The sequence below is a fragment of the Ruegeria sp. BE3 genome, from assembly GCF_056538865.1.
Genome location: NZ_JBQFTW010000010.1, coordinates 57,672 through 114,071, shown reverse-complemented (window position 1 = coordinate 114,071; position 56,400 = coordinate 57,672). Strand labels below are relative to the sequence as shown.

The following is a 56,400-nucleotide window of genomic DNA, read 5'->3' as shown; positions in this document are numbered from 1 at the left end:
CAGTTTTTCGTTGAGACGCAAGGCTTCGTCTGTTGGGTCGATACGTCCCGATCGCCGGAGAAAGAGCGATCGCCCAACACGGGCCTCGAGTTGTGACAAGGACCGGCTCACGGCAGACTGCGAAATCCCGAGACGCCGCGCGGCGCCGATGGTTGTCCCAGTCGTGATCACGGCTCTTAGCGACTCGAACTCGCGCAGTCTGTGTCTGTGTTCCGTCATGCTACATTACTCCCCCGGTACGAGCGGCTGAACATCCAAACTCTTGGATTGGTCTATGCAAAGTCGCATAGCAATAAGTATTGGCAATGATTTTTGCGGTAGCTAGTTTTTTTTATAGGGCGCGGGATCGGCCAAAGATTCGCCCATTCACAAGCGCCAAACAAACAGGGAGTCTTTTTGATGAGGAAACTCACATCTGCGACAGCCGTCGCTGTCAGCATTTTGGCTTTCGGCGCCGGTGCTGTTTCGGCCGAAAAACTAACGATCGGCCTCGCTTCGGAGCCGACGTCACTCGATCCGCATTTTCACAACCTGGGTCCGAACAACGCGATGTCCGTGCACATCTTTGACCGGCTGATCGCGCAGGATGAGAAGCAGCGCCTATCGCCGGGTCTTGCCGTGTCATGGGAGCCGATTGATGAATTGACTTGGGAGTTCAAGCTGCGTGAGGGCGTAAAGTTTCACGACGGAAGTGACTTTACGGCGGACGATGTAGTCTGCACCATGGCGCGCGCGCCGGACGTACCGAACTCTCCATCGGGATACGGCACCTATCTAAAGGGTAAGGAAGTCATCAAGATCGATGACTACACGGTGCACTTCAAAACGGCCGCACCTTATCCGTTGATGGGCAATGACATTTCCACGATCCCTGTGATCTCAGAAGTGGGCTGCGAAGCAACGACGGAAGACTTCAACGCGGGTACGGCCGCCATCGGCACAGGGCCGTTCAAGTTCCAAAGTTACACACCGGGTGAAAGCATCGTACTGGTGCGGAACGACGACTACTGGGGTGACGCGCCGATCTGGTCCGAGGTGGAATTCCGCCCAATCACGTCCGGTCCGAGCCGTGTTGCATCGCTTCTTGCCGGTGACGTCGACATGATATCGGGCGTACCAACGACCGATATCACAACACTTCAGGGCAATGATGGTATCCAGCTGAGCCAGGGCGTGTCCAACCGAGTGATCTATCTTCACATGGACCAATTCCGCGAGGATTCACCCTTTGTGAAGGCCAACGGTGGCGGCGATATCAAGAACCCCCTCATGGACGTCCGCGTCCGCAAGGCGATCAGCATGGCGATCAACCGCGATGCAATCGTTGAGCGTGTCATGGAGGGGGTTGCCCTGCCCGCCGGCCAGCTTCTGCCCGAGGGGTTCTTTGGCGTGTCCGACAATCTGGACGTCGTGGCTTATGACCCGGACGGTGCTAAAGCGCTTCTGGCTGAAGCCGGTTATCCCGATGGATTTGAAATGACAATCCATGGGCCGAATGACCGTTACATCAACGACGCCAAAATTGCCGAGGCAATTGCGCAAATGTTGACCCGTGTTGGCATCAAGACAGCCGTCGAAACAATGCCGCGTTCGGTATACTTTGGACGCGCGTCCAAAGGCAGCCCAGAGGGTCTGCCGGAGTTCAGCTTTATCCTCGTCGGATGGGGCGCGGGGTCCGGCGAAGCGTCCTCGCCTCTCAAATCGCTGATCCACACCCATGACAAGGATGCGGGCTTTGGATCATCGAACCGTGGCCGGCACTCGGATGCTGAAACCGACGCACTGATCGAAGAAGCCCTGCGAACAGTCGATGACGCAAAGCGGCAGGAACTGCTCGCCGCGGCGACAGAGCGCGCGATCGAGAACGTGGCGATCATTCCGACGCACTTCCAGGTCAACACCTGGGCGGCCAAAAAAGGTCTGAGCTACATCCCTCGGACCGACGAATACACTCTCGCGACAGGCGTCGTGAAAGAGTAATCGCAATGCATCCGGGCCGCCTTCGCAGCGGCCCGGAGCCTTTGCCCAGGGAATGTCCTCATGACCGTTTTTGTCATTCGCCGATTGCAGCAAGCAATGCTTGTTGTCTTCCTGATGTCGGTGATTGTCTTTTTCGGCGTCAATATCGTTGGTGACCCGGTCTACATGCTGGTCAGCCCCGACGCGGATCAGGCTGACATCGAAGCTGCAATTCGACGGCTTGGATTGGATCGGCCTATTTGGGAACAGTACTGGTTGTTCCTCAAAGGTGCTGCACAGGGTGACCTCGGCGACAGTTTCGTCTTCGGTGAGCCCGCGCTCAAACTGATCCTGCACCATATGCCTGCCACGATGGAACTGGCCTTCAGTGCACTCTTTCTTGCTATCGTGATCGGTATTCCATTGGGTCTTTATGCCGGGCTCTATCCCGACAGCCCGCTGTCCAAGGGCATTATGGCTGGCTCAATCCTTGGGTTTTCGCTGCCGACCTTCTGGGTCGGGCTTATGCTCATCATGCTGTTTGCCGTAGAACTTAGATGGCTCCCAGCGACAGGGCGCGGCGATATCGGCTCGTTTCTTGGGATTCACAGCAGCCTTTTTACGCTCGATGGGTTGAGCCACATCTTCCTGCCTGCTCTCAACCTAGCGCTTCTTAAGATTTCACTGGCAATCCGCCTTACCCGAGCGGGTGTCCGGGAAGCGATGGGACAGGATTACGTGAAGTATGCCCGGGCCAAAGGGCTTTCGACCCGACGCATCATTCTGGTGCATGTAATGAAAAACATCATGATCCCGGTAGTGACCGTCATGGGCCTCGAATTCGGTAGTTTGATCGGGTTCTCGGTGGTGACTGAATCAATCTTCGCGTGGCCGGGAATGGGCAAACTGCTGATCGACGCAATACTGCAATTGGATCGGCCTGTCGTCGTCGCCTATCTGATGATCATCGTACTGTTCTTCGTGCTGATCAATCTGATCGTCGACATACTCTACTCGATCCTCGATCCGAGGGTTCGTTTGCAGGATCAGGGCGCATGACCGACACCGTCACAGATCATTCTCTGACCCCCGCCAAGTCCCCTAAAGTCGAGACGCCGTTCCAGCGATTTCGGGCCGAGTTCTTCGAAAGCAGGATCGCAACAGCGGCGCTCGGCATATTCCTGATCATCGTTCTGCTGGCCATCCTGGCACCCTGGATCACGCCGCAGAACCCCTACGATCTTGGCCAGGTCAGCGTCATGGATGGGCGCTTGCCTCCAGGTTCCGAAGCATTCGACGGATACACGATGTGGCTCGGTTCGGACGGGTCTGGACGCGATCTCTACTCGGCAATTCTCTATGGCTTGCGTATTTCTCTGACCGTTGGGCTTGCATCTGGGGTGATTGCCCTTCTGATCGGTATGGCGATCGGTCTGGTCGCGGCCTACGCCGGAGGCCGGACCGAAGCGTTCATCATGCGCATCGTGGATCTTCAACTGTCGTTCCCGGCATCGCTTGTTGCGCTGATGATGGTTGCGGCACTTGGTAAGGGTGTCGACAAGATCATCCTCGCCCTCGTGATCGCGCAATGGGCTTATTACGCCCGCACGGTTCGCGCGACCGCGCTTGTCGAGCGTGGCAAGGAATATGTCGAAGCCGCGCAATGCCTTGGAATATCGCGACCCCGGATCGTCTTTCGCCATATCCTTCCGAATTGCATGGCGCCTCTGATCGTCGTTGGCACGGTGCAAACCGCCAGCGCAATCTCATTGGAAGCGACGCTTTCGTTTCTTGGCGTAGGCCTTCCACAGACTGAACCGTCGATTGGGGTGCTGATCGCAAATGGCTTCGAGTACATGCTGTCCGGGCGCTACTGGATATCCGTTTTCCCCGGCATCGCGCTCTTGCTGACGGTCGTGTCCATCAACCTTGTGGGCGACCATTTGCGCGATGTTTTGAACCCGAGGTTGAAGAAATGACGGCAGTACTCGAAGTCAGCGGGCTAAAGACCCACTTCTTCACGCACGCGGGTGTGGTCAAGGCCGTAGATGGTGTGGATTTCACCGTCTCCAAGGGCGAGGTAATGGGTCTGGTGGGTGAGTCCGGGTCGGGCAAGTCGATCACCGGGTTTTCCATCCTTGGGCTGATCGATCCTCCCGGGCGCATCGTCGATGGGTCAATCCGTTTTAATGGTGACGAGATCGCGAACGCACCGGAAGAGCGACTCAAGACCTTGCGTGGCAACCGAATCTCGATGATCTTTCAGGATCCGATGATGACTCTCAACCCGGTCCTGCGCGTCGATACGCAGATGATCGAGGCCATTCTCGCCCATGAAAACGTAAGCCGCCAAACCGCCTGGGAAAGAAGCCGTGATGCGCTTGGTTTGGTTGGCATCCCATCGCCGGAAGAGCGATTGCAAGCCTATCCGCATCAGCTTTCCGGTGGGATGCGGCAGCGCGTGGCGATTGCGACAGCCTTCTTGAACCAGCCGGACCTCATTATTGCCGACGAGCCGACGACAGCGCTCGACGTGACAATTCAGGCGCAGATCATCCACGAGGCACAGAAGCTGACGAAACGCACGGGAACCGCGATGATCTGGATCACGCATGACCTTGCCGTTGTGGCAGGGCTCGCGGACCGGATTTCGGTGATGTACGCAGGACGGATCGTTGAGCAAGGCAGTATCGACGATGTTATCGACCGTCCGTTGCATCCCTATACGGTCGGGCTTCTCGGATCGGTTCCGACGGCGAACCGGCGCGGGCAGCGTTTGTTCCAGATCGAAGGGATGACGCCAAACATGCTCGCCCTGCCTGAAGGATGCGCCTTTGGACCGCGTTGTCAGGCCCGAACGGCAGCGTGTTCCAAGCGCCCCCCGATTAAGGACGTGGATGGCCGCAGCCTTCGCTGTTTCAATCCGCAACGCACCAAGGAGACGACGCTTTGAGTGAGCCGCTCGTTGAAATCCGAGGCGTTTCGAAGCGCTTCACCAAACGTTTGGACGTCGCGGGGAAAATCGCACAGCGACTTGGCGCAAACATCCGGGAAGAAACGGTCCATGCTGTCGATAACGTGAACCTGTCGATTCAAAAGGGTGAGGTTCTGGGATTGGTCGGCGAATCCGGCTGCGGCAAGTCCACTTTGGGACGTGTTGTTGCCGGCATTCACCCTGCAAGTGACGGACAGATGTTCTACGGAGGCAAAGATGTTGCGACGTTGAACGGCACCGACAAACGCGCGGCGACCCTCGCAATTCAGATGATCTTCCAGGACCCCTTTGCCAGCCTAAATCCGCGAATGCGCGTCGAAGATATCATCGGCGAAGCACCGCGTATGCATGGGATCGTCCGCAAGGCAGAGAGTGCGGAATACGTGGACGACGTGATGCGCAAGGTCGGCCTCGACCCGTCGCTCAAGCGGCGTTACGCGCATCAGTTTTCCGGCGGTCAGAGGCAACGGATTGGAATTGCACGTGCGCTCGCCGTGAAGCCGAAGTTCCTTGTCTGCGACGAAGCCATCGCTGCGCTGGACGTGTCGATCCAGGCGCAGGTTATCAACTTGTTCATGGATCTGCGCGAAGAGCTGGGCCTGACCTATCTGTTCATCAGCCATGACCTGAGCGTCGTCGAACACATCGCCGACCGCGTGGCGATCATGTATCTGGGCCGCATTGTCGAGAGCGCATCGACTGAGGAAATTTTTTCGGACCCACGCCATCCCTACACGAAAGCGCTGCTTGCAGAGGCTCCGCGCCTTGATCAGCGCCGGCGTGAGTTTGCCCCGATTGAGGGGGAAATTCCGTCGCCGCTCGATCCGCCATCTGGATGTACCTTCCACCCGCGTTGCCCGGTGGCGACCGCTGAGTGCCGCACCACTGTTCCTGAACTGAAAGCGGGGCGCGGCGGGCGCGAAACGGCTTGCCTGCTGGAACACGCCGAAACCGTTTGAACGAGAAGCTGGAGAGCCCCTTGAAAAACGCCGATCCGATCTGGGACCACGTCGACCGCCATCGTGATGATTTTATCGCCTTGTCAGATCGAGTCTTTGACACGCCCGAGACGCTTTATGCCGAGTACAAGTCCGTCGCCGAACATGTGCAGATGTTACGCGCTCAGGGCTTCAAGATAACAGAGAACGCAGCTGGCATTCCTACGGCCGTGATTGGCGAAGCAGGAGACGAGGGTCCGGTGATTGCCATCCTCGGCGAGTTCGATGCGCTGCCATATCTGAGCCAGGCGCCAGGTGTGGCTGAACATCAGCCGCTTGAAGAGGGCGGCAACGGGCATGGGTGTGGTCACAATCTTTTAGGGGCCGCCGCACTCTTGGCCGCGACGGCGGTGAAAGACTGGCTGGCCGAAAACGGCATCAAGGGCCGTGTGCGATACTATGGCTGCCCCGCTGAAGAAGGGGGCGCGGCCAAGACATACATGGTGCGCGAAGGACTGTTCGATGATGTCGACGCAGCCATCTCGTGGCATCCAGCGACCTTCACAGGCGTGAATGAGGCCAGATCGCTCGCGAACACCCGGATCGATTTCACTTTTCATGGAAAAGCTGCCCATGCGGCGGGTGCACCGGAATTGGGTAGGTCGGCGCTTGATGCGGTTGAACTGATGAACATCGGTGTAAATTACCTGCGCGAGCACATGCCCGACAGCGCCCGGGTTCACTACGCCTATCTCGATGCAGGTGGTGTTGCGCCGAACGTGGTGCAGGCCAAGGCCACAGTGCGCCAACTCGTCCGCGCCAGCTCGCTACCGGACCTCGCCGATTTGGTTACGCGCGTCCGAAAGATTGCGGACGGCGCGGCGCTGATGACAGGAACGCAAGTTACCAGCCAGGTCTTTTCCGGCGTTTCAAACCTGCTTGGCAACCGTCCTTTGGAAGAAACCATGCAGCACGAGCTAGAGAAACTTGGACCCGTCGCCTTTGACGAGGCAGATCTCAGTTTTGCCCGCGACATTCAGACCACATTAACCGCCGCTGACATCAATACGACCTTCAAGCGGATCGGTGCTAAGCCCAAAAAAAATCTCGCACTCTGCGACTTCATCGCACCTCTTGATCGCCACAGCGATGGCGGCGAAGGCTCGACAGATGTTGGCGACGTGAGTTGGGCAGTCCCAACCGTTCAGGCACGAGTTGCCACCTGTGCTATAGGAACGCCGTTTCATACGTGGCAAACAGTGGCACAAGGCAAGGCGCCCGCGGCTCACAAAGGCATGGTCTACGCGGCAAAAGCAATGGCCGCGACAGCTTGTCGACTGGTTGAGGATCCCTCGCGCATCGAAGCTGCATGCGCGACGCATCAAGACCATCTGGGCCAAACACCTTACACATGTCCGATCCCGGACGACGTGCGTCCACCTGTCTGAGGCAAAACAACCGTGACCCGCGCCTCTGCAATAGACAACGCCGCCCAGTTTTTCGACACCGGTCAATTTGCAACAGAACTTAGCGAACTGGTTGCCCATGAGACGGAGAGCCAGACACAAGAAAAAGCCGCGGAGCTTCCGCGCTATCTTGAGGAAGCCCTCGTTCCGCGCCTGAGCAGACTCGGGTTCTCCTGTGAAATCTACCCGAACCCTGTGCACGATGCCGGACCGATCTTGGTTGCAGAGCGCATCGAGGACGACACGCGTCCGACAATCCTGTCCTACGGGCATGGCGACGTGATCCGCGCGCAAACGGATCAATGGCGCGACGGGCTTCACCCATTTCGACTGGTTGATGAGTGCGACCGCCTCTATGGACGCGGAACAGCCGACAATAAGGGGCAGCATCTCATCAATTTGGCGGCGCTGAGCGCTGTCATTGAGGCCCGTGGAGCGCTCGGCTTCAACATGCGCATTCTCATTGAAATGGGCGAAGAAATGGGATCACCGGGGTTGTCGGAGTTTTGCGCCAAGCACAAGGACAACCTAGCCGCAGACGTCCTGATCGCATCGGACGGGCCGCGCCTTCAGTCCGACACGCCCACGTTGTTCATGGGGGCAAGGGGCGGCAATTCGTTCGACCTCATCGTTGATCTAAGAGACGGCGCGCACCATTCGGGTAACTGGGGCGGTTTGCTTGCCGACCCCGCGATGATCCTTGCACAAGCCCTCTCGACGATCACCGATGTGCGGGGCCAAATCCAAATACCAGAATGGCGGCCGACCAGCCTGACTGAAGACATCCGGGACACCCTGCGCAACTTGCCGGTTGGCGGGGATGGTGGTCCGAAGATTGACGAGAATTGGGGAGAGGAAGGCCTGACACCGGCCGAACGCGTCTTCGGCTGGAACAGTTTTGCGGTCCTCGCAATGAAAAGCGGTGTCCCCGAGGCACCGGTCAACGCGATCTCGGGATTTGCCATAGCCGCCTGCCAGCTCCGCTTCGTTGTTGGCACTAACCAATCCGATATCCTGCCCGCCCTTCGACGCCACCTTGATGCGAGAGGTTTTGAGATCGTTCAGATCAAGCCTCATGACCGCAGCTTCTTTGATGCAACGCGAACGTCGCCCAACCATCCGTGGGTGTCTTTTGTCGCGCGTTCGCTTGAAAAAACGTGTGGGAAGCCACCCCATGTCCTGCCAAATCTCGCCGGTTCCTTGCCCAACGAGGTCTTTTCCGATTTGCTCGGTCTCCCAACGGTTTGGGTGCCGCACTCCTATCGCGGCTGTTCGCAGCACGCGCCAAACGAGCACGTGTTAAAGTCAGTTTCGCGTGATGCATTGCGCGCAATGGCCGGGCTTTTTTGGGATATTGGCGACCTTGCCAGGTCGCTCTGATCCCGCGCCACAAAGGACTTCATCCGTACCTGGATCGGGCGTGTATCGCATATCTGACTGTAAATGACCGCTTTCACAGATTGGTAGAGTTGCTCTCGCATATGCAGCGAAAGTCAGCTGTCCGCCCGTCTGTGCAGAAGCTAGAGGTCGAATAGCAGAATAAGTTCGATTTCTTACCCCCTACCCTGCGCGGCTGATGCCACCAATTTTAAACTCCCGGTTTCAGTAATCCGCGCCCTTCCGAGTATCCCATAGACGCAGAATTTCTATCTGAGTGGGCATTACACGATAGATTAGCGTAAATGGGGTTCGCGGTACTGAAAGCTCCCGTACGTCTTGGCGTGTGTCACTTGGGTGACCTGCATACGGGTTTGCTGCAAGAGTAAGCTGAATGGCTTTGAGCTGTGCTCGTGCCCTTTTGCTGCCTTCAGGAAAAACTGACGTGTAGTAGTAGCGGAACCATTGAATGTCCCGGGCCGTATCTTCGAGAAATACAATTTTCATTGGCTATTGGATTGCCCGCTTGCGACCGGAGCAGAGAGCTCATTCTCGGTATCCCAGCTGTCTATCCAGGCATTCATTTCGTCTGCCGTGATGAACTTACCTAGATCTGCTTTTTCAACAGCTGCATCAATGGCTGCTCGCTTTGCGGCCTTGGATTCCAACATCGTTCTAATTGCTCGTACAGCGAGCTGCGCAGGCGGCCGATCTTCTATCGCAGCTTCTCGTTCCAGAGACTTTCTCAAGTCTTCATCAAGACGGATTGAATATGGGTTGGTTCTCATCGCAATCACCTGTTTCCGCTGTGTAGTACAATGTAATACATCCGCATTCTATTCACAATAGATCGATGGGATGAACTTCATCTGTTGCTCTGAACTCATAAGCGAGATGGGTATTCATAAGTACGGCCTGCTCGTCCGCGGTTATTTTGATTTTTGCACCAACAATGCGGTTGGTTGCATGTCTCCCCGATCGATCTTTGACATCAGAGAATTCAAATAGGCCTGGTGAGATTTTATGTTCTCCGCTCGTTGGAAAATATATCCCAAAACCATGAAACGGAGAGCTGGGCCATGTGTCGATTTCATAGCATACCAAGTCTGACCAAGTCGTAGGTATTCGGCGATATCGTCCATAAGACGGTCACAGTGCGTCTGATCTCGGGCGAGGCGAAGTTCGGAGCACAAGCGTGGAAAGCTGCGCTCCATTTGATCTGGAGAAACTTGAATCTGAAAATGTTTTTCTTTCTTAACTATCGGATTCAAAGAGTCCTCTTTATGCCCCTCAATTTCATGTGCTGAACATACAGTCATGATAATGAACGGTGGCGACCCAATGGAGAGCCGGACGGAGATTGGCGACATGGCGGCGGGATTTATGGCTGACTTCCCTGACCTCGTTCTTAACCTCGACACGGTTCTCGTCGCCGATCACCACATGGTCTATGCGTGGACTTTCGAAGGCCATCATAAAGAGACTGGTAACCATGTTCGTTTCTCGGGCTGGGAAGAATGGGACTTAGACGACAACCTGAACGTCATCAAATCGCTCGGTTGGTATGATGGTGTGGATTATGAGCGCCAAGTTGCGGGAACATGACCATATCCGGCGCCAATTCGCGCACTGTACGCACAGTCATATACGGCAAGTCAGACTCAATTTGACTCTAGTCGGTGCCATTTACCACCTACAGCAAGTGAGCGGGCGTCCATCGGAAAAGGCTCTTCTCATATTCAGTAGTTGATTTCGAGAGCCACTGCATGAACAGATTTGCCGCTGGTCGAACCGGGCCCGGCAAAGTGACAAGGTAGTAGCCGATCTGAGGTATTGGATCGTCGAACAGCGCCACGAGTTGACCTGACTTCAGCTCGTCAGAAACAAAAGCCGGTACCGTCGCCCCGATGCCATCACCGCGACGGATGCCATCCAGCAGCATATTGCCCGGCATCCGCACAACTCTTCGTTCCGCGTCGGTGGGAATCCCCACCTTTTCCAACCACAGGTCAAACTCGACCGAAGCGTGCTCTTGGAGAAGTGTAAAATCGAGCAATTCCACAGGGTGCCTGAGCACACGGTTTCCGATCAGTTCGCTTGAGGCGACGACCGTCAGACAGCCTGGCAGCAGCATCTGCGAGACAAGCCCTTGCCAGTGACCCGCTCCGTATCGGATGGCCATATCGATTCCGCCCGGCTTGAGGTCGACAGCCTGGATCGTTGAATCGATCCTCAATTCGATATTGGGGAATTCGTCAATGAACGTGGACAGACGCGGCATGAGGAACGCGCTTGAAAACATCGGAGTCGCGCTAACCACCAACGGTCGAACCGCCTCTGCACTCGACACACTCTCGGTCACGGAGGCCATTTCAGCGAAGGCTTCAAGCAGGCCCGCTGACAGGAATTCGCCTTGCGATGTCAGAGAAATGCCATGTCGGGTACGAGTGATAAGCCGAGTGTCGAGATGTTGTTCGAGCCCACGGATTTGCTGGCTGACTGCGGAATGGGTCACGTTCAGTGCCTCTGCCGCCCGGGTCAGATTTCGAAACTCGGCAGCGGCGGCGAAGGCTCTGAGAGATGTCAAAGAGGGAAGCGTGCGCCAATCCATAAGTAAGATAATCTAACAATATAGAAAAATTTACAACTATGTGATCCCCCGAAGCCGGCGCATGCTAGTGCAGTAATTCATCGGCGACCACCGGAGGCAAACATCATGAAAATTGCGGTTTTGGGACTGGGCAATATGGGCTCAGCGCTGGCGTATTGCCTGCTCAAAGCAGGCCACGATGTCAGCGTTTGGAACCGAACGTCGGAAAAGGCAGAGGTTTTTGCTGAGGCTGGAGCCACGATCTGCTCTTCACTGAATGATGCGATTGCGGCGTCTGATTTTGTCATCATCTGTATCAAGAGCCACAAGGAAACTGTTGAACTGGTCAACGGGCTGAGTGTTTCGCTAATGGGTAAGACCATCTGCGACATGAGCACGGGCGATACCTCGGATGCCGATAGACTGGTCATCATCCTCGAGGGACAGGGTGCTGGCTACATGCTGGGCATGATCAATGCCTACCCTTCCGGCATTGGTGGTGACGAAACCACAATCCTCACGGTGGGCAGTGCCGGAACCTGGGACCGCTATGGCAGTATCATCAGAGAATTGGGTGGAAAGTCCGCCCATGTTGGAGAGAAGCCAACGGCACTTGCCGCGCTCTTTGCCGGCCTCTTCACGGTTCGACAGGGGTTCATGTTTGGAATGATCTACGGTGCACTTGTCTGCCAAAAAGCGGGCATCCCGATGCAGGTTTATGCCGACCAACTCCCTGCCACGATCAAACTGGTTAATGACTACCATGATCTCTTTGCCAGAACTGTTCCGTTTGAGGATTACGATAGTGCGGAAGCCTCCCTGAAGGTTTACGCGATGGCGCAAGAGGATGCGTTGAAGACCTATCTCTCACTTAACGCGCCCGCTGATTTCATCCAGTTGATGCATGACCGCACCAAAACGGCTTGGGACGATGGCTACGGCAACAGACAGCTGACCTCACTGGTCCAGCATATGACGGATGCCTGATGCAAAAAGGCTCCGGCCCAAAGCCGACCTCCACCACCCGGTCGAGATGCTGCGGCGCGGCCCGTTGAACCGGCCATACGCTGCGACCGCAAAATCCCGAGATCTACGAATGGGAAAGTCGCGGATTTTGCGGCCATCCGCATTTTTTGTCTGTAGGACTGCAGTACAGCCCCGAAGTGAACCTTCGACGCTGGGCTTTGCTAATTCAACTGCGCGGGACGGGAGCTACCATTGATGCGAATGGCTTGAACGTATCGGGCGCTTTGCCATGGCAAAATGTGAGAAAGAAATTGACCGCGAGAAACAAGGTGGCTGAAACTGCTCTCTGACAGGAAGCGGGCGCCCCGGCACACTTTCGGGCAACACGTGCTTAACTCAAGGAGTTGCCAGTGATGAAGGTGTACGAACTTTCTACCAGGTCGATGACGACATCCAACTCTTCTGGCGTGGTCGGTGTATATATCATGACAAAGCCGCTCCATCCGGGGCGTTGATCGGCCCAAGGGTGAGCTACGGCCCAGCCAGCCTCAATTGCCCGTCGCGCCATTGCGGGGTGCAGCGAAGCGTGCAAACTGCCATCAGGATGCATATGCGCAAACTCAAACCCACCGACGATAGAGTTCGGTTGAGACAGCAGCATCTCGGGATCAAGCTGAAAACCAACTGCGCCAGGAAGTGATATGCGTGTTGGGCCAGGTGTGACCCCCGGGAATTGCGCAACCCGCTCCAGCAATAGCTGGGCCAATTCGGCATTAATTTCGACACCGATCTGAGTATGCGGTACGCCGCTTGTCGTTTCAGGACGCGGCGAGGTGCGCTCCGGCAAGAAGCGCTCCTGCGCGAATGCCAATGGGCACGTCAAAGCCACTGCTGTCGTAGCAACCGCCAGTTGTCTCAGGAACACATTCATTTTGTTGTCAGCCCGTCAAAAGTAAAGATTGAGTGCTCAGTGCCGTATCGGTGCCCCTGCACACATCATTCAGCTTTTAACGCTTCGATATTGATCAAGAGCTCTATTTCGTCGCTCACCGCAGGTGCAAACGCCCCAAGTCCGAATTCAGACCGCACGATAGTTGTCGTGGCCGCCAGCCCCAAGGTCGGAGTGCCCTCTTTTGGGCCAAACGGGTATGGCGCTGACTTGTTAAGCGTTGTTTCCAGAACAACGGGTTTGGTGACGCCATTCATAGTCAGGTCGCCAGAAATATTCGCGGTATTGTCGCCGGTGACTTCGATGTTGGTCGAGGCGAATGTGACCATGTCACTGTCACTCGCACTGAAAAAGTCATCGGACATGAAGTGTTGCAGACGGGCGCCCCAGCCCGTGATCATGGATTTCACAGGCATAGACACTGTGACAGATGACCCAGACGGATCATCTTCGTCGAACTCAATCTCACCGCTAAAACCTGAGAACATTCCATATGTTTCTGAGAACCCGATGTGGTTGTAGCTGAACAATACCTGACTGTGTCCAGGATCCAGCTCGTAAGTGCCGCTCTCGGACAATGCGGTTGTCGCTCCCATCGATAAGAGTACCGCCACCGGGGTTGCTGCCACTTTGAACATTGATACGCTCCCATTTTGAAAAGACGTGTTCGCGGAATCGAGTATTGAGCTTTAGTTTTTAGCTTGCCATACTTATAGAACAAAATGTTCTATAGCGCAACAAGATGTTCTATAGGAGGGGCGATTGAAAGAAGATCCCAGGCTGATCGCCACACGACAGGCCGCACTTGATGCTGCGCAAAAGATACTGATGGATGAAAGCGTGCTGCACGTAACTCATGGCGCAGTTTCAAAGGCAACGGGCATTTCGCGCAGTACACTTTACAGGCACTGGTCAGATGCGCGTAGTCTGCGTGATGCAGCATTCCGGCGCATCGCAACACCGCCGAACATACCACCCAAAACCGATGGCCCGCTGCGATCTGACCTGCGCTGGTTACTCGGAGTACTGATGGGAGCCTTGAATGACACACCATGGGGTCAAATTGCACCTCAGGTGGTCGCTGCTGCGTCCACCGATACAGAAGCAAGGTTAGTGATAACAGAATTCATGAAAGACAGGTTCGCGAGTGTTGAAGCAGTATTTGCAGCCGCAATAGACCGCGGTGAGATCACCGCCGACGTTCCGGTCGACCAACTCATAGAACTAGCAGTCGCTGCACCTTATTTCCGCAAACTCATACGTCACGAGGCACTGGACGAAGAATGGCTGGACAAACATGTCGATTTGCTTTGCAGTATCGTGAAAACCAATTCGGGACAGTGACCATCGCCTGACTTTGCAATCAAAGCGACCTGCAACAGGCGCGAGATTTCGGCAGAACAGCAAATTATGATCAAAAGCATATCCAGCCAGTTTCTTATAGCGGTTGCTCCAAAGGGTCTTGGTAAACGTTTGCTATGATCGTCCGCCGGGGTTTGAAAAGTCAGCTTTTCTGCGCACTGCCGACATTGATGCACGGTGCAGCAATTTGTACCTTGGGCTCGTTGCAGAACTCGGAGCAGAGGTAGCATAAGCCCCTGCCCCGCTTGCCACGACACGTCCAACCGGCCCAAACCCGATCGAGCGCCTTGACAAGGAGTTCAAGCGCCGCGCCGACGTCGTGGGGAAGCCGTCAATTGCTAATTGAGTTAGCTTGTGGCACTAGTTCTGGAAAGTCGCCTAAGACCCTGATCCTTGAAGTGGCCTTGCCAGAGACAACGTCAACGTCGCTAAATCGAAATTAAGCGTCTTTTTTGTCCTCAGTATAGTGGGGGCCAATTACATAGTCTTCTAACTCAAGTTCAGGGTTCATCATTGAAGTCGTGAATATGACCTGGTTGGACACTGGGGTTTCCGTTGTGTGCTTTACAATGAGCTCCTGAAATCGGTGGCTCAACGCCTTGCGAGCAGTCTCGGCTTTCTCATGCCAGATAGGCGCAAGGCAATCCCGCAGATCAATCTGAGTAATTTCATCAACTGGCAAATGACCAAGTTTGGGTATGACGTGTAGCTCCAGCGGTCTAAACCAACGCCCCGCTTTTCCACCACCCCGCAACTCAGACTTCCGCGCTTCAAACGCATCCCGAGCGACGTCTCTAAACAGAAGCAAGTTGCGCTGGGCTTCTAAACGTCGTTTCTGCCGCTCTCTGATCGGATCTCGGCCTTCCCGCAGTTCGCGTCGCGCTGCGTCAGCTGTTTCCCGCGCCTCCGCCAAGCCAACATACGGCCACCGCCCGAGGCCCATTTCCCGTCGCTTACCGAAAACCGTCAGTCTAAGGACCCACTTACCGCTTTTGGTATCTGCCTTCACAAGCCAGAGCCCAGCGCCATCGCAGTGCTTTCCAGCCTCTAACGCAATAACGCCACGCACGCTAAATTTGTTCTTCGCCTTATAGCCCTCTACCAGCCCACCCATTGGTCCACCCTTAAGTATGGTATGTGCTGCCGTTAGTCGAGATTAATTGAGATCGGATGTAGGAGGTAAGTTGAACATTTTCATATAGTTATTCTCTATCTGAGATTTCTTGAGACACCTACATATAGGGTTTCAAGCCCCTCCACCCGCACCACAACTTTCTCAGATTAGACGCCGTAACGGGCCATGAACATATCAACCGCTTGCAACGCAATCTCGTCGATTTCGTCTTGTGAGAAACTGCTTTGAATACCGAATGCCGCTTTGCCCCACAAGCGAACCTTGCAGAGTTCCGAGAACTGTTCGGCTGCAATATTCACATCCTCGATGGCCAACTCGCCTTTGGTGACAGCCTTGGTCAGGTATTCAGCCATCTTCTGCTGACCATTCTGCGGCCCGGCCTCATAGAAGGCGTTGCCAAGGTCGGGAAATCGGTCGCGTTCGGCTACGCAGATGCGGAACACTTGCTGCGCAAACTCTGATACGAGGAAAGCGGTAAGCTGTGTTGCCGCGATTGTAAGCACTTCGCGTGCAGGTTTGGATTCGTCGATCATGGCGATGATCCGTTCGGACATCAGTCGACACTCGGTTTGAACAACCTCGGTGAATAAAAGTCGTTTATCGGGGAAATAGCTATAAAGTGTTGCCTTTGACACGCCCGCTGCACGCGCGATGTCGTCGACGCTTGCACCTTCGAAACCATCCGCCATGAAGACCTCTCGAGCCCCGCGCAGAACCTGATCGAATTTTCGGCCTGTGCGCAGAATGGTGGCGGCTTGGGTCATGATGGCTCCTGATTTGCTTGCCCGTCACAGTATAAACCGGTCGGTTCAGTTTCAATGATTTTCGCCAGATTCGCGAATTTGTCGCGAATATCGATGAGCTACGTCTTCGCGGTCTTGCCGTCGCAAAAAACCGTGCTACGACTTTCGCATGGTCGAGATTTTTCTGCGCACCCTGCCCTTTTTTGCAATCATCGGCCTGGGCTATTGCGCGGGGCGCAGCAGATTCTTTCCTCCTGAAGCAACGGCTTACCTAACTAAGTTCGTTTTCTTCTTTGCGCTGTCGGCAATGTTGTTCCGCTTTGCCGCCACGTTGCCCTTTGCCGAGATCTTCGATGGCCGACTGGTCATCGGGTATCTTCTGGGCACCGTCGGCGTTTATGCGCTGGCAACGCTTGTGGCTTATCTGCGCAGACTGGACATTCCGACCGCTGCGGTCGAGGCGCAGTGCGCAGCAATCGGGAATGTCGGGTTTCTGGGGCTGCCAATGCTGGCGCTTCTATTCTCTGAGGCTGCAATTGGTCCGGTGATGTTGGTCCTAACCGTGGATCTTGTGGTGTTTTCATCGCTGATCGTAATTCTGATCAACGGCGGGCGCGAAGGCCGGATCAGCGCCAGCACCTTGCGCCTGATCGGCCGCGGGTTGCTGAAAAACCCGATGATCCTGTCGATATCGGCTGGATTGATCTGGTCAGCTCTGCGCGTCCCCATGCCCGCGCCATTGAACGACTTTCTGACCATTCTGGGCGGAGCGGCCACACCAGGTGCGCTATTTGCAATCGGAGCATCGCTGGCCGATAAATCCGCAGAGCGCATACAGATCGCAGGCTGGTTGAGTTTCTGCAAACTGGTGCTGCACCCGCTTTTCGTGGCGGTCATAGTGATCTGGCTGATCCCGGTTGCGCCCTTCCCGGCCATGGTTGCGATTGCGGCAGCCTCGCTACCGGTGGCGGGCAACGTCTATATGCTTGCGGCGCATTACGGTGTGGCCCCACAACGCGCCTCGGCTGCAATTCTGCTGTCGACCATCGCGAGTATCGTGACCGTGCCTTTCGTGATCGGCTGGGTCAGTACGTTCTGATCTTCACCTTCCCGAAAAATACTCGCGTTAAAGGCGCTCGGACTTTACGCCAACGCCGCAGGACGTTAGCCATGGCACAAACCCAATGCGAGGAACTAGCCTGATGGAAACCCTTTCGGAAAATGCCTGTTTCGGTGGTGTGCAGGGCGTCTACCGCCATGCCTCCTCGGCCTGCAAATGTGATATGACATTCGGTCTGTTTCTTCCCGCCGAAGCGAAGGACGGCCCGGTTCCGATACTTTGGTATCTGTCGGGGCTGACCTGTACGCATGAAAACGCCATGACCAAGGCAGGCGCTCAGAGTTGGGCCGCCGAACAAGGCATTGCACTGGTGTTCCCTGATACCTCGCCGCGCGGCGAAGGTGTGGCAGATCATGAGGATTATGATCTGGGTCAAGGCGCAGGGTTCTATGTTAACGCAACGCAGGCACCTTGGGCGCCTCATTTTAATATGTGGGACTACATCGCCGAAGAGCTTCCCACGCTGTTGGCAGAGAATTTCGCAATCGACCCCGAACGTCAGGCAATCACCGGGCATTCCATGGGCGGGCATGGTGCGTTGACGCTTGCGATGAACCTTCCGGGCCGGTTCCGCTCGGTCTCGGCCTTTGCGCCGATATCGAACCCGACGGGCTCGGATTGGGGCCGCAAGCAACTGGGCGCTTATCTCGGTGAAGATGAGGCCGCATGGAAAAAACATGACGCCTCGCTGATGATGCGTAGTGTTGGTTTTGATGGCCCGATCTTGATCGATACCGGTGCAAATGATCAATTCATGGATCTGCTGCGCCCCGAAGCGCTGGCGCAGGCAATCGCCGAGCGTCGTCAGCAGGCCACTTATCGTCTGCAGCCCGGCTATGATCACTCCTATTACTTCGTGTCCACCTTCATGGAGGATCACGTCACTTTCCACGCCGAAGCGCTGTACGGAGACTGAGGCATGAGTAAATATGACTATGACCTGATCATAATCGGGTCAGGCCCCTCGGGCCGTTCGGCGGCTATTCAGGCTGGCAAATTGCAGCGACGCGTGCTGGTGATCGACCGCAAGGACCGGTTCGGCGGGGTTTCGGTGCATACCGGCACCATCCCCTCAAAAACATTGCGCGAGACTGTGTTGAACCTTTCGGGCTGGCGCGAGCGCAGTTTCTACGGACGTTCCTACAGAGTGAAGGATCAGATCCGCGCTGAGGACTTGAAAGCCCGGTTGCACATGACACTCGATCATGAGGTAGATGTGCTTGAACATCAGTTCAATCGCAACCACGTTGAAACCCTAAACGGGCTGGCGACATTCACCGGCCCGCACGAGGTCGAAGTTGCCACGGACGCGGGCGAGACTACGCGACTTACTGCGGCCAAGTTCCTGATCGCCACCGGCACCAAGACCTATCGGCCCGATTATGTGCCATTCAACGGCAAGACCGTCGTTGATGGCGACGATTTCCTCGAGATGGAGGAGATCCCGCGTTCGCTCTGCGTGATTGGTGCCGGCGTGATTGGCGTCGAATATGCCACTATGTTCTCGGCGCTTGACGTTCGGGTCACCTTGATCGAACCGCGCGAGACGTTTCTGGATTTCATCGACAAGACGCTGATCCATGATTTCACCCATCAGATCCGCGAGAATGGCGTCGATCTGCGCTTGGGCTCGGCCGTCAAAAAGATTGAAGACGCGGGCACGCATGTCGAGATCACTCTGGACAATGGTCGCCACGTGCGTGCCGAGATGCTGCTGTTTGCAGCCGGGCGAATGGGGGCAACCTCGGCCCTGAACCTGGACGCTGTGGGGATCGAGACGGATCACCGCAACCGCATAAGCGTGGATCGGAAAACCTATCAGACCTCGGTGCCGCATATCTATGCAACGGGTGATGTAATCGGGCATCCTTCGCTGGCTTCCACGTCTCTACAGCAGGGGCGTGTTGCGGCTTGTCACGCGCTCGAGACCCCCACCCTTCCGGAAAGCCCGTGGTATCCTTATGGCATCTATTCGGTTCCCGAAATCTCGACCTGCGGCATGTCCGAAGAAGAACTGCAGGAGCGCGGCATCCCTTATGAGGTAGGCGTAGCCCGGTTCCGAGAAACCTCACGCGGGCATATCATGGGGCTGGAGCATGGGATGCTCAAGATGCTGTTTTCACTGAAAACCCGCAGGGTTTTGGGCGTACAGATCGTTGGTGAGGGTGCGACTGAATTGATCCATATCGCGCAGGCGGTGCTGAACCTGAAGGGTACGGTGGACTATTTCGTACAGAACACATTCAACTATCCGACCCTGGCCGAGGCTTACAAGATCGCGGGTCTGGACGCGTTCAATCGGATGCCGATCCCCGAAGAGTTCAAGGTGCGCAAAGCGGCGCCCAAGGCCAAACCAGCGAAACAGGCCAAAGAGGCGTGACGACGCTTTATATCGACGGCGACGCCTGTCCGGTGAAGGCCGAGGCCGAGCGGGTCGCAACCCGGCACCAGGTGCCGATGGCTCTGGTCTCGAACGGAGGGCTGCGTCCATCGGCTAACCCCTTGGTTCAGGTCGTCATCGTGTCCGAAGGCGCTGACGAGGCGGATAAATGGATCGCTGAACGCTGTGGGCCGGGCGATGTGGTGGTGACCTCGGATATTCCGCTGGCTGCCAAATGCGTCGAGGCCGAAGCGCGGGTGCTGCGCCCCAATGGCGAGGCCTTCACGGCGGCCAATATCGGTCAGCAACTGGCGATGCGCGACCTGATGGCCGACTTGCGTGCGGCGAACCCGCTGGGCGCAGGGGGTGGGGGCAAACCCTTTGGCAAGGCAGACAGATCACGATTTCTGGACGCGCTCGAGCGGGAAATCCGGGCGGCGTTGCGTCGGTAACGCTCCCGCCGATCGGAGACGCATCAAAGATGCATCGCCTTCCGTTGGGCCAGGCAGCGCGTTCCGCGCTGCGGTTGGCGCTTGCATATCGGCCCTGGGATTGGTTCAGTCCATGTGCACTGGAGCAGTTTGAGCGGGATCGCATCATGGCCATCGAAGCCGTCATCTTCGACATCGGGAACGTGCTGATCGAATGGCAACCCGAACGCTATTACGACAAGGTCATCGGCGAAGAGCGCCGTCGCGCTATGTTTGCCGAGGTTGATCTGCATGGGATGAATGATCTTGTCGATCAGGGGCATCATTTTACCGACACAATCTATGACTGGGCCGAGAAGTACCCCAAATGGCGCGATGAAATTCGCATGTGGCATGACAAGTGGATCGAACTTGCAACGCCCGAAATACCGCATTCGGTTCGCTTGTTGCGGGCACTGCGTGCGAACGATGTTTCAGTTTTTGCGCTGACCAACTTCGGGGTGCAGAATTTCGATTATGCCACCACTGTTTATCCGTTTCTGAACGAATTCGACCGGCAATATGTCTCGGGCCGGATGAAAGCCGTCAAGCCGCACCAGCCGATTTATGAAATGGTGGAAGCCGATTGTGGTTTGGCGCCAGAGACGCTGCTATTTGCTGATGATCGCATCGACAACATCGAAACGGCGCGGGCGCGCGGCTGGCAGACCCATCATTTCCACACGCCACAAGGCTGGGCAGAGCGATTGGTCGCCGAAGGTCTGTTATCGGAGGATCAGGCACGGTGAACATTCTTCAGATACCGTTCGCAGAAGGAGAAGCCAATCTGGATTGGATTGAGCTGACCGAAGCGCTTGCCAAGGGACATCAGAGACCGAAGGCACAGATAGAAGATACGTTCCTCTACCGAGGCGACGACACCCTTCTGTCGCGTTCGGCCTGGGTGGACGGGTTGGGTATCGCGGTCAAGTCGACAACCATATTCCCGGGTAATGCTCAGATCGGGCGACCCGTGATCGACGGCTCGGTCAGTGTGTATGACGACGCGGATGGTCGGCTTGCAGCATTGATTGATTTCTTTCTGGTGACCAAATGGAAGACCGCCGGTGACAGCCTGTTGGGGGCATTACGGTTGGCGAACCCGGATAGCAGCAGCATATTGATCCTAGGTGCCGGACCAGTTGCGGCTTCCTTGTGTGAGGCGTTTACAGCGGGTTTCCCCCACGCGCGGATTTCTTTGTGGAACAGGACGAGCGTGAAGGCCGAGGCCCTTGCCGAAAAGTTTGACAATGTCGACGTTGCCTATGACCTGCCGGACGCCGTAGATCGCGCAGATATCGTCGCGACCGCAACGATGAGCACTCAGCCCATCATCCGCGGAGAATGGTTGCGTCCCGGCCAGCACCTGAACCTTGTTGGAGCTTACAGGCCAGACATGCGCGAGACGGATGACGCTGCGCTTCAGCGTGGGTCTATTTACATGGACAGCTTTGACTCGACGGTTGAGCACATTGGCGAGATCAAAACCCCTCTTGCCGAGGGGGCGATCTCAGGCAACGACCTGATCGCAGACTACTACGCGCTGGAGAAATTCTCGCCCGACCCGTCCAGTATTACGATATTCAAGAATGGTGGCGGAGCGCATCTGGATCTGATGACCAGCCGCTATATCATCGACAAGTATCAGCAGGCCTGATTAGGCTGCGGCGACCACGCCAGAGCGGTCCTCGCGGATCGGCAGGTGGACGATGGCGCTGAACGCTCCGATCCCGACGCCAATCCACCAGACCAGCGTATAGTCTCCATAGAGATCATACATGCGCCCACCCAGCCAGATGCCCAGAAAACTACCGATCTGATGGCTGAGGAACACGATGCCATACAGGGTCCCCATGTACCGCAAACCGAACAGATGCGCGACAAGGCCCGAGGTGAGCGGGATCGTTGCGAGCCACAGAGAGCCCATAGCCAGTGAGAACGCGATCACGGTCAGCGGTGTGATCGGAAACATGATGAAGGCGGCCGCCGCGATGGTGCGGCCGGTATAAACCGCTGCCAGCAGGTATTTCTTGGGAAAGTGATTTCCGGCCCAGCCCGCCAACAGGGTCCCGCCGATATTCGCAAGACCGATCAGGGAAATCGCAATCGCTCCGAGGGCCGAGGTGGTTGTGATGCCAATTGAATGCAGAAGCCCTCCGGGCTGGATCGGGCCGCACATTTCAGTCACGAAGGCCGGAAAATGTGCGGTGACAAAGCCCAGCTGATAGCCGCAGCTGAAAAATCCGATGGCGATCAGCGCGTAAGACGGATCGCGAAGAGCTTTGCCAAGGATTTGGCTCATGCTTTCTTCCAACTCACTCTTTGCAGCGGGTTTGAGCGCGCGCATGTAAGGCAAAGTCAGCACCAGTGCGAGGATCGCTGCGGCAAAGATCAGAAAGACCTGTTGCCAAGGCAGGAAACTCAACAACCATTCAGCCGTTGGTGCGCCGATGACCTGCCCAAAGCTGCCTGCCGCCGTGACGATGGCCAGCGACATTGAGCGGTTCTGATCGGACGAGGCCCGCCCCACGACAGCCAGCACCACGCCAAAGCCGGTTCCCGCTATGCCAAACCCCACAAGCCACGCATACATCTGATGTCCGAACGGCGTCACGGACCACGCGCTCAGAACCATACCCGCTGTATAGGTCAGAGCACCCAGCACGATGGCGCGCCGGTCCCCGATCTTTTCGGCGATAGCCCCGAAGATCGGCTGCCCGATCCCCCAGGCAAGATTCTGAATGGCAATCGCCATCGAGAAATCGGTGCGCAGCCAGCCGAATTCATCTGCGATGGGAATCTGAAATACGCCAAAGGACGCACGCACCGCGAAGCTGACGGTGATGATGATACACCCGACGATCAGGATCGGATTCAGCAGACGTGCGGATTGGGGCATGAAGGCTCCGATTTTGTTGAGGGCTCAGATTACTGTGAACTCAAGACCCGTCAATTCAGGAGTTTTGTGGTATCGGTTCAGCAAAATTGATGTGTTCGGAAAAAGGTTTCTTTTCAACGGGTGAACCGAACGTTATGGCTCGGGATATGACGGATTTGATATCGCTTTACGAGGCGCGCATCGCGGATGGCACGCTGACGCGTGATGACGCGCAAGAGGCCGTTCTACCCCGGTTTGAACGTATCCGGGTGGCTCTGGCTGAACCGGTCAAGCGTGGTTTTTTCCGCAAGGCCCCGCCCCCACCCCAGGGTCTGTATCTTTGGGGCGGTGTTGGGCGTGGCAAATCCATGATGATGGATATGTTCGTTGAAACACTTGGCGATATTCCAGCGCGCCGCGTACACTTTCACGCCTTCATGCAAGAAATCCACGCCGGGCTGCACAAGGCCCGCGAAGATGGCATCGAGGATGCCTTGGCTCCGGTGGCCAATGCGGTTGTGAAATCTGCCAAAGTACTGGCTTTTGATGAGATGCAGATCACCGATATCACCGACGCCATGATCGTTGGGCGGTTGTTCGACATGTTGCATGCGGGTGGGGTCGTGGTGGTCACGACCTCGAACCGGCATCCGGATGATCTGTACAAAGATGGGCTGAACCGGCAGCTTTTCTTGCCTTTTATCGCGCATATCAAAGAGCAGCTTGAAGTCTGGGAACTGATTTCGCCGACCGACTATCGCCAAAACCGACTGGAGGGATCTCCGGTCTACTTCTCGCCCATTGGACCAGAAGCACGTGAGAAGATCAGGGGTGTTTGGAAAGATCTATCCGGCGGTCCCGCAGAGCCATTGTCGTTGCAGGTCAAAGGTCGTGAAGTTGTTCTGCCCGCGTTTCGAAACGGAGTGGCGCGAGCATCGTTCTACGATCTTTGCGGACGTATGCTGGGACCCGGAGACTATCTTGCCATCGCTGAGGCGGTAAAGGTTCTGGTGCTGGAAGATGTTCCACGGCTCTCCCGTAACAATTTCAACGAAGCCAAGCGTTTTGTGACCCTGATCGACGCGCTCTATGAAGCCAAAGTGCGGCTGATCTGTTCAGCGGCGGCGGAGCCCGAGATGCTGTATGTCGAAGGTGAAGGAACGTTCGAGTTTGAGCGTACAGCGTCGCGTCTACGTGAGATGCAGGATCAGGATTGGGGGCGGTAGGGGGCACTGCTCCCGTCGCCTTTGGCGACTCCCCCGAGGTATTCTGGCCAGATGAAGCCTTAGCCGTTCTCGCGCAGGATATTGCCCGCCAGATAAAGCGAACCGCAAATCAGAACACGGGCTTGCGGGTCTTTCGCGGTGATCGCGCTGAGCGCTTCTGCTACGCTGCCTGCCGTCGAGGCGGGCAAATCGACTTTTGTAGCAGCCATGGCCGTGTCTTCGGCGCTGAGGGTGTTGGCTTCGCCCGGGATTGAGACGGCGGTGAGGGTATCGGCTTGCGCGGCCAGAGGCGCGAGATAACCTGTAACATCTTTTGTATTGAGCATGCCGCAGATCATATGCGTCGGCTTTTTAGGCAGCTTCGACAATACATCCGCCAAGGCGATTCCGGCGGCGGCATTGTGCCCCCCATCCAGCCAAAGCTCAGCCTGAGGGGCCTGATCGATCAGCGGACCCGTTTTAAGGCGCTGCATCCGGGCGGGCCATTCGGCCTTGGTGACAGCGGCCTCATAGGCGGCGTCTCCCATTTGCAGATGGCGCAGGACTGCGAGCGCGGCACCCGCGTTCTGGATTTGATGCGCGCCCAGAAGATTGGGCAGCGGCAGGTCGCGAAGGCCGGTTTCGTCCTGATAGACGAGGCGACCGTTTTCCTCGTGCACATGCCAGTGCTGACCGTGCACCATCAGCGGCGCACCAAGCCGGGCGGCGGTGTATTCGATGACCTCCAAAGCTTCATCTTCCTGGGGACCGACGATGCAGGGCACGCCCGGTTTGATGATCCCGGCCTTTTCAGCCGCGATCTTGCCCAGTGTATTGCCGAGGAATTGTTCGTGGTCGATCGAGACCGGGGTGATCACCGTTACTTTGGGTTGTTCAATCACATTTGTGGCGTCAAGACGCCCGCCCAGACCCACCTCAAGCAGCGTATAGTCCGCTTTCGTCCGCGCAAAAGCCAGCAAGGCGGCGCAGGTGGTGATCTCAAAATAGGTGATGTTCTCGCCGCCATTAGCAGCATAGCATTCATCCAGCACCGTCGTCAGATCGGCCTCTGAAATCAGCTCTCCGGCCAGCCGAATGCGTTCGTGGAAGCGCGCCAGATGGGGCGAGGTATAAGCATGGGCCGCGCACGCTGCCCCTTCAAGCCCTGCGCGGATCATGGCCTGGGTTGAGCCCTTGCCATTGGTTCCCGCGATATGGATCACCGGAGGCAGTTTGAGCTGCGGGTTGTCGAGTGCCGCCAGCAAACGCCAGACGCGGTCCAAGGTCAAATCGATGATCTTGGGATGCAGCGCCATCATCCGATCAAGGATGGCGTCCGAACTCTGGTTGGTCATTTTTCTGCCGTGTCCTCGGCGGGGGCTTCTTCTGTTGCAGCTTCCGGCTCGGGTGCCGGCAGATCACCTTTGACCGCCGGGGGCTGGTTCATCAGCATTCGGGTGATAGTGATCAGCTCTTCGCGCATTTCGGTGCGCTTGGTGACGCGATCCAGCATGCCGTGATCCAGCAGATATTCAGCACGCTGGAAGCCTTCGGGCAGTTTTTCACGGATAGTCTGTTCAATCACACGAGGGCCAGCGAAACAGATCAGCGCATTCGGCTCCGAAATATGCACGTCGCCCAACATCGCATAAGACGCGGTGACGCCGCCCGTAGTCGGATGGGTCAGCACGACGATGTAAGGCAGGTTTGCTTCTTTCAGCATTTCAACCGCCACCGTGGTGCGCGGCATCTGCATCAGGCTGAGGATGCCTTCCTGCATCCGCGCCCCGCCAGCTGCCGAGAACAGGATAAGCGGGCGCTTCAGCTTCACCGCCTCTTGTGCTGCGGCGATGATCGCATTTCCCACAAACATGCCCATTGAGCCGCCCATGAACGAGAAATCCTGTGCCGCCGCCACGATCGGAGTACGTCCGATCTCACCCGTGGCGACCAGCATCGCTTCTTTCTCGCCGGTCTTTTTCTGCGCAGCCTTCATCCGGTCGGGATATTTCTTCTGATCGCGGAACTGCAGCGGGTCATCCTTGGGCGCGGGGACCTTCACTTCGGTAAAAATACCGCCGTCAAACAGATGCGTGAAACGGTCGCGCGGCGTGATCGCCATGTGATGACCACACTGGGTACAGACATTCTGGTTTTCCGCCAGCTCGCGGTGGAACAACATCGTTCCGCATTCGTCACACTTATGCCAAAGATTTTCGGGCACTTCGCGGCGCGAGAAGATCGAGTTGATCCGAGGGCGGACGTAGTTTGTGATCCAGTTCATGTCGGAACCTTGCTGAGACTGCGTTGACGTCAAATAAGACGCTGGCGCAGGAATTGCAATCAGCGCCTGAGGACTAGTCGCGCAGCGAGCCATCCCACAATCATGAGCCCGAAGTCGACAAGCAGCCAGGGTCGGATGGCCTGCGTATCCGAGACCTCATACGGAAGGTGATACAGCGCCAGGCCGCTCAGGCTGTCCGGCAACGAAATCACAAGCAGTGCCGCAAAATTGTTGAAGAAATGCAAGGCAATTGCCGGGCCCAGAGTGCCAGATCTGGCGGTAAGATCGGCAGCCAATACCCCGAAAGCCAGCGCCCAGATGGCTATCAGCAGAGCATTGTCACCAGCTGTCGACGGGCTGTAGTGCCCGACCGCAAACAAAATCGAAGGCAGGACCATCCAGATCAGCGGCGATTGGAACCGCGCCGCCAGACCTTGTTGCAGGTAGCCTCTGAACAGTATTTCTTCGGCGCTGGTTTGTATCAAGACCGCGATAACCGACAGAGGCAGTAAGATCAGCCACTTGGACAGCGGCAAATTGGCGACCAGCGGTGCCCCCAGATCATAAGGCGGCAAGATCAATAGAACCACACCGAGCAACACCAACGCACGCAAGACACGCCAGAACTGCCGTATCGCCACCGTTTGCGGCCCGATCACAGTCGCGAGCGAGCGACGTTGGGCCCATCTTGCTGCGAGTGCGACCCCCAAAATGGCAAAGATGAAACTGGCCAGAATGACCAAAAGCGCCGCCGGGGACGTTCCGCTCAGGAAATCGCGCGCCCATTTGGTGGATCCCAGACTTGCGATCATGGTGAACAGTATCGTGTTCAGGATGAGCACAACCGCAGCGACAATGACCATCCCAACGATCAGACGCCAAAGCTCGGGGCGTTTCCGAGCTTCGGTTAATAGAACCTGATGGGGGTCATAGGCCCTTTGATAATCAAGTGTCATTCGGCTGCTCGACGTGCTGCGTGGTCGCCTCTTGTCCGGTTGTGGTGCCAGGGTGGAACAGTCGCTCCGCTGCCGATGACAGATAACCTGCCACTGTTTCGAGAAGTTTGACCGCGACGCCTGCGTCGCTTTCGATCACCGCGCGCAGTTCTTCAGCACCGATTCTCAGGAATGCGCAATTCGTAGTCGCCACCAGATCCAGCTGTCGTGGTTCATTTGTGATGATCGCGAGGTCTCCGATCAGACGTCCGGGTTCGACCGTCGAGAGCGTTTCGACCGCGCCATCCTTGTCCAACAGATTCAGACTGGCCTCACCCGAGATACACAGATAGGCCGCGTCCGGCGCCTGGCCGCGTGCGAATATGGTTTGACCCGCCGCGGCCTCATACCATTGGGCCGAGAACGCCAGCAGGCGCTGGTTGCGACCATCAAGGCGCGAGAACAACTCGGTCGAAGAAATGATCTTGAGCTTCCGGCTGAGATCATCTGAGGAGCTATCTTCAGTTTCCGGTCGTACGCGTGACACGCCGTCGATGCGACCGTCTTTGACCTCGACAAACAGGTCGTAGGCTTCGGGATGGGCAAAATGATCCTCCATGAAGATCATGATCGAGTCGGGCAATAGCTCGCGCAGTTTCAGTCGGGTACGCAAGCGGCTTTCCGAATCGTGGCTGGCAAGCGCCTTGTCGAGGATCAGAATATCGGGCCGCTTGATCCCGGCACGCGAAAACGCGGCACGCTCCTGAAACACCGTCGGCAAATTATTTCCGCCCAGCCCCGAAGGCAGATCATAAATGATTGCCGCCGCGCGACGGCGCAATCCGGCTTCATTGAGCACTTCGGCCACAAGGTCTTCGATCTCTTCTACATGAGCGCCAGCCATGATCGAAACCCGGCCATAAAGCGCGTTTTCCATTGCTGTCAGCCGCGGGACATAGAGATCAGGTGAGACCGGGACAAACAATCCGTCCATAGCGCTGCGCAATCTTTCGGCCTGACTGTGGCGAATGGAAAGAATCTTTTCCTTATATTCCTCTGGGAAGCTGGGGCCGATCTGTTCCGCGGTCAGCATGAAAGGCACGGTCAGAAGAAGTGCTCGATCCTGAACACTTATTGCCTCGTCACCTTTGGAATTGCGCTGTTCCTCAATATCCAGAAGGCGGTGATACATGTCCTTAGACAGGCCCAAACGCAAGAACAGGGGGTGATCTGCACCATCCCGACCAAAGGTTTGGTTCAGCGTTTGCAAAACCGCATCGGCAATGCGCAACGCATCATCATCCAGTTTGTGAGCAGCCAGCATCGACATGAACCGTCCGTCACCTGCCAACAAATCGGCTGAGATATCGTGTGACGGCGATGCGAACAGAAGGTTCCCGCCCAAAGGCACCGCAGGGTTAAAGAGATCCGGGTCGAAGCGATAAACATACTGATCCAAGCCGCGCTCCTGCAGGCGGGCTGCAACGGTTTCGCGCAGATTGACGATCTCTTGCGCCAACTCCGGGTGAACTTCGGGATCGAAGCGGGAGCGTAAGGTTCGGCGGAACATGAACTCATCAATGCCCATCGCTTCGACCAGTTTGAACCACCAGTCGCGGATATCCTCGATATCGTCGAGCCCTGCCAAGCCCGGATCAATCCACTCGTCGCTGAGTGAATCGGGTGGATTGCCTGCCCGGACCGCCTCGATCTGGCGGCGACTGGGTAGCTTCAGCGCGTCTTTTTCATGCTGAGGGTGCGTGCGAAGCGGCATCAAAAGATTGTCGCCCAACGTGCCGTCAAACAGATAGGGACGCGAATAGGCGTAACCGATTCTGGCGGCAATCACGGATTGGTGCAGGTCGTTCAGGTTGTGACCCGCCATGACGACTTCGCCCTGCACCGGCAACAATTCACGCGTCAGCAACTGCGCCAATGCGCTACGTTCGGCAGCGTGGGTCGACTGGATGGCAACACGTGCGCCATGGGGAATGGTCAGATCGATGTCTTCAAGAATGGTCTTCCCGTCATCGTCTCGCACGGTCACATTACGCAGTTCAACATTGCCGATCAGATGTGGGATTGTCTCTGGAACGCCTTCGAACAGGCGCTCGGGGATCATGTTTAAAGGCGCAAAGCGCTCGGTCACGATTTCCCAACGCAGCGACATATCTTGTACTTGATTGTAATAGGTCAGAAGGTCTTTCCACGGGCCACTGAGGTCTTTGTACGCGCCCAAAGCCGCGACCAGCGCACCCACCGTCACCTCACCCGTAATCGCCAGATAACCGCCAACCGAATAAAACAGGAAGGGCGTCATCTGCGTGATCAGGTTGTTGAGGAATTTCATGAAAAATTTCTTGTTGTAGATCTTGAACCGGATCTCGAACAAGGTGCCCAGGCGGTGGCTGAACTGCGCCAGGCGATAGCGCCAGCCGCCATTGGTGCGCAAGTCGCTGATACCGGCGGCACTTTCACCGATCTCAGAGCTCAGGCGGCGAACCTCTTGGATACGGTCCTTGTTCAGCAAGTTGATCTGCCGCTGCAGCTTGGGGATCAGCCACGCCTGTAACGGGATCAGAGCAATACTGGCCAACCCGAACCAGACGCTTTGCATGAACAGGAAGGTGACGATAGTCATCATCTGGCCGAACTGGAAAACTGGCTGCGCGATTGCGTCCCCCATCAGGCCACCCATTGGCTCGGCTTCGGACGTGATCATCGATACCAGCTCACCCTGGCTGGTGGTGGCGAAATAAGACTTCGGGAACCGCATGGATCGGCTGATCAGTGTGAATCGCAGACGGCGCAGCATGCGTTCGGCCAGAATGCCCTTCATCGTGTTGATGCGCATCTTCATCAAACCGCTGACAATAACAGTGGCAAGAAAGGCAAAGCAGAGGATCATCAGATATTGAATCTGAGTCACGGTGATCCCGAATACCGTCACCGTATCGGCGGGCGCACCAATCGCGTCATTGATGATCTGCTTTGGCAGTTCAAGCGACGCATAGAGGAAGGGAAACGACAAAACTGTCAGCGCCAACAGCACCATCTGCTGCTTTTTTGAGTATTTCCAGATGAATGAAAATAAGGTGGGTTCCATACACCTGCCTCGCCTTGAAACTGAATGATCCAAAGACGTTGCACAACATCCCAACGATCAGAGAGCCGAAGGTACGCTTCGGCTTGACCTATTGCAAGAATGACAGGGCGCGTATCCTGCGATTTTCGACCTGATTTATGATCGCTGATCCAGGATCAAATTTTGGACAGATCGGCACAAGACGTGTTTGTCCCGCGTGCGGTCTTTGACTAAAGAAGAGGATAGCTTTGGAATATGGGGCGATGGGCAAACTTCTGGACCGATATCTGCAACGCAAGCTGCTGACCCGGTGGCGCGATGCCGCGCAACGCGCGGATCAGGCTTCGTTGTCTGAACTTCGACGCCAGCGCGACGATGCGCGTCAGTTGCGCAAGCAACTCGACCTTTTGACGCGCGCAGCCGATGGTCGTCTGGTTCAGCCCATGATCGGTTCCGACCAGTTTCCGCGACCATTGGGTACAGATTGGTCCTGGAGACCCAATCTGTGGAAACTGCCATCGGACCGCAAAGGCCTGGCCTCAGCTCCGCGCAAGGCGCGGATGGATGAGCAAATGACCCTGTTTCATGACTGCGACCAGTCTGAAATAGCGATGCAACAAGTCCGAAACCGGCGGGACAAGGACCTCGCGCCTTTTAGTATGGCGATAGAAGTTTTTGATTTTCAAGGGTCTTTCCTGTCATTGTCGGTAGAGCTTCCTGCCGACGCAGCGACGAATTTGACCGGCCAACATCTTATGCGCGTCGATACGGTGGTGGAAAGTGAACGACCAGCCGTTGTATTCGCCCGCCTCAACATCCAGCATGGCCCGAACACCGAACAGGTTCTGCGTCAACTCGATTTGTCCCGACCCGAGGCCGCAGTGGATTTTGATCTGGCGCATCTGCACCTGAACGAGCGCAGAATAGAAAAGCTATGGCTGGATCTGATTCTGGAGCAACCCGCGATGAACCGCGTTATTCTACGTGATCTGACGTTCTGTCGCCACCATCGAGCCGATCTGTAAGGGGGATGACATGACGCAACCGATCCTGACTCCGATCCGTTTCGAAAATGCTCTGTGGCAAGGGCATCTACGCTCCGAGAGTGAACCGCAGATCGATGTCCGCTACCTTGGCGAGCCCGTACCGGATGTCGAACTCTCCTCCGAAGCGGACGGGTGGAGCCTGCGCATTCCAGTGCCCCTTGCAGCGTTGTCTGAAGGGGTCCATTGCATCGCCATCTTTGATGCAACCACAGATCAGAAGCTTGGGGATTTCACAATCATCGCAGGCACGCCGGCCGCTGACGACATGCGTGCCGAGATGGCGCTGCTGCGCGCTGAACTGGATATGTTGAAACGGGCATTCCGGCGGTCTCAGGCCACCTAGGATTCGTCCTGATCTCAAACACACCGGGCCGTTTCCCTATCTTTTCAGCCCCATCCGTGCATCATGGAGTAATTTAGCGCGGATTGGGGGGCCCATGGACCGCAAGAGCATCATCAAAGTTATTGCCTTAATGGTGACAGGCTTTGGGATCGGGATCGATTTCACCGGCGCGCTCATGCTGGTCCCGGCAATCGAGAACAGCTTCGACGCAGATATCACAAGTACGCAGTGGGTCCTCAATATTTATGCACTGTTTTTTGCCATGACCATGGTCGCTGGCGGCCGGCTAGGCGACATGTATGGACACCGCAAGGTGATGATCATCGGTCTTTCGATTTTCCTTTTCGCGTCGATCCTTTGCTTTGTCGCCCCTGGCCTGGACTACCTGATTGGCGCCCGCGCCTTGCAAGGGATCGGGGCGGGCTGTGTCTGGCCCTGCACGCTGGCCTTCGGGGCCACCAAAGTATCGAGAGAAGAGCACCGCGCGTTGGTGATGGGCCTCATTCTGGCAGGGGTAACAACCGGCAATGTTTTTGGCCCATTGATCAGTGGCGCAGCGGTCAATCTGGGCGATTGGCGATTGTTTTTCCTGGCAAATGTCATTTTCTCCAGCATATCGATGGCCACCGCGATACTACTGATGGAGCGCGAGACCCAGCATAAGAAAGGTGAACATATCGACTTTGCCGGGATGGGCATTCTGTCCTTCGCAGTGCTGCTTTTGCTCTACGGGTTGGATGTCGGTGCGGATTGGGGCTGGACCTCGGTTCCGCTTTTGCTGCTGTTCTTCGTCAGCGCGGTGCTGTTCTTCCTGTTCCCGAAGATCGAAAAGCGCGTCAAGGAACCGCTGTTGTTGCCACAACTGATGCAGAACCGAGAGTTTCTGATCACTCTTGGCCTGAACATGTTCAACGTCTCGGCGGCTTTTGTGGCCTTGCTGTATTTCCCGCAATACATGCAAAAGGTGCTTGGATGGTCGGTATTCCAGTCGGCCCTGGGACTGGCTCCGTTGACTGTATTGCTCGCGGTTGGCTCCATCGTTTCGGGCACGCTTTACAATGATTTCGGGCCAAAACGGTTGCTGTTCTGGGGATATGTCTGCGCAACTGTTGGTGCGACGAGCGTGATCATCATACCCGAAAGCTGGGGGTATTTTCAGATCTTGCCCGGCATGGCGCTTATGGGGCTCGGAGCAACGCTGACGGTCGGCCCCTCGGGCACTGCCGCAGTCTGCGCCGTCAAACCCGAACGGGCGGGCCTGGTGGGAGGGCTGAGCTTCATGACTCATCTTGTCTATGGGGCCATTTCAGTCGCGTGTGCAACGGCGATAATGTATGTCGTCAGCCTGTCCAGCTTGCGTGATCAGCTTGCCGCCGCAGGTATCGACATGTCAGAGGCGGATCAAAAAGCGATCAATGGCGGTACTCTGACGACCGACTCGGCAAAGGCCGTGCTGCAAAAACTGGGGTCTGGTGAAGTTGAAAAGGTAAAGGCCGCCATAGCGACAGCCTTTGATAGTGGAATGAATATGGCCTTCGTGTTCTCTGCGATCTCGGTTTCGATCGGGATCATACTCTCCCTGATGCTGGACGAGAAGAAGCTGCACAAAGTCGAAGGCTAAACGGGCCGCAATGCATGCGGCCCTCTATGCATTACTGCGACGGACCTGCCGGATTAAAGGCAGACAGGCCCTTGAGGATATCGATGGCATAGGCCAGTTGATAGTCTTGCTCGCGCAGCTCTGCCGTTGCTTCCGCCTTGGCACGATCTTCTTCGATCTGACGAACCTCATCCTCGCTCAAACTGTCGTTGTTCAGGCTGCCCCGCAGGTCGGCCTCAGACCGGGTGCGAGCATTGCTTTCCTCTTCCTCCTCGGTTGCGGGCGCCGGACGCGGCTGTTCCACGATGATGTCCGGGCTGACGCCAAGCGCCTGGATCGAGCGACCCGATGGCGTGTAATAGCGCGACGTGGTCAGACGCATCGCCCCGTCGCCGCGCAATGGCATGACTGTCTGGACCGAGCCTTTGCCAAAGCTCTTGGTGCCCACGACGATCGCGCGGTGATGATCCTGCAGCGCACCCGCAACAATCTCGGAGGCTGAAGCCGAACCACCGTTGATCAGAACAACAATTGGTTTGCCACCGGTCAGATCGCCGGGCGTGGCGTTGAAACGCTCACCATCTTCGGGGTCACGGCCCCGGGTCGAGACGATTTCACCTTCATCCAGAAACGCGTCCGAAACCTTGATGGCCTGGGTCAGCAAACCGCCCGGATTGTTGCGCAGATCCAGCACGATACCGTTGACGTTTTCGATACCGCCAGCCTCGTCGATCTGTTCTTCCAGTCCTGATTTAAGGTTGGGATAAGTCTGGTCATTGAAGGTGGTGACACGCAGAACAACACTGGTCCCTTCGGTGCGGGCCCGAACGGCCGTCAGCTTGATAGTGTCGCGAATAATAGTGACATCGAAGGGATCAGCCTCGCCCTCACGCACTACGGTGATCACGATCTCGGACCCGACCGGTCCGCGCATCAGATCGACCGCCTTGTCCAGTGTCAGGCCCAGAATGCTCTCACCATCCACATGGGTGATGAAATCACCCGCTTCGATACCTGCGGCATCCGCCGGGGTGTCATCGATCGGAGAGACGACTTTCACGAAACCATCTTCCTGCGTGACTTCAATCCCCAGCCCGCCAAACTCGCCGCGCGTCTGCACGCGCATCTGTTCCGCATCATCCGGAGACAGGTAGCTGGAATGCGGATCCAGCGAGGTCAGCATCCCATCAATCGCTGCTTCGATCAGTTCTTCGGTTTCCACTTCCTCGACATATTGCGCGCGGATGCGTTCGAAGATGTCACCAAACAGATCCAACTGCTCATAAACGCTGGCCTTGTTTTCAGCCTCTTGAGCCAGCAAGGGGCCTGCGATCTGAGTGGTTGCGATAATCCCTGCCACGGTGCCGGCCAGACCGGCCATCACAAATTTCTTCATACTCGTCTATCCATCCTTGTCCATCCGGAACCAATTGTCCGGATCCACGGGGCTGTTGTCTTGTCTTACCTCTATATAGAGCGTTTCTGACCGGTCAGTTCCAGTGCCATCACTGCTTGTTGACATAATAGCGCCGATTCCCGGTGTTTCACCGGGCATCAGACCGACCGGAGTACCCTCGGGGATCACCTGTCCGGGCTGACCATAGACCTCTTGCAGGCCAGAGAACACAAAAAGCAGATCAGGCTGAGGCTCCAGGATCACCAGATTCCCCAAATCCAGCAGAGGGCCACGATAGCGGATCGTCGCAGCCGTCGGTGACACAACCAGTGCGCGCGGGCGCGTGCCCAGCACCAACCCCGGACGCGTGACCCCTGCGGCATCCGTCTCACCCGCTCTATGCAGGATCACACCTTGCGTCGGCAGCGCGATCTGGCCTTTGAGATCAGCGATATCGGCAGTGGTCACCGCAATTTCGCCCGCTGAAATCTCGGACAGGCCGCTGGCAAACCCATCCAGTGTTTCTGTCGATGAAATCAGAATGGCCGTGCGCACCGGATCTTCGACAAAACGGCGCGGCAGGTCGGTGCGGTCTGCAATCGCTTGACTCAGCTTCGTTCGAGCATCCTGCACGCCTGACAGGCCCTCGGTCAGCGTATCCGCAGCGCTTTGCTGAAGCTGCCGTAGCGTCTGAACCTCTTGCAGATCAGCCGCCAACGCCCGGGCCTGTGCGTTCAGGCCCGGTGTGACCTCGGACAGCATCATTCCGGTTCGTGCTGCCCCCAAGGGCCCTGACGGGTGCAGCATCAGCACTGGTGGAGCGGTCGTTTCAATGGTTTGCAGCACGCCCAGCAATCGCGCCACATCTTGTTCGCGCGCCTGCAGTTCTGCGGTCAATTGGGCTTCACGCAGCGTCGCTCGGCGCAAACCGTCGCGCATCGCCGTCAACCCAACCTCATAGGCCTGGATCGTTTCGGTCAGCGCACGCACGCGGTCACGGGCCGAGTCAGCCTCCGACAGAGCAATCGAGGCCTGCTCCAGCATTTGCGCAGCCTCCAACGCGGCCTCAGACGGGCTGTCTTGAGCCATCGCAGGCCACGGCCAGAGCAATGTCAGGCTGAGCCAGAATACCCTCATGTCAGCAGGCTTTGCCCGGTCATCTCAGCAGGCACCGGTAGTTCCATGAGCTGCAGTAGCGTCGGCGCGAGATCGGCCAGCCGTCCATCGCGCAAACCTGCGCCCTCAGGACCACCGACCAAAACGACAGGCACCGGGTTTAGCGTATGCGCGGTGTGCGGGCCACCTGTTTGCGGATCGACCATCATTTCGCAATTGCCATGGTCCGCAGTCACGATCATCGCGCCACCGACCTGTTTCAAGGCGGCAACCACTTGCCCCAAACCCTGATCAACGGCTTCGCAGGCATCAATCGCCGCTTGCAGGTCGCCCGTGTGGCCGACCATATCAGGGTTCGCGTAATTGGTGACAATCAGATCATACCCGGCATGTATTGCTCCGACGAATTTCTCGGTCACTTCGACCGAGGACATCTCGGGCTGCATGTCATAAGTCGCCACCTTGGGCGACTTGGGCATAAAGCGGTCCTCGCCCCCTTCAGCCTGTTCCTTACCGCCGTTCAGGAAAAAGGTGACATGAGGGTATTTCTCGGTCTCGGCCAACCGGAACTGGCGCAAGCCCTGTTTTGCGACCCATTCGCCCAGAGTATTCACGATATCGCGCTTGGGAAAAACAGTGGTCATGTAGTCATTGTGGCCATCGGAATACTCGACCATGCCAAGCAGCGCCGACAGTTCTGGGCGCGGGCCGGTGTCGAAATCGGCAAAGCCGGGCTCACCGATGGCGCGCAGAATTTCGCGGGCGCGGTCGGCGCGGAAGTTCAGGCAGAAGAAGCCGTCACCATCTTTCAGCCCCGCATAGCCCTCAAGCACCGTGGGCGTGATGAACTCGTCCGTTTCCGATTGGTTATAGGCATGATCCACGGCAAAATGGGCGGTGTTTTCCACCCTGCCCTGCGCTTTGATGATGGCGTTGTACGCCTCGGACACCCGCTCCCAACGATTGTCTCGATCCATGGCAAAGTAGCGGCCGCAGACGGTGACGATCTTTGCTCCTTCGGGCAAACGGTCTTCAAGCTCCGAGATATAGGTAAAGGCTGATTTCGGAGCCACATCGCGCCCGTCCGTAATGGCATGCAATACGACCGGGATGCCCGCATCGGTGATGGCCTTGGCGGCGGCCACGATGTGATCCAGATGCCCGTGTACTCCACCATCCGAAACCAAACCCATCAGATGGGCTGCCCCACCTGCAGTTTTCACCTTAGCGATGAAGTCCTGCAGCGCGTGATTGTCAAAGAACGAGCCGTCTTCGATGGCCAGATCAATCTGTCCCAGATCCATCGCGACCACGCGCCCTGCCCCGATATTGGTGTGACCAACCTCGGAGTTACCCATCTGACCGCTGGGCAAACCCACATCCGGCCCATGCGTAATCAGCTGCGCACGAGGACCTTCCGCCATAAGGGCATCAAAGTTCGGGGTATTGGCCAGATAGGGTGCGTTGGCTTTGGTGTCTTCAGACAGGCCCCAACCATCAAGGATACACAGGACAACGGGTTTGGGGGCGGTCATGAAAGCTCTCCGGGTGCAGTGTTGCCACCTTCTACCCCCTGCCCGCGCAAGGTTGAACCGTCTTTCGGCGCTGCAAGGGCAGAATTAATCTGCCTTGTAATCCCCAAATGGCCGTGCCTTACGGTTGCGGTATTTCACGGTCAGCTCAAGCGGCATATCGTTTTCGTCGTAGATACCAATCACTACGCCTGTTCCACGGCTCGATCCGCGCATGTTCAACAGCTGCTCCTCGGACCGGGTTGTGCGCTGAGACGGACGGCGGGCCCAGGCAAATAGATAGTCATACATCTCGGCGATAATGTCTGCGTGCTCATCGCTTTCGCCCAGATCGGTCAGTTCATCTGGATCAGTCTCCAGATCGAACAAAAGCGGGCGATAGCCACCCTCACAATGGACCAGCTTCCATTTCTCGTTTGCGACCATGAACATGACCGCATCCCGCACCGAAGCATTCAGCATCTGGGCAATGGGCGAAGCAGAATAGTCGTATTCGCAGATAACGACATCGCGCGGGGTGTTGTCGGATTGCCCATGTAGAATCGGCAGCAACGAATGCCCTTCGAGGATGTGTCCGGCGGGTTCTCCGCCTGCAACCTCCAGAAAGGTGGGGGCCAGATCGATGGATTCGACCAGCGCGTCGCAGGTGGTGCCGCGTGTCGCGTCAGCTTCGGGTGATGGATCATAGATGATCAGCGGCATTTTGGTTGAGGCATCGTGGAAGAAGGTCTTCTCCCCCATCCAGTGATCGCCCAGAAAATCCCCATGGTCCGAGGTCAGCACGATCATGGTGTCCTGCATCCGCCCGGTCTGCTCCATCCAGTCGAATAGCCGCCCCATCTGATCATCGGCCTGTTTGATCAGGCCCATATAGGCCGGGATCACAGCCTCGCGCACATCCTGACGTGAGAATGTCTGGCCAATTTTCGTGTCCATGAACGCCTTGAGCACTGGATGCGCATTCTGCCGCTCAGCCTCGGACCGAACCACCGGCAGTACGTGCTCGGGGCCGTACATCGAGGCATAGGGTTCCGGCACGATGTAAGGCCAATGCGGCTTGATATAGCTGAGGTGACAGCACCACGGCCCTTCATGGCCGTCCATAAACTCAATTCCACGAGAGGTCAGATAGGGCGTTTCGCTGTCTTCCTCGGCGATATTGGCCGCCTCGGATGAGTTTTTCAGAAACCAACCCGACAGCACATTGCCATCTGCATCCAGACCCGAATTGGCAAAATCGTGCCAGGGATTGTCACTGTCGTAACCTTTGTCCTTCAGATATTCGTTGTACTTCTTAGCCCCACCGGGATCATAGAAACCATCGGGTCCCTCGGGGCGCATCCCATCATCGCGTTCAAATACATCAAACCCGCATTCGGCTACGCGCGCACCGATCAGGCTGTCGGGCTCAAGCCCCAAACGGGCCATGCCCTCGGCATCTGCGCGCATATGGGTCTTGCCGACCAACCAGCAACCCATCCCCGCCTTGCGCAAATGATCGCCCATGGTCATCTCACCGACTTTCAGCGGAATACCATTCCACGACGCACCGTGCGAATGCACATAGCGGCCGGTATAAGTCGACATACGGGAACTGCCGCAAATCGGAGACTGGATGTATGCGCGGTCAAAACGCACGCCCATCGCAGCGAGCCGGTCAATATTCGGGGTATGGAGATGTGGATGTCCGTAGCAGCTGAGGTAGTCCCAGCGCAATTGGTCGAACATAATGAAGAGGATGTTCCTGGCTTTGCTCATGCCAAGAGGGGTATCCTAGCCTTCCATCTGTTGCAGCATCTTTTTCGCACGCTTGCACTGCAACTGGTCGCGCAGAGGGCTGTCGGGATCGACATCCTTTTGGCAGACCACACATTTATCGGCACCAGAGATCGCGTTCAGGCCACCGCAGCTGCCCTTGATGGTCTTGCCCATCAGCATCACACCCAGCGCCATACCAACCATGACGATCAGCAACAGGAAAAAGGCCAGAATAAAGGTGCTCATAACGGTTCCTACCGGTCAGTTGGTCCCCAGCGCATCCTTGAACGCGCTGCTTTGTACGGTGATATAGGCTTCTTCCCCGCTTGTCACATCCCGCGAGATGAAGAACACGGCAAGTTTATGCTTTTCGGCCAGTTCCATGCCCTTTTCCTGCCCCAAGGCCAGCATCGCCGTCGCCCATGCATCCGCCATCATCGCGCTGTCTGCCAGAACCGTAACCGAAGTGGTGCGATGCGTGATCGGGCGCCCGGTCGTCGGGTCGATGATGTGGGAATAGCGAACGCCATCCTGTTCGAAGAAATTCTTGTAATCGCCCGAGGTCGCCATGCCGAGATTATCCAGAGATACGATCAACTGAATGGCCTGAGCACTGGCCTCCGGCTTTTCGATACCGATCCGCCAGGCCTCACCCTTGTCATTCTCGCCCATGGCCACAAGATCGCCTCCGATCTCGACCATGTAATTCTCGATCCCCGCTTCGCGAATCCGGGCGGCAACCGCATCAATCCCGTAGCCCTTGGCGATGGCAGACAAGTTAATCCCTACACCCGGTTCAGACTTGGCCAGCGTCCCCGACGCCCGATCCAGAGTCAGCAGGCGCGCCTGACCAACCTGATCCAGAGCGGCGTTGATTTCAGCATCTGCAGGTACCGGATCCTCGGGCTTGCGCGGACCAAAACCCCAGAGTTCGATCAACGGGCCGAGGGTGACGTCAAACGTGCCTTCGGATTTGGCATGAACCTCGTTGGCGGCCTCCACGACCAGCGCGAATTCATCAGAAACCGGCATAGGATCCGTGCTGGCTGAGGCGGAAAAGGTCGATACCTCGGAGTTTGGGTCCCAATTGGACATTTGCGCATTGACCTGCGCCAGCGTCTCTTGCACCGCCTCGCCAAGCGCCGCTTCGTCCAGATCGTCACCGATTGCGGTGATGTTGAACGTCGTTCCCATCGTCTCACCCGACAGCGAAACTACATCAGGTTCGGTATCGAACAGGCAGCCGGTCACAAAAAGCAGCGAAGCCAGAGCAATCAGATGGCGCATCGGGCGATCTCCTGGGAAAATCCGTGCCCGGCGTATGCCAGTGGCCATGCGCAGAGTCAAACCGGCTTCATATCTTGAGCGGCAGAAAGGCCAGCATAAAAAGCCCGATTGCCGCCGGGACGCCGAACACCCACGCACGCCTCTGCCAGCCGGGGAGTTGCTGCTTCCAGGCCATGCGAAAATTGTGTCCGCAGACAACTACAAAAAAGAAGATCAACGCGGCTATGGGCGGGGTCAGGTACAGTTCGCTCACGTGATCGAATTTCCTTGTAAAGTGGCCGGGTTACGCCGGTCTGCAAATTTGCACCCTATACAGCGGCTGCCCCTTCGTTAAGGTGGACAGAACAGAGATATCCCAAGACAGAGGAGACCGCCCATGGCCCCAAGCTCTTACCAGCCCCCTACACGTGGCGACAAGGCCGCGTCGACAACCCGCAGTCAGTCGGTTGAAACCAACCTGTCACAGACCCATTCGACGGTTGCGAAACTGCTGGAAGGCAAAGGGGATGCAGTATTTGCGGTGCGCCCGAACGACACGATACATTCGGTTGTCGATATCCTGCGCGACAAACATATCGGTGCCGTGGTTGTAACGGACCAGAACGGCGCACTGCAGGGCATTTTGTCTGAACGTGACATCGTACGCCGTATGGCCGAGACACCGGGTCAGACATTGCCGCAATCGGTGTCTGATCTGATGACGACCGAGGTCAAAACCTGCGCCCCCGAAGATCTTCTGAACGATGTGCTGAAAACCATGACCGAAGGACGGTTCCGCCACATGCCGGTGCTAACCGATGGCAACCTGCGCGGCGTTATTACCATCGGAGACGTGGTGCATTTCCGCCTGAAAGAGCTGGAGTACGAAGCGCTCAAGATGAAGCAGATGATCGTCGGCTAAAGGCTCAGGCCAAGCTACATACGATCCCTGAGCGGTTGGTCGAAATGAACCGGATGGTCCCATCCGAGATTTCGGCCGCCGTAAGCTGGTTTGTCGCAAACGCGCCCGTATCAATTGAAACGACCCTGCCCCGCACGCATGGCTCATCAATGATTGTGTGCCCGTGAATGACCCACTGTCTGTCCCTGCGCGCCTTCGCGGGGAAATTCGGATGGCCCCACAGGCAGGTCCGAGGCATCTGCGCCTCGACCGGTTTTGTTGGGTCCATTGCCGCGTGAACCGCGGTAATATTGCCGGAGGTCCAGTGCAGCGGGCGTTCCCGCAGCCACTCCAACAAGGGCTCACCCATCGCGTGTCTCAACTTCTCGGCCTTAGTTTCCGGCCCCAGATCCAGCGTGCTGGTCAGACCGAACGAGGCCAGCGTCTGCGTTCCTCCGTTATGCATCCAAACGCGTTCAAACTTGGCCGGGTTGTCGAGAAAGCTCAGCAACATCTCTTCGTGATTGCCCTTCAGGCAGATCGCCCTGCCGTGGCGGCTGGTGCTGAGATGACGCAAATGGCGCAAGACCTGGGCGCTGTAATCGCCCCGATCAACATAGTCGCCCAAAAAAACCACCGGAACGGCATCGTCCAGCGCGGCCAGAAGTCTCTGCAAAAGATCAAGCCTGCCATGGATATCGCCAACCGCATAAAACCGGCCCTCAGGGGCCAGTGTCGACAGGTCAGTCCCCTGCGTCTGCACCGATTCCGGGCGCAGAAGAATTTTGATCCATCTCGGCAGCATCGGCCAGATGCCTAACTCGGTAAGCCGGTTGCAGCAATCGCCAAATCCTGATCCCAATGCCTCTGCCCATCAGAAACCTGAAATATCCGCTTGACGATCCGACGAGGAAAGTATCCCTGAGAGGCAGGTTCCGAACAACGGTGTACGATACATGAAACGGGTTTTGATCACGGGTACGGCAGGTTTTATCGGTTATTATCTGGCCAAACTGCTGCTGTCCGAAGGGTTTCGCGTACATGGCTATGACGGAATGACGGATTATTACGATGTCAGCCTCAAGCATCGCCGGCATCAGATGTTGCTGCAAAACCCGAATTTCACCGCAACCGAAGCCCTGCTGGAAGATCACGAAAAGCTGATGCAAATCGCTGATGAGTTCCAGCCCGAGATCATCGTACATCTCGCAGCGCAAGCAGGCGTGCGCTACAGCCTGGAAAACCCACGCAGCTACATCGACTCGAACGTTGTGGGTACGTTCAACGTGATGGAGGTCGCCCGACTGCATAAGGTCGACCACCTGCTGATGGCCTCGACCTCTTCGGTTTATGGGGCAAATGAGGAGATGCCGTTCACCGAGGTTGAAAAAGCCGATCATCAGCTGACGATCTACGCCGCCACCAAGAAGGCAAACGAGGCGATGGCGCATTCCTATGCGCACCTTTGGGACCTTCCGACGACCATGTTCAGATTCTTCACGGTCTACGGGCCTTGGGGACGCCCCGATCTTGCGCTTTTCAAATTCGTGGATGCGATCCTCGATGGTCGTCCGATCGACATCTACAATCACGGGGATATGTATCGCGATTTCACCAATGTCGAAGACCTCGTGCGTGGTATCCGGCTACTGATCGACGTGCCCCCCGTGCGCCCCTCGGACCGCGATGAGATCGAAGAAGGAGACAGCCTGTCCCCCGTCGCACCGCATCGTGTGGTGAATATCGGGAACGGCGATAAAGTGCGTCTGATGGATTTCATCGAAGCCATCGAAGACGCGATTGGCCAGAAAGCCATCCGGAATTACATGCCCATGCAAATGGGCGATGTGCCGGCGACTTGGGCTGATAGCGCATTGCTGCAACGCCTGACCGGATATCGTCCGCAGACCGACTTCAAGGACGGCGTTGCGCAATTCGTCAAGTGGTTCCGAGAATATTACGGGAAATGATCTGAGTGACCGGCATGTTTGAAACCGACCCGAATGCCCGCAAGATTGCTGTGATCGGCCTCGGCTATGTCGGCCTGCCGCTGGCAGTGGCTTTCGGCAGGATCGGGCCAGTGCTGGGGTTCGACATCAATGCCGAGCGGATTGCCGCGCTTCGTGCCGGAGAAGATACGACGCTTGAAGTTGAACCTGCTGAGCTGAGCGCGGCAGATGGATTGACCTTCACCACCGACGCGGCGGATCTGGCCACATGTGATACCTTCATCGTGACGGTCCCCACGCCGATTACTGCGGGCAAACAGCCTGATCTTGCCCCATTGCTCAGCGCATCTGAAACGGTTGGCGCAGTGCTAAAGCCCGGCGATCTAGTGATTTACGAATCCACCGTTTACCCCGGCGCCACCGAAGATGATTGCGTGCCGGTGCTGGAACAGGTCTCGGGCCTGACATTCAATCGCGATTTCTTTGCGGGGTACAGTCCAGAACGGATTAACCCCGGTGACAAAACTCATCGGATCGCCGATATCTGCAAAGTCACCTCTGGCTCCACACCCGAGGTCGCGGATCTGGTCGATACCCTTTACGCGCGGATCATCACCGCCGGGACCCACAAAGCCGAGAGCATTCGCGTCGCCGAGGCCGCAAAGGTCATCGAGAACACGCAGCGTGATCTGAACATCGCGCTGGTGAACGAATTGGCGATGATCTTTGGTCGTCTGGGGATCGACACCGACGCCGTGCTGCGCGCGGCGGGCACCAAATGGAATTTCCTGCCCTTCCGACCCGGACTGGTCGGCGGGCATTGCATCGGCGTCGACCCCTACTACCTGACCCACAGGGCCGAAGCCGTTGGTCATCACCCTCAAATCATACTGGCAGGGCGGCGCCTGAACGATGGCATGGGCAGTTATGTCGTTTCACAACTCGTCAAACGGATGACCCGCGAAGGCATCAATGTCAGCGCGGCGCGCGTATTGGTGTTGGGGCTAACCTTCAAGGAAAACTGCCCCGATCTGCGCAACACCCGAGTGATCGATATCGTGACCGAATTGCAGGACTACGGCGTTGCAGTGGATGTGCATGATCCGCATGCCGACCCGCAATCAGCGTTCGATGAATACGGTATATCGCTGATCGATAAGGCCCATTCCGGAACGTATGACGGCATCGTGGTGGCCGTTGCGCATCGCGAATACCTGGCGCTCGATCCAAGCGAAATTCGAAGATATGGCAAAGACCAAAGCGTTTTGTTCGACGTCAAATCCTGCTTGCCGATAGAGGCAAGCGATCTGCGTTTGTAATCCTTCACCGTAGCCGAGAAGAAAAAACCGGCGCCCTGAAGCGCCGGTTTTTTTTGGTATCACCCGCCGAAATCGTCGAGCATGATATCTTCGCGGTCCACGCCCAAATCCAGCAGCATGTTGATGACCGACTGGTTCATGATTGGCGGGCCACACATATAGTATTCGCAATCTTCCGGCGCGGGGTGGTTCTTCAGGTATTCCTCGAACAGCACGTTGTGGATAAAGCCGGTATAACCTTTCCAGTCATCCTCGGGCTGGGCATCCGACAAGGCGACGTGCCATTCGAAATTGTCGAACTCTTTGGCCAGAGTGTCGAAATCCTCGACAAAGAACATCTCTTTTTTCGAGCGCGCACCGTACCAGAAGCTGATCTTGCGGTTGCGGTTTTCAAGGCGCTTGAGCTGATCGAAGATGTGGCTGCGCATCGGGGCCATACCGGCACCACCACCGATGAAGACCATCTCTTTCTCGGTCTCGCGAGCAAAGAACTCGCCAAACGGGCCCGAGATTGTGACCATATCGCCCGGTTTCAGGTTAAAGATATACGACGACATCTGACCCGGCGGGATACCTTCGGACCCCGGAGGGGGTGAAGCCACGCGGACGTTCAGCATGATCATGCCCTTCTCGTCCGGGTAGTTGGCCATCGAATAGGCGCGCTCAATCGGTTCGGCGACGACGGATTTGTACTGCCACAGATTGAAACGATCCCAGTCTTCCCGATACTCTTCTTCAACATCGAAATCGGTATAGGCCAACTGGTGCGCAGGCGCTTCGATCTGGATATAACCACCGGCGCGGAAGTTCACATCTTCGCCTTCAGGCAGATCCAGCGTCAGAGCCTTGATGAAGGTCGCCACATTCTCGTTCGAGCGAACGGTGCATTCCCATTTCTTGACGCCGAAGACCTCTTCGGGAACTTCAATGTCCATGTCCTGCTTGACCGCAACCTGACAGGATAGCCGGTCACCGCACGACGCTTCGCGTTTGGTGATATGGCTTTCTTCGGTCGGCAGGATCGATCCACCGCCGGAATGCACGCGCACGCGACATTGTGCACATGTACCGCCACCGCCGCAGGCGGAGGGCACGAACAATTTCTCTGCTGCCAACGTTTGCAGCAGCTTGCCACCCGCCGGGACCGAAATGGTTTTCTCACCATTAATGGTAATGTTCACGTTGCCAGTCGATACCAGCTTAGACCGCGCCGCCATGATGATGGCCACCAAGGCCAGAACGATGACGGTAAAAAGGGCGACGCCTAGGGTAAAGGTCTCCATTCCGCCCTCCTTACAGTTTCACGCCGGAGAAGGACATGAAGGCCATCGCCATCAGTCCAGCGGTGATGAAGGTAATGCCAAGACCCTGCAGACCATCGGGAATATCAGAGTACTTCAGCTTTTCCCGAACACCCGCCATCGCGGTGATCGCCAACGCCCAACCAAAGCCGGAAGACAGACCGTAAGTCGCCGCCTCGGCAAAGTTGTAGTCGCGCTCGACCATGAACAACGAACCGCCGAGGATGGCGCAGTTCACCGTGATAAGCGGCAGGAAGATCCCCAGCGCGTTGTAGAGCGGCGGGAAATACTTATCGAGCACCATCTCTAGGATCTGAACCATCGCCGCAATCACGCCGATATACGAAATCAGGCCAAGGAAGGTCAGGTCCACATCCGGGAACCCGGCCCATGCCAACGCGCCCGGTTTAAGAAGATAGTTCAGCAGCAGGTTGTTAGCAGGCACGGTGATGGCCTGCACGACCATGACCGAAATCCCCAGACCCAGCGCGGTCGAGATCTTCTTCGACACGGCGATGAAGGTACACATCCCCAGAAAGAAGCTCAGCGCAAGGTTTTCGACAAAGATGGCCTTTACGGCCAGTGAAATCAGACCTTCCATCAGTGGGCCTCTACCTGCTGGATTTTGTATTCACGCTCTTCCACCTGGTTCGGCTTCCATGTGCGGAAGGCCCAGATGATCAGACCGATGATGAAGAACGCCGACGGGGGCAGCAGCAGCATGCCGTTGGGCACGTACCAGCCACCATTGTTGACGGTCTCCAGAATGGTGACACCGAACAACGACCCGGCCCCGAACAGCTCACGAATGAAGCCGACCAGCAGCAGGATCAGGCCATAGCCCATTCCGTTACCCATACCGTCGATGAAAGACGCGACCGGGGGGTTCTTCATCGCAAAGGCCTCGGCGCGGCCCATCACGATGCAGTTGGTGATGATCAGGCCGACGAAGACCGACAGTGTTTTGGAAATTTCAAATGCATAGGCCTTGAGGATCTGGTCTACTAGGATCACCAAAGACGCGATGATCACCATCTGCACGATGATCCGGATCGAACCCGGGATCTGATTGCGCAGGCATGAGATGAAGAAGGACGAGAACGAGGTCACGAAGATCACCGCCAGCGCCATCACCATCGATACCTGCAGTGACGAGGTCACCGCCAGCGCCGAACAGATGCCCAGCACCTGCAGCGTGATCGGGTTGTTGTCGACAAGCGGGTCGACCAGCATCTCTTTCTTGGTCTGAGACATCAGAGCTCTCCTGCTTGCAGTTTGGCCAGGAACGGAGCATAGCCCGCGTCGCCCATCCAGAATTTCACCAGGTTATCGACACCGACCGAGGTCAGCGTGGCACCTGCCAGCGCGTCGACATAGAAATCGGGGCCTGCAGCAGGTTGCGACTTGGCAACGGTAATCTGCAGATCACCTGCATCGTCACGCAGCTTCTTGCCGTTCCACAGCGCTTTCCAGCGTGGGTTGTCCACTTCGGCACCCAGACCGGGTGTCTCGCCGTGCTGATAGAACTGAAGGCCGAAGATATCGTTGCCGTTGTTTTCCAGCGCGATGAAGCCATAGAGCGTAGACCACAGGCCATAACCGTGAAGCGGCAGGATTACCTTGTCCAGTGCGCCTGCATCATCACGCAGCAGATAGATCACGCGGTAATTAGACTTGCGTCCGATCCCAGCCGGGTCGTCATCCAGAGCGACGCTCAGTTCTGGATCGCTGGCAGCGGCGATATCATCGAAGGTGGTCGGGTCGAACTGATCGTCTACGAAATCACCGGTCGACAATTCCAGTACATGCGGTTCAAAGGCGGCGAATGCCTCGGTCACGTCAATACCCGGTTCGTAGATGCCGGCGACCTGCAGAACGTTGATCTGCTTATCTTTCAGTCGATTGACTTCCTGCACCGGGCGCAGGCTGACCGCAGCGGCGGACACGACCATCGAGGCAACAAGGCAGACGGCCACGGCAATAAAGATCGTTTTGCCAACCGAGTCCGGCGAAGCCGCCAGAAATTTGGCGATCGCGCCTTTGGGTTCGTTGGATTGCGTATCAGACATGGCGACGCGCCCTCCGTTTGATATTGGCCTGGACGACGAAATAGTCGATCAGTGGCGCAAAAACGTTTCCGAACAAGATTGCCAGCATCATACCCTCGGGGAAAGCCGGATTGATGACGCGGATCATCACAACCATGATACCAATCAGCGCGCCATAGATGTAGCGGCCCGTGTTGGTGTGGCTGGCCGAGACGGGCTCGGTTACCATGAACGCCAAGCCGAAGGCATAGCCCCCAAGAACAATGTGCCAGTACCAAGGCATCGCGAACATCGGGTTGGTGTCCGATCCGATCAGGTTCAGCAGCAGCGTGAAGCCGATCGTGCCTGCCAGACAGCCCACGATCAGGCGATAATTGGCAATCTTGGTCGTCAGCAGGAAGGCCAGACCGATCATACAAGCCAGCGTCGATGTCTCACCAAAGCTGCCCTGGATTTGCCCGAAGAAGGCGTTGGCCCAGGTGATCCCATCAGCCGCCAGCGCCTGAACGCCCTCAGCCGCAGTAATGCCCAACGCGGTCGCGCCGGAGAAACCATCAACCGGGGTCCAGACCGAGTCTCCCGACATTTGTGCGGGATAGGCGAAGTACAGGAACGCACGCCCCACTAGAGCTGGGTTCAGGAAGTTTTTACCTGTGCCGCCAAACACTTCCTTGCCGATCACGACACCGAATATGATCCCCAATGCAACCTGCCACAAAGGTACGGTCGCAGGCATGATCAGCGTGTAAAGCATTGAGGTAACAAGGAAACCTTCGTTCACCTCATGGCCCCTCACGGTGGCGAAGATGACCTCGAAGATACCGCCTGCCACCAAAGTGGTGATGTATATCGGTAAGAAATACATCAATCCATGCATCACATTGGCGAATACGCTTTCAGGGTTCAGCGAGATCCCGAACATCTGCAGGATCGCAATCCGCCAGCCAGTTGCCGAGTCGGGCCCCAACGCGGCAATGGCCGAGTTCGCCTGATAGCCGGTGTTGTACATCCCCCAAAGGATACAAGGGATCGTAGCGATCACGACATAGGTCATGATCCGCTTCATATCTACGTAAGAGCGCGCATGCGGCGCGACGGTCGTGACGGTTTTCGGAGTGTAGATAAAGCTCTCCACCATCTCATAGATGGGGAAATACTTCTCGTACTTGCCGCCTTTGGTAAAGTTCGGCTCAATCCGATCGAAGAAGCTGCGCAAACCCATGTGGATCAGCCCTCCTTTTCAATCTTGGTGAGGCAGTCGCGCAGCGCCAGCCCGTATTCATATTTTGCCGGGCAGGCAAAGCCCACAAGGCCCAGATCTTCTTCGTCCAACTCCAACGCACCCAGCGCCTGCGCGGTATCGGTATCCATCACCAAGAGCGCGCGCAGCAATTGTGTGGGCAGATAATCCTGCGGCATCAGCTCTTCGAACACGCCCGTCGGCACCATGGCGCGGCGGCCACCGTTCAGGTTCGAGGTGAACGCATAGAGCTTCTTGGCAAAGGCCGAGCCCAAAACAGGCTGTACCGAGTATTTGGACGGCATCGGACGAATCCAACCCATCGGGATTTGGTCATGGTCTTCACGAATAATGCTGATCTGTCGCGCGAAACGGCCGAGATAGGCTGTCGGCCCTTCAGCATGCCGCCCGGACAAGATCGAACCCGAGATAATCCGCGCGGTACCGTCGACAGATACTTCGTCTCGGGTCAGGTCATCGGTCGATGCGCCCATCACGGTGCGGATCAGGCGCGGTTGACGTGCCCCCGGCCCTGCCAGCGCAATCACGATATTCTGGTCCAGATGACCGGTCTGCATCAGGCGACCAATCGCGATCACGTCCTGATAGCCTACGGTCCAAACCTGCTTGTCCCCGGCCAGTGGCTCGAGGAAATGGATGTGCGTTCCCGCCAGACCCGAGGGGTGCGGCCCGGAAAACGCAGCAGCTTCAACGCCCGGTAAGTCTGCTCCGGGAACCGATGCTCCCTCTTGCTGGCACAGATAAGTCGTACCTTCAGTCAGCTTTGAGACAGCTGCGAGACCTTCTGCAAACGCTTCACCGGCATCTGAAATGATCAATGCCGCATCGCCTGCCAGCGGATCACTATCCATCGCGGTCACGAAAATCGCAGCGGGCTTGGTGCCCGGCTCAGGCATCTTCGAATAGGGGCGTGTGCGGAAAGACGTCCACAGCCCAGCGGCGCACAGCTTGGCCGCGACACCTTCGGCGGTCTCGGAGTCTCCGATGCCCGAGAAATCCACGCCACCATCATTGGCATCAGAGACCTCGATCACGACACTCTGCAATACTCGGCGCGCCCCGCGATTGATCGCCACGACCTTGCCGGTCAGCGGCGCAACCATCATCGCATCAGGCGCATCCTTATGACAGAATAGCGGAGTGCCACGTTGGACCGCATCGCCCTCTTGCACCAGCATTTTGGGCTTGAGACCGATATAGTCTCCTCCCAGAACCGCGACCGACGAGAACTCGGGCCCCGGCTGGATTTTCTGTTCGGGCGCGCCCTCAACCGGCAGGTTTAGCCCTTTTTTGAGTTTGAAAGTCTGCATGTCGCTCTGTTCTTCCAAGCCTTCTTCCCTGCGCCCCGAAATCCGGGCTGTTGCTTTGGTATGTCCGCACCCGGCAATGGGGCGCGATGCGTTGACACGCATCCAAGACACCGGTCGCGCGCGCAGGCGCAACTTCAATCCACGCTCCTTTACGCAAGCGTGGCTCGAAACGCAAACCTGTTACCGCTGAAACTGGCATGCAGGCACCACTTTCGTTGGAATTGCGTCAAAATGCCAGCGAATTGCGTCGCGGAATTTGCCAGTCGCGTCCGCAGATCATCCGGTGTAAGCATCCGAGATGGAAAATACTGAAGATCTCGAGATATTTCTTGTCGCCACACCGGGCCTCGAAGCCCCCTTATGCGCCGAAGCTCGTGAACGCGGCTTTGCCGGCGCACGCATCACCCCCGGAGGCGTGACATGCCGCGGTGACTGGCCCGAGGTCTGGCGCGCAAATCTGCAGCTGCGTGGGGCAAACAAGGTTCTGGTTCGCCTGGGCAGTTTCCCAGCGGTTCATCTGGCGCAGCTGGACAAACGAGCGCGCAAGTTTCCATGGGCAGAACATTTTCGCCCGAACGTACCGATCAAAGTCGAAGCCACCAGTCGGAAATCCCGCATCTATCACGCGGGCGCAGCGCGTCAGCGTGTCGAGAGGGCGATATCCGAAACGCTGGGCGCTCCGATCTCAACCGAAGCTCCCATAAGGGTTCTGCTGCGAATCGAAAAGGATATCTGCACATTTTCAGTCGACAGTTCAGGCGAGCCACTGCATAAGCGCGGCCATAAACCCGCCGTTGCAAAAGCCCCAATGCGCGAAACCATGGCCGCAATGTTCTTGCGCGAATGCGGGTTTGACGGATCCGAACCGGTTCTAGACCCCATGTGCGGATCTGGCACCTTCCCGATTGAAGCGGCTGAGATTGCTCTCGGCCTGAATCCCGGTCGGACCCGCACCTTTGCGTTCGAATATCTGGCATCATTTGACCGGAATACCTGGCAGGATCTGCGACAAAATCCGGCAGCACCCGCACTGGAGTCGATCTATTTCGGCTCTGATCGCAATGCAGGCGCCATTGAGGCCGCAACTACCAACGCAGATCGCGCCGGTGTCTCCAATGTCACCCGTTTTCAACACCGCTCGATCAGCGACATCAAACCACCTGAAGGACCTGAAGGCCTCGTGATCGTGAATCCTCCTTACGGGGCCAGAATTGGCGATGAAAAGCGACTGCGCTCGCTTTATGGCACATTGGGAAAGGTATTAATGAGCCGCTTCCTGGGCTGGCGCGTCGGCATCGTTACCACAACCCCGGGACTTGCACGCGCCACCCGCCTTCCGATGTTGCCACCGGGACCGATCGTTGACCATGGCGGCACCAAAATTCGCCTATATCGTACTGATCCGCTGACTTAACGTCGTAGAGAAACCTACTGTTATCGACATTGTTTAGTCTCTGTTTCGCACCAAATGGTCCTTTCCAACCGCAGTGGTTCGCTTCCATAAGACCGGGGGTGCGTAATACAGCCCCGACCGAGGAAGAAGCGCGATGGACCACTAAATATACCGTAGAAGAGGTGCTTGCCGTCGATCCTCCCTCGCTGAAGTCGTCCGCGTTGTATTTGGGAAAACGGAGGATCCGCCATGTCGATGTCATCGGTATGAGCTGTCATACCCATGTCGAAACGGACACCCAAGGCAACTTCGTAGAGGCGAGCCTACGTGCTGCCCTCGTGGAGGCACGAAAGGCAGCTTTGTCCGACTACGTAGCGGAATGGGCAGGCGGCCCTGTGGGCGCCTTGTTTTATTGGTCGGAATGAGAGGATTCGAACCTCCGGTCCCTGCCTCCCGAAGATCGGTGTAGATGGCCAAGCCATTGATTTTAGGTCATAGAAGCGCTGATTTTCAGGCAGCTTTACCAATCCAACCAGTCCTGCCCCGGTTCGACAGGTTCATTGAACCAAGGAGAACTGTCTACTATCGCGCGCTCCTTACTGTTCTTGTAGCAGGCGCTGTATCTTTGGCATCCGGCTCAGGCTGGCTTTGATCCGGGAGCGCCACTTAGGGCCACGAGAGAGAGCATCTTCGTAGGCGTCCTGCAACTCATCGGGCCGATCTTCAGCAAGCACGTCAATCAGGAACGCTGCCTGACGCCGATCTTTTTCAGCCTTGAGGCTTTCTTCGCCGAGACGACGATCTGCAACGATCAGCTTGTGGATGGCATAACGCTCGGGCTGCGGGATCTGCACCAATACGCCACTACGGTAAGTGACAGCAGCTTTGATCGGTTCTGCGATCAGGTAGTTCAAATGGTGCAGCCCTTGTGCATCCACACCCAAAGCAGGCAGTTCGCGCACACTTTCATCCTCACCGAAGGATGGCGTTAGAAACTCGACGAGTGTATCGCCGCGCGTCTGTTTCCAGCGCCAGGTGCGACCAGCCTTGAGACTGGGCTGCGGAGCGAAGTCAAAATCGCCGAACACATTCTCAAGTGGTGGGAATGCGGCATCCTCCAGCACCAGTGACAATCTTGAGAAGCTAGCGATGTCGATGTCATCGGTGTGAGCCGCCATATCCATGTCGAAACGGACACCCAAGGCACCTTCGTAGAGGCGAAAGGCATGGGTGCCCACAATGGTGCCTCCGAGACGAAATACACCGGACGCCGCCATCGCCGAAAGCATGCTGCCTGTCGCCGCATCCAAGCCCAGAAAACCTTCAGCTCTGAGAAGCCGCACGAGGCGTGTCCGGCTACGGCGTCGCTCTTCCTGGCGAGCCTTCAAAGCCTTGTGCTGCTCCAACCTTCCCTGCAAGTCTTCGCTGTCCTCACCGATGTAGCGCTTCTTGACATCAGAGCCGATACGGTAAGTGTCATACCAGTAGGTCCTACCGTTTCGTTCGACACGCGTGGGGATGCCCCGGATGTCCGAAACAGCATCGTCCTGCAAGGACCGCAGAAGGTCGTGATAGGCAGCATGCGCTATGGATGAGTGGTGCGTGAACATCTTTATCCCCGCTGTGTTCAACAGATTCAATTTTTGTTGAGCATGCCTGATGTTCAACAAAAAATAAAGATGTTGAACATCCCGCGTTTCCTTCCGCACATCCCCAACCTTAGTATCGCTAAAGAGAAGACATGCAGTTTGCGCTGGAACAGGCGATTGGCCGGGCAGCAGCTGAGGCGGTTGTGGAAGTATTTGGCGAACCCGTTAATAGAAACGAAATTGGCTGGCTCCAGGCGATCCGTGAGGCCTCAAACAATACCGATCCCAGGATAATCAGCAGGTTACACGCAGCGATCAACGCGACTTTCGGGAGGTGGTGAATTTCATGTCTGACCATGAGGAAGACCTAACAACCAACGAGCGCCTGAGCGAGGTCAGATCAACCTTCGTAGGGGTGAAGGGTAGAGAAAGGGGGACGCTATTGTTCCTATGACTGCGAGCTTGCGCGCTGCGCTTGTGGAGGCGCCAAAGGCCGCGTTTTCCGACTATGTAATTGAACGGGCAGGTGGCCCGGTGAAGCCCATCAAGAAGAGCTTCAAAGCGACGGCGGTCGCTGCTGGGTTGCTTGACGTCTCGCCTCACGTGCTCCAGCACGCGGCCGCTGCCCATATGGCCGAGGCAGGCATTCCGAAGGAGGAGATAGCCCAGTTTCTCAGCCACTCAGACTCGCGGATCACCGCGCCCGTCTATGCTCGCTACAGCCCGGAACACCTGAGTAAAACCACAATCTTGTAACTCACGAACCGCATCAACAGCAATTGATCGGGACAACTTCGTCACCGCCGATGCCTCTGCCAGACAGGCATCTGACTTCCCGGTTCGGATTGTAACCTTCAACATCCCGTTCAGGAACACCGTCGCGTTGTCCGATAACTCTGTGAACGCACGCAACGCTACTGCGTCTGACAGTCTGATCACGGCGTCCGGTGCTGGCTCGTTGCTGTGGCGGTTCCTGCGGTTTACTTCTGCCTTGCTGCTCTTGGTCATCTCTGCACCTTCTCGCGATTCTCTCTCGCTGGCAGCGCTTCTAGTTCGATGTCGCTGAACCGCCTTGCATCGATGTCTGGCGCAACCTCAATCAACATCAGTTCCAGCTCTGCGATACGAGCGTTCTTCGCCTCGTTGTCTGCAATCAGTGTTGCGATGCGAAGATCACGTTCTTCAACACGGCGTTACAGACGCTGGTTCTTCGACAGTGAGCGCGGCTTCTTCCACTTGCTACCTTGTGTAGTACCGGGTTCCGGAGCGTTCTCGATCTTCGTCCCTTCGATAGTCCCATCGTCGTTTAGAAGCGTAGACCGCTCTGCGTGCGTGTCCATCGTTTGCGCCGCACTACTGACCATCCCGGCTGGCATCTGACCGAAGTGCGCTGGGTGCACCACTGGCACGTCACTCTCTGGCAGCGCAATCAGTCCGAGCTGCACCAACTGAGCCAAGCCTGCAGCGGCTTGCTCGTGCGCCCACTCCGGTCGGTTGCTGATCTCGTCGAACAGGCGCTGCGCATCACCGCTCCAGCCGTTCAATGCACCGTCACGCATCAACCGTTCCATCATCGGCCTGTCTGCTTCGACTGTATTGCCCCACCTCACTGCGTCGCTGCGTTTACCGTATGATTTGCTAGCCGTCCTGTCGTTACGTCTAACGATGCACTGCCACTTGATTCCACGCTTCCTAATGGTTGCCATACTGCTTGCTCCGTAGAACGGGCAACGCGAGGATGCGATTGACGAGAGAGTGACAGACATATGCACTTCGGTGCGTGCTGTAACCTAGAACTGACGAAGATGCGTTACACATCAAGCAGTTGATTTGGTCGGAGTGAGAGGATTCGAACCTCCGACCCCTGCCTCCCGAAGACAGTGCTCTACCAGGCTGAGCTACACTCCGACCGTGGCGGGTGATCTATACCCGAGGGTTTGGATGTGCAAGAGGGTTTTTTAGTGATCAACCCCGTCTACACAGCACAGTTTGAATGTTAGTGAAGGGCTGATCTACGCTCCATCGGAATGACGGTTTCTGGGTTAGATAGGCGTTATTGGCTTTGTTGGTTCGCATGAATGATGAACGGCAGTTGCATTGCGGCAAAGTGTTTAGAGCGCAGTATTGAGCCCGACATTGAGGACAACGGCTCAGGAACTCGGCAAGATGCACGACGAAATGTGTTGCGACTAGGAAGACACTTGGGAAATCACGCCTTCTCAAGCCACGACAATTGATGAAAATACCAAGACGTTCCTGTGTTATTCTGCGCTCTCAGGCCAGAAAAGAAGACACAGAATTCTGTTCCAGAAGGTCCTGGACCAAGGGGTTCGGAAACCGGCGCCTTAATGTTATGGCGTAAAAGGTTTCCTTGATGCGCGGATGGTCGGTGGCCTCCTTGAGGCGACCTGAATTGAGCTCATCCGTCACCACGA

At 56.6% G+C, this 56,400-nt stretch carries 55 protein-coding genes and 1 tRNA gene (2 of these 56 running past the window's edge); 25 read left to right on the top strand and 31 right to left on the bottom strand.

Annotated features, from left to right (window positions below; all coding sequences use genetic code 11):
- Positions 1-219: the 5' portion of a LysR family transcriptional regulator gene (locus ACR0AZ_RS18400; protein WP_480472938.1), read on the bottom strand. 693 nt of this gene lie to the left of the window's left edge; only the first 219 of its 912 coding nucleotides appear in the window; its start codon is at positions 217-219; its stop codon lies off the left edge, out of view.
- A 180-nt stretch (positions 220-399) separates the two neighbouring features.
- Between ACR0AZ_RS18400 and ACR0AZ_RS18395 the strand changes: the two genes are divergently transcribed.
- Genes ACR0AZ_RS18395 through ACR0AZ_RS18365 form a run of 7 tightly spaced genes read left to right on the top strand, consistent with a single transcriptional unit; the run spans position 400 to position 8,738 of the window.
- Positions 400-1,980, top strand: coding sequence for an ABC transporter substrate-binding protein (locus ACR0AZ_RS18395; RefSeq protein ID WP_480472940.1), 1,581 nt, complete (start codon positions 400-402; stop codon positions 1,978-1,980).
- Positions 1,981-2,040: 60 nt separating this feature from the next.
- Positions 2,041-3,018 carry an ABC transporter permease gene (locus ACR0AZ_RS18390; protein WP_480473304.1) on the top strand — a complete coding sequence of 326 codons (978 nt, stop codon included), beginning with the start codon at positions 2,041-2,043 and terminating at the stop codon, positions 3,016-3,018.
- Positions 3,015-3,938 carry an ABC transporter permease gene (locus ACR0AZ_RS18385; RefSeq protein ID WP_480472946.1) on the top strand — a complete coding sequence of 308 codons (924 nt, stop codon included), beginning with the start codon at positions 3,015-3,017 and terminating at the stop codon, positions 3,936-3,938. The genes ACR0AZ_RS18390 and ACR0AZ_RS18385 overlap by 4 nt, the downstream gene beginning before the upstream one ends.
- Positions 3,935-4,912 (top strand): ABC transporter ATP-binding protein, encoded by a 978-nt coding sequence (locus ACR0AZ_RS18380; protein ID WP_480472948.1) that lies wholly within the window; start codon positions 3,935-3,937, stop codon positions 4,910-4,912. The genes ACR0AZ_RS18385 and ACR0AZ_RS18380 overlap by 4 nt, the downstream gene beginning before the upstream one ends.
- A complete protein-coding gene (locus tag ACR0AZ_RS18375; protein ID WP_480473306.1) occupies positions 4,909-5,913 on the top strand; it encodes an ABC transporter ATP-binding protein in 1,005 nt (334 codons plus the stop codon). Before ACR0AZ_RS18380 ends, ACR0AZ_RS18375 begins: the two co-directional genes overlap by 4 nt.
- Before the next feature lie 20 nt (positions 5,914-5,933).
- Positions 5,934-7,340, top strand: a complete 1,407-nt coding sequence (locus ACR0AZ_RS18370; RefSeq protein ID WP_480472950.1) for an amidohydrolase — start codon at positions 5,934-5,936, stop codon at positions 7,338-7,340.
- 12 nt (positions 7,341-7,352) lie between these two features.
- Positions 7,353-8,738 (top strand): M20 family metallopeptidase, encoded by a 1,386-nt coding sequence (locus tag ACR0AZ_RS18365; protein ID WP_480472952.1) that lies wholly within the window; start codon positions 7,353-7,355, stop codon positions 8,736-8,738.
- 222 nt (positions 8,739-8,960) lie between these two features.
- On the opposite strand, the gene ACR0AZ_RS18360 is transcribed toward ACR0AZ_RS18365, so the two are convergent.
- The gene (locus tag ACR0AZ_RS18360; protein ID WP_480668031.1) at positions 8,961-9,242 is read right to left on the bottom strand and encodes a type II toxin-antitoxin system RelE/ParE family toxin; all 282 of its coding nucleotides are present in this window, start codon (positions 9,240-9,242) and stop codon (positions 8,961-8,963) included.
- A complete protein-coding gene (locus ACR0AZ_RS18355; RefSeq protein ID WP_480661025.1) occupies positions 9,239-9,523 on the bottom strand; it encodes a CopG family ribbon-helix-helix protein in 285 nt (94 codons plus the stop codon). Before ACR0AZ_RS18355 ends, ACR0AZ_RS18360 begins: the two co-directional genes overlap by 4 nt.
- A gap of 535 nt (positions 9,524-10,058) precedes the next feature.
- Between ACR0AZ_RS18355 and ACR0AZ_RS18350 the strand changes: the two genes are divergently transcribed.
- Positions 10,059-10,340 (top strand): nuclear transport factor 2 family protein, encoded by a 282-nt coding sequence (locus ACR0AZ_RS18350; protein WP_480668030.1) that lies wholly within the window; start codon positions 10,059-10,061, stop codon positions 10,338-10,340.
- Between the two features lie 88 nt (positions 10,341-10,428).
- On the opposite strand, the gene ACR0AZ_RS18345 is transcribed toward ACR0AZ_RS18350, so the two are convergent.
- Positions 10,429-11,322: a LysR family transcriptional regulator gene (locus ACR0AZ_RS18345; RefSeq protein ID WP_480668029.1), complete on the bottom strand. Its 894-nt coding sequence runs from the start codon at positions 11,320-11,322 to the stop codon at positions 10,429-10,431.
- A 129-nt stretch (positions 11,323-11,451) separates the two neighbouring features.
- On the opposite strand from ACR0AZ_RS18345, the gene ACR0AZ_RS18340 reads away from it, so the two are divergent.
- Entirely contained in the window at positions 11,452-12,312 is an 861-nt protein-coding gene (locus ACR0AZ_RS18340; RefSeq protein ID WP_480668028.1) for an NAD(P)-dependent oxidoreductase, read from the top strand.
- Positions 12,313-12,682: 370 nt separating this feature from the next.
- On the opposite strand, the gene ACR0AZ_RS18335 is transcribed toward ACR0AZ_RS18340, so the two are convergent.
- Together ACR0AZ_RS18335 and ACR0AZ_RS18330 are read right to left on the bottom strand one after the other, a co-directional pair.
- On the bottom strand, positions 12,683-13,222 hold the full coding sequence (locus ACR0AZ_RS18335; protein ID WP_480472800.1) for a luciferase domain-containing protein: 540 nt from the start codon (positions 13,220-13,222) through the stop codon (positions 12,683-12,685).
- Between the two features lie 65 nt (positions 13,223-13,287).
- The gene (locus tag ACR0AZ_RS18330) at positions 13,288-13,878 is read right to left on the bottom strand and encodes a YceI family protein (RefSeq protein WP_480472802.1); all 591 of its coding nucleotides are present in this window, start codon (positions 13,876-13,878) and stop codon (positions 13,288-13,290) included.
- Between the two features lie 124 nt (positions 13,879-14,002).
- Between ACR0AZ_RS18330 and ACR0AZ_RS18325 the strand changes: the two genes are divergently transcribed.
- Positions 14,003-14,584 (top strand): TetR-like C-terminal domain-containing protein, encoded by a 582-nt coding sequence (locus tag ACR0AZ_RS18325; RefSeq protein WP_480472804.1) that lies wholly within the window; start codon positions 14,003-14,005, stop codon positions 14,582-14,584.
- Positions 14,585-15,041: 457 nt separating this feature from the next.
- Here the strand turns inward: ACR0AZ_RS18325 and ACR0AZ_RS18320 are convergent, their stop codons facing one another.
- Together ACR0AZ_RS18320 and ACR0AZ_RS18315 are read right to left on the bottom strand one after the other, a co-directional pair.
- The gene (locus ACR0AZ_RS18320) at positions 15,042-15,716 is read right to left on the bottom strand and encodes a tyrosine-type recombinase/integrase (RefSeq protein ID WP_480668027.1); all 675 of its coding nucleotides are present in this window, start codon (positions 15,714-15,716) and stop codon (positions 15,042-15,044) included.
- Positions 15,717-15,883: 167 nt separating this feature from the next.
- Positions 15,884-16,501 (bottom strand): TetR/AcrR family transcriptional regulator, encoded by a 618-nt coding sequence (locus tag ACR0AZ_RS18315; protein ID WP_480472808.1) that lies wholly within the window; start codon positions 16,499-16,501, stop codon positions 15,884-15,886.
- A 148-nt stretch (positions 16,502-16,649) separates the two neighbouring features.
- On the opposite strand from ACR0AZ_RS18315, the gene ACR0AZ_RS18310 reads away from it, so the two are divergent.
- The 6 genes from ACR0AZ_RS18310 (at position 16,650) to ACR0AZ_RS18285 (ending at position 22,107) form a co-directional block, all read left to right on the top strand.
- Positions 16,650-17,579: an AEC family transporter gene (locus tag ACR0AZ_RS18310; protein ID WP_480472810.1), complete on the top strand. Its 930-nt coding sequence runs from the start codon at positions 16,650-16,652 to the stop codon at positions 17,577-17,579.
- 103 nt (positions 17,580-17,682) lie between these two features.
- On the top strand, positions 17,683-18,516 hold the full coding sequence (gene fghA, locus ACR0AZ_RS18305; RefSeq protein ID WP_480472812.1) for an S-formylglutathione hydrolase: 834 nt from the start codon (positions 17,683-17,685) through the stop codon (positions 18,514-18,516).
- A 3-nt stretch (positions 18,517-18,519) separates the two neighbouring features.
- Positions 18,520-19,980 carry a Si-specific NAD(P)(+) transhydrogenase gene (sthA, locus tag ACR0AZ_RS18300; RefSeq protein WP_480472814.1) on the top strand — a complete coding sequence of 487 codons (1,461 nt, stop codon included), beginning with the start codon at positions 18,520-18,522 and terminating at the stop codon, positions 19,978-19,980.
- Positions 19,977-20,432, top strand: a complete 456-nt coding sequence (locus ACR0AZ_RS18295) for a YaiI/YqxD family protein (RefSeq protein ID WP_480472816.1) — start codon at positions 19,977-19,979, stop codon at positions 20,430-20,432. Before sthA ends, ACR0AZ_RS18295 begins: the two co-directional genes overlap by 4 nt.
- Positions 20,433-20,578: 146 nt before the next feature.
- On the top strand, positions 20,579-21,199 hold the full coding sequence (locus tag ACR0AZ_RS18290; RefSeq protein ID WP_480472920.1) for an HAD family hydrolase: 621 nt from the start codon (positions 20,579-20,581) through the stop codon (positions 21,197-21,199).
- Positions 21,196-22,107, top strand: coding sequence for an ornithine cyclodeaminase family protein (locus ACR0AZ_RS18285; RefSeq protein ID WP_480472818.1), 912 nt, complete (start codon positions 21,196-21,198; stop codon positions 22,105-22,107). Before ACR0AZ_RS18290 ends, ACR0AZ_RS18285 begins: the two co-directional genes overlap by 4 nt.
- Here the strand turns inward: ACR0AZ_RS18285 and ACR0AZ_RS18280 are convergent, their stop codons facing one another.
- Entirely contained in the window at positions 22,108-23,349 is a 1,242-nt protein-coding gene (locus tag ACR0AZ_RS18280; protein WP_480472820.1) for an MFS transporter, read from the bottom strand.
- Positions 23,350-23,495: 146 nt separating this feature from the next.
- Between ACR0AZ_RS18280 and zapE the strand changes: the two genes are divergently transcribed.
- Positions 23,496-24,554, top strand: coding sequence for a cell division protein ZapE (zapE, locus tag ACR0AZ_RS18275; protein WP_480472822.1), 1,059 nt, complete (start codon positions 23,496-23,498; stop codon positions 24,552-24,554).
- 59 nt (positions 24,555-24,613) lie between these two features.
- Here the strand turns inward: zapE and ACR0AZ_RS18270 are convergent, their stop codons facing one another.
- The 4 genes from ACR0AZ_RS18270 to ACR0AZ_RS18255 are packed head-to-tail and all read right to left on the bottom strand — an operon-like array spanning position 24,614 to position 30,858.
- The gene (locus ACR0AZ_RS18270; RefSeq protein WP_480472824.1) at positions 24,614-25,888 is read right to left on the bottom strand and encodes a bifunctional folylpolyglutamate synthase/dihydrofolate synthase; all 1,275 of its coding nucleotides are present in this window, start codon (positions 25,886-25,888) and stop codon (positions 24,614-24,616) included.
- Positions 25,885-26,817, bottom strand: a complete 933-nt coding sequence (gene accD / locus ACR0AZ_RS18265; RefSeq protein ID WP_480472826.1) for an acetyl-CoA carboxylase, carboxyltransferase subunit beta — start codon at positions 26,815-26,817, stop codon at positions 25,885-25,887. The genes ACR0AZ_RS18270 and accD overlap by 4 nt, the downstream gene beginning before the upstream one ends.
- A gap of 59 nt (positions 26,818-26,876) precedes the next feature.
- Positions 26,877-27,773 (bottom strand): CPBP family intramembrane glutamic endopeptidase, encoded by an 897-nt coding sequence (locus ACR0AZ_RS18260; RefSeq protein ID WP_480472828.1) that lies wholly within the window; start codon positions 27,771-27,773, stop codon positions 26,877-26,879.
- Positions 27,763-30,858, bottom strand: a complete 3,096-nt coding sequence (locus ACR0AZ_RS18255) for an ABC transporter transmembrane domain-containing protein (protein ID WP_480472830.1) — start codon at positions 30,856-30,858, stop codon at positions 27,763-27,765. The genes ACR0AZ_RS18260 and ACR0AZ_RS18255 overlap by 11 nt, the downstream gene beginning before the upstream one ends.
- Before the next feature lie 242 nt (positions 30,859-31,100).
- Between ACR0AZ_RS18255 and ACR0AZ_RS18250 the strand changes: the two genes are divergently transcribed.
- From ACR0AZ_RS18250 to ACR0AZ_RS18240, 3 genes are all read left to right on the top strand, one after another.
- Positions 31,101-31,862 carry a DUF6478 family protein gene (locus tag ACR0AZ_RS18250; RefSeq protein ID WP_480472832.1) on the top strand — a complete coding sequence of 254 codons (762 nt, stop codon included), beginning with the start codon at positions 31,101-31,103 and terminating at the stop codon, positions 31,860-31,862.
- 10 nt (positions 31,863-31,872) lie between these two features.
- The gene (locus ACR0AZ_RS18245; protein ID WP_480472834.1) at positions 31,873-32,226 is read left to right on the top strand and encodes a hypothetical protein; all 354 of its coding nucleotides are present in this window, start codon (positions 31,873-31,875) and stop codon (positions 32,224-32,226) included.
- Between the two features lie 94 nt (positions 32,227-32,320).
- A complete protein-coding gene (locus ACR0AZ_RS18240; protein ID WP_480472836.1) occupies positions 32,321-33,847 on the top strand; it encodes an MFS transporter in 1,527 nt (508 codons plus the stop codon).
- A 31-nt stretch (positions 33,848-33,878) separates the two neighbouring features.
- On the opposite strand, the gene ACR0AZ_RS18235 is transcribed toward ACR0AZ_RS18240, so the two are convergent.
- From ACR0AZ_RS18235 to ACR0AZ_RS18205, 7 genes are all read right to left on the bottom strand, one after another.
- The gene (locus tag ACR0AZ_RS18235; RefSeq protein ID WP_480472838.1) at positions 33,879-35,222 is read right to left on the bottom strand and encodes a S41 family peptidase; all 1,344 of its coding nucleotides are present in this window, start codon (positions 35,220-35,222) and stop codon (positions 33,879-33,881) included.
- 6 nt (positions 35,223-35,228) lie between these two features.
- Entirely contained in the window at positions 35,229-36,359 is a 1,131-nt protein-coding gene (locus ACR0AZ_RS18230) for a murein hydrolase activator EnvC family protein (RefSeq protein WP_480668026.1), read from the bottom strand.
- Positions 36,356-37,873: a 2,3-bisphosphoglycerate-independent phosphoglycerate mutase gene (gpmI, locus tag ACR0AZ_RS18225; protein WP_480472843.1), complete on the bottom strand. Its 1,518-nt coding sequence runs from the start codon at positions 37,871-37,873 to the stop codon at positions 36,356-36,358. Before gpmI ends, ACR0AZ_RS18230 begins: the two co-directional genes overlap by 4 nt.
- 84 nt (positions 37,874-37,957) lie before the next feature.
- Positions 37,958-39,628, bottom strand: coding sequence for a sulfatase-like hydrolase/transferase (locus tag ACR0AZ_RS18220; RefSeq protein ID WP_480668025.1), 1,671 nt, complete (start codon positions 39,626-39,628; stop codon positions 37,958-37,960).
- Between the two features lie 15 nt (positions 39,629-39,643).
- On the bottom strand, positions 39,644-39,874 hold the full coding sequence (nqrM, locus tag ACR0AZ_RS18215; protein WP_170692282.1) for a (Na+)-NQR maturation NqrM: 231 nt from the start codon (positions 39,872-39,874) through the stop codon (positions 39,644-39,646).
- A gap of 15 nt (positions 39,875-39,889) precedes the next feature.
- Positions 39,890-40,915 carry an FAD:protein FMN transferase gene (locus ACR0AZ_RS18210; RefSeq protein WP_480472847.1) on the bottom strand — a complete coding sequence of 342 codons (1,026 nt, stop codon included), beginning with the start codon at positions 40,913-40,915 and terminating at the stop codon, positions 39,890-39,892.
- A gap of 67 nt (positions 40,916-40,982) precedes the next feature.
- Positions 40,983-41,168, bottom strand: coding sequence for a hypothetical protein (locus ACR0AZ_RS18205; protein WP_480471951.1), 186 nt, complete (start codon positions 41,166-41,168; stop codon positions 40,983-40,985).
- A 123-nt stretch (positions 41,169-41,291) separates the two neighbouring features.
- Between ACR0AZ_RS18205 and ACR0AZ_RS18200 the strand changes: the two genes are divergently transcribed.
- The gene (locus ACR0AZ_RS18200) at positions 41,292-41,816 is read left to right on the top strand and encodes a CBS domain-containing protein (RefSeq protein WP_480472849.1); all 525 of its coding nucleotides are present in this window, start codon (positions 41,292-41,294) and stop codon (positions 41,814-41,816) included.
- Between the two features lie 4 nt (positions 41,817-41,820).
- Here the strand turns inward: ACR0AZ_RS18200 and ACR0AZ_RS18195 are convergent, their stop codons facing one another.
- Positions 41,821-42,600, bottom strand: coding sequence for a metallophosphoesterase family protein (locus ACR0AZ_RS18195; RefSeq protein WP_480472851.1), 780 nt, complete (start codon positions 42,598-42,600; stop codon positions 41,821-41,823).
- Positions 42,601-42,751: 151 nt separating this feature from the next.
- Between ACR0AZ_RS18195 and ACR0AZ_RS18190 the strand changes: the two genes are divergently transcribed.
- Together ACR0AZ_RS18190 and tviB are read left to right on the top strand one after the other, a co-directional pair.
- On the top strand, positions 42,752-43,765 hold the full coding sequence (locus tag ACR0AZ_RS18190; RefSeq protein ID WP_480472853.1) for a GDP-mannose 4,6-dehydratase: 1,014 nt from the start codon (positions 42,752-42,754) through the stop codon (positions 43,763-43,765).
- Between the two features lie 14 nt (positions 43,766-43,779).
- The gene (gene tviB / locus ACR0AZ_RS18185) at positions 43,780-45,063 is read left to right on the top strand and encodes a Vi polysaccharide biosynthesis UDP-N-acetylglucosamine C-6 dehydrogenase TviB (protein ID WP_480471954.1); all 1,284 of its coding nucleotides are present in this window, start codon (positions 43,780-43,782) and stop codon (positions 45,061-45,063) included.
- 59 nt (positions 45,064-45,122) lie between these two features.
- Here tviB and nqrF read toward each other — a convergent pair whose 3' ends face one another.
- The 6 genes from nqrF to ACR0AZ_RS18155 are packed head-to-tail and all read right to left on the bottom strand — an operon-like array spanning position 45,123 to position 50,983.
- Entirely contained in the window at positions 45,123-46,346 is a 1,224-nt protein-coding gene (gene nqrF, locus ACR0AZ_RS18180; protein ID WP_480472855.1) for an NADH:ubiquinone reductase (Na(+)-transporting) subunit F, read from the bottom strand.
- Between the two features lie 10 nt (positions 46,347-46,356).
- Positions 46,357-46,965 carry an NADH:ubiquinone reductase (Na(+)-transporting) subunit E gene (gene nqrE / locus ACR0AZ_RS18175; protein WP_050603817.1) on the bottom strand — a complete coding sequence of 203 codons (609 nt, stop codon included), beginning with the start codon at positions 46,963-46,965 and terminating at the stop codon, positions 46,357-46,359.
- Complete coding sequence (locus ACR0AZ_RS18170; protein WP_152460184.1) at positions 46,965-47,618, bottom strand: NADH:ubiquinone reductase (Na(+)-transporting) subunit D; 654 nt, start codon at positions 47,616-47,618, stop codon at positions 46,965-46,967. Before ACR0AZ_RS18170 ends, nqrE begins: the two co-directional genes overlap by 1 nt.
- On the bottom strand, positions 47,618-48,433 hold the full coding sequence (locus tag ACR0AZ_RS18165; protein ID WP_480668024.1) for a Na(+)-translocating NADH-quinone reductase subunit C: 816 nt from the start codon (positions 48,431-48,433) through the stop codon (positions 47,618-47,620). The genes ACR0AZ_RS18170 and ACR0AZ_RS18165 overlap by 1 nt, the downstream gene beginning before the upstream one ends.
- Positions 48,426-49,634, bottom strand: coding sequence for an NADH:ubiquinone reductase (Na(+)-transporting) subunit B (locus ACR0AZ_RS18160; protein WP_480668023.1), 1,209 nt, complete (start codon positions 49,632-49,634; stop codon positions 48,426-48,428). Before ACR0AZ_RS18160 ends, ACR0AZ_RS18165 begins: the two co-directional genes overlap by 8 nt.
- Before the next feature lie 5 nt (positions 49,635-49,639).
- A complete protein-coding gene (locus ACR0AZ_RS18155) occupies positions 49,640-50,983 on the bottom strand; it encodes a Na(+)-translocating NADH-quinone reductase subunit A (protein ID WP_480668022.1) in 1,344 nt (447 codons plus the stop codon).
- A 298-nt stretch (positions 50,984-51,281) separates the two neighbouring features.
- On the opposite strand from ACR0AZ_RS18155, the gene ACR0AZ_RS18150 reads away from it, so the two are divergent.
- Positions 51,282-52,397, top strand: a complete 1,116-nt coding sequence (locus ACR0AZ_RS18150; protein WP_480472861.1) for a THUMP domain-containing class I SAM-dependent RNA methyltransferase — start codon at positions 51,282-51,284, stop codon at positions 52,395-52,397.
- Positions 52,398-52,972: 575 nt separating this feature from the next.
- On the opposite strand, the gene ACR0AZ_RS18145 is transcribed toward ACR0AZ_RS18150, so the two are convergent.
- A complete protein-coding gene (locus tag ACR0AZ_RS18145; RefSeq protein WP_480472888.1) occupies positions 52,973-53,986 on the bottom strand; it encodes a nucleotidyltransferase family protein in 1,014 nt (337 codons plus the stop codon).
- 429 nt (positions 53,987-54,415) lie between these two features.
- On the opposite strand from ACR0AZ_RS18145, the gene ACR0AZ_RS18140 reads away from it, so the two are divergent.
- Positions 54,416-54,721 (top strand): tyrosine-type recombinase/integrase, encoded by a 306-nt coding sequence (locus ACR0AZ_RS18140; RefSeq protein WP_480668021.1) that lies wholly within the window; start codon positions 54,416-54,418, stop codon positions 54,719-54,721.
- A 437-nt stretch (positions 54,722-55,158) separates the two neighbouring features.
- On the opposite strand, the gene ACR0AZ_RS18135 is transcribed toward ACR0AZ_RS18140, so the two are convergent.
- The 3 genes from ACR0AZ_RS18135 to ACR0AZ_RS18125 all read right to left on the bottom strand — a co-directional run.
- Positions 55,159-55,575: a hypothetical protein gene (locus tag ACR0AZ_RS18135; protein ID WP_480668020.1), complete on the bottom strand. Its 417-nt coding sequence runs from the start codon at positions 55,573-55,575 to the stop codon at positions 55,159-55,161.
- A gap of 221 nt (positions 55,576-55,796) precedes the next feature.
- A tRNA-Pro gene (locus tag ACR0AZ_RS18130) sits at positions 55,797-55,873 on the bottom strand.
- 366 nt (positions 55,874-56,239) lie between these two features.
- Positions 56,240-56,400 carry the end of a LysR family transcriptional regulator gene (locus ACR0AZ_RS18125; protein WP_480471972.1) on the bottom strand. 730 nt of this gene lie beyond the right edge of the window, so 161 of the gene's 891 nt are visible here — the last part of the coding sequence; its start codon lies beyond the right edge, outside the window; it ends in the stop codon at positions 56,240-56,242.

What these genes read in the sequence shown, in the direction of transcription:
- ACR0AZ_RS18395 (WP_480472940.1), top strand. Translation starts at nt 400, where the DNA reads ATGAGGAAACTCACATCTGCGACAGCCGTCGCTGTCAGCATTTTGGCT.
- ACR0AZ_RS18390 (WP_480473304.1), top strand. Translation starts at nt 2,041, where the DNA reads ATGACCGTTTTTGTCATTCGCCGATTGCAGCAAGCAATGCTTGTTGTC.
- ACR0AZ_RS18385 (WP_480472946.1), top strand. Translation starts at nt 3,015, where the DNA reads ATGACCGACACCGTCACAGATCATTCTCTGACCCCCGCCAAGTCCCCT.
- ACR0AZ_RS18380 (WP_480472948.1), top strand. Translation starts at nt 3,935, where the DNA reads ATGACGGCAGTACTCGAAGTCAGCGGGCTAAAGACCCACTTCTTCACG.
- ACR0AZ_RS18360 (WP_480668031.1), bottom strand. Translation starts at nt 9,242, where the DNA reads ATGAAAATTGTATTTCTCGAAGATACGGCCCGGGACATTCAATGGTTC.
- ACR0AZ_RS18355 (WP_480661025.1), bottom strand. Translation starts at nt 9,523, where the DNA reads ATGAGAACCAACCCATATTCAATCCGTCTTGATGAAGACTTGAGAAAG.
- ACR0AZ_RS18350 (WP_480668030.1), top strand. Translation starts at nt 10,059, where the DNA reads ATGAACGGTGGCGACCCAATGGAGAGCCGGACGGAGATTGGCGACATG.
- ACR0AZ_RS18340 (WP_480668028.1), top strand. Translation starts at nt 11,452, where the DNA reads ATGAAAATTGCGGTTTTGGGACTGGGCAATATGGGCTCAGCGCTGGCG.
- ACR0AZ_RS18335 (WP_480472800.1), bottom strand. Translation starts at nt 13,222, where the DNA reads ATGAATGTGTTCCTGAGACAACTGGCGGTTGCTACGACAGCAGTGGCT.
- ACR0AZ_RS18330 (WP_480472802.1), bottom strand. Translation starts at nt 13,878, where the DNA reads ATGTTCAAAGTGGCAGCAACCCCGGTGGCGGTACTCTTATCGATGGGA.
- ACR0AZ_RS18320 (WP_480668027.1), bottom strand. Translation starts at nt 15,716, where the DNA reads ATGGGTGGGCTGGTAGAGGGCTATAAGGCGAAGAACAAATTTAGCGTG.
- ACR0AZ_RS18315 (WP_480472808.1), bottom strand. Translation starts at nt 16,501, where the DNA reads ATGACCCAAGCCGCCACCATTCTGCGCACAGGCCGAAAATTCGATCAG.
- ACR0AZ_RS18310 (WP_480472810.1), top strand. Translation starts at nt 16,650, where the DNA reads ATGGTCGAGATTTTTCTGCGCACCCTGCCCTTTTTTGCAATCATCGGC.
- fghA (WP_480472812.1), top strand. Translation starts at nt 17,683, where the DNA reads ATGGAAACCCTTTCGGAAAATGCCTGTTTCGGTGGTGTGCAGGGCGTC.
- sthA (WP_480472814.1), top strand. Translation starts at nt 18,520, where the DNA reads ATGAGTAAATATGACTATGACCTGATCATAATCGGGTCAGGCCCCTCG.
- ACR0AZ_RS18290 (WP_480472920.1), top strand. Translation starts at nt 20,579, where the DNA reads ATGGCCATCGAAGCCGTCATCTTCGACATCGGGAACGTGCTGATCGAA.
- ACR0AZ_RS18280 (WP_480472820.1), bottom strand. Translation starts at nt 23,349, where the DNA reads ATGCCCCAATCCGCACGTCTGCTGAATCCGATCCTGATCGTCGGGTGT.
- zapE (WP_480472822.1), top strand. Translation starts at nt 23,496, where the DNA reads ATGACGGATTTGATATCGCTTTACGAGGCGCGCATCGCGGATGGCACG.
- ACR0AZ_RS18270 (WP_480472824.1), bottom strand. Translation starts at nt 25,888, where the DNA reads ATGACCAACCAGAGTTCGGACGCCATCCTTGATCGGATGATGGCGCTG.
- accD (WP_480472826.1), bottom strand. Translation starts at nt 26,817, where the DNA reads ATGAACTGGATCACAAACTACGTCCGCCCTCGGATCAACTCGATCTTC.
- ACR0AZ_RS18260 (WP_480472828.1), bottom strand. Translation starts at nt 27,773, where the DNA reads ATGACACTTGATTATCAAAGGGCCTATGACCCCCATCAGGTTCTATTA.
- ACR0AZ_RS18255 (WP_480472830.1), bottom strand. Translation starts at nt 30,858, where the DNA reads ATGGAACCCACCTTATTTTCATTCATCTGGAAATACTCAAAAAAGCAG.
- ACR0AZ_RS18250 (WP_480472832.1), top strand. Translation starts at nt 31,101, where the DNA reads ATGGGCAAACTTCTGGACCGATATCTGCAACGCAAGCTGCTGACCCGG.
- ACR0AZ_RS18245 (WP_480472834.1), top strand. Translation starts at nt 31,873, where the DNA reads ATGACGCAACCGATCCTGACTCCGATCCGTTTCGAAAATGCTCTGTGG.
- ACR0AZ_RS18240 (WP_480472836.1), top strand. Translation starts at nt 32,321, where the DNA reads ATGGACCGCAAGAGCATCATCAAAGTTATTGCCTTAATGGTGACAGGC.
- ACR0AZ_RS18235 (WP_480472838.1), bottom strand. Translation starts at nt 35,222, where the DNA reads ATGAAGAAATTTGTGATGGCCGGTCTGGCCGGCACCGTGGCAGGGATT.
- ACR0AZ_RS18230 (WP_480668026.1), bottom strand. Translation starts at nt 36,359, where the DNA reads ATGAGGGTATTCTGGCTCAGCCTGACATTGCTCTGGCCGTGGCCTGCG.
- gpmI (WP_480472843.1), bottom strand. Translation starts at nt 37,873, where the DNA reads ATGACCGCCCCCAAACCCGTTGTCCTGTGTATCCTTGATGGTTGGGGC.
- ACR0AZ_RS18220 (WP_480668025.1), bottom strand. Translation starts at nt 39,628, where the DNA reads ATGAGCAAAGCCAGGAACATCCTCTTCATTATGTTCGACCAATTGCGC.
- nqrM (WP_170692282.1), bottom strand. Translation starts at nt 39,874, where the DNA reads ATGAGCACCTTTATTCTGGCCTTTTTCCTGTTGCTGATCGTCATGGTT.
- ACR0AZ_RS18210 (WP_480472847.1), bottom strand. Translation starts at nt 40,915, where the DNA reads ATGCGCCATCTGATTGCTCTGGCTTCGCTGCTTTTTGTGACCGGCTGC.
- ACR0AZ_RS18200 (WP_480472849.1), top strand. Translation starts at nt 41,292, where the DNA reads ATGGCCCCAAGCTCTTACCAGCCCCCTACACGTGGCGACAAGGCCGCG.
- ACR0AZ_RS18195 (WP_480472851.1), bottom strand. Translation starts at nt 42,600, where the DNA reads ATGCTGCCGAGATGGATCAAAATTCTTCTGCGCCCGGAATCGGTGCAG.
- ACR0AZ_RS18190 (WP_480472853.1), top strand. Translation starts at nt 42,752, where the DNA reads ATGAAACGGGTTTTGATCACGGGTACGGCAGGTTTTATCGGTTATTAT.
- tviB (WP_480471954.1), top strand. Translation starts at nt 43,780, where the DNA reads ATGTTTGAAACCGACCCGAATGCCCGCAAGATTGCTGTGATCGGCCTC.
- nqrF (WP_480472855.1), bottom strand. Translation starts at nt 46,346, where the DNA reads ATGGAGACCTTTACCCTAGGCGTCGCCCTTTTTACCGTCATCGTTCTG.
- nqrE (WP_050603817.1), bottom strand. Translation starts at nt 46,965, where the DNA reads ATGGAAGGTCTGATTTCACTGGCCGTAAAGGCCATCTTTGTCGAAAAC.
- ACR0AZ_RS18170 (WP_152460184.1), bottom strand. Translation starts at nt 47,618, where the DNA reads ATGTCTCAGACCAAGAAAGAGATGCTGGTCGACCCGCTTGTCGACAAC.
- ACR0AZ_RS18165 (WP_480668024.1), bottom strand. Translation starts at nt 48,433, where the DNA reads ATGTCTGATACGCAATCCAACGAACCCAAAGGCGCGATCGCCAAATTT.
- ACR0AZ_RS18160 (WP_480668023.1), bottom strand. Translation starts at nt 49,634, where the DNA reads ATGGGTTTGCGCAGCTTCTTCGATCGGATTGAGCCGAACTTTACCAAA.
- ACR0AZ_RS18155 (WP_480668022.1), bottom strand. Translation starts at nt 50,983, where the DNA reads ATGCAGACTTTCAAACTCAAAAAAGGGCTAAACCTGCCGGTTGAGGGC.
- ACR0AZ_RS18150 (WP_480472861.1), top strand. Translation starts at nt 51,282, where the DNA reads ATGGAAAATACTGAAGATCTCGAGATATTTCTTGTCGCCACACCGGGC.
- ACR0AZ_RS18145 (WP_480472888.1), bottom strand. Translation starts at nt 53,986, where the DNA reads ATGTTCACGCACCACTCATCCATAGCGCATGCTGCCTATCACGACCTT.
- ACR0AZ_RS18140 (WP_480668021.1), top strand. Translation starts at nt 54,416, where the DNA reads ATGACTGCGAGCTTGCGCGCTGCGCTTGTGGAGGCGCCAAAGGCCGCG.